Annotated in this window: 53 protein-coding genes, 1 tRNA gene and 1 pseudogene (1 of these 55 cut by a window edge); 14 read left to right on the forward strand and 41 right to left on the reverse strand. The window is 62.6% G+C overall.

Features of this window, described 5'->3' with window-relative positions:
- Window positions 1-99: 99 nt before the first annotated feature.
- Window positions 100-540, reverse strand: a complete 441-nt coding sequence (locus WFM45_RS11750; protein ID WP_015378408.1) for a DMT family transporter — start codon at window positions 538-540, stop codon at window positions 100-102.
- A gap of 17 nt (window positions 541-557) precedes the next feature.
- Window positions 558-1076 carry a GNAT family N-acetyltransferase gene (locus tag WFM45_RS11755; protein WP_336955749.1) on the reverse strand — a complete coding sequence of 173 codons (519 nt, stop codon included), beginning with the start codon at window positions 1074-1076 and terminating at the stop codon, window positions 558-560.
- 38 nt (window positions 1077-1114) lie between these two features.
- Between WFM45_RS11755 and WFM45_RS11760 the strand changes: the two genes are divergently transcribed.
- Window positions 1115-1684: a helix-turn-helix domain-containing protein gene (locus WFM45_RS11760; protein WP_015378410.1), complete on the forward strand. Its 570-nt coding sequence runs from the start codon at window positions 1115-1117 to the stop codon at window positions 1682-1684.
- Between the two features lie 13 nt (window positions 1685-1697).
- On the opposite strand, the gene WFM45_RS11765 is transcribed toward WFM45_RS11760, so the two are convergent.
- The 3 genes from WFM45_RS11765 to WFM45_RS11775 form a co-directional block, all read right to left on the reverse strand.
- A complete protein-coding gene (locus WFM45_RS11765; protein WP_015378411.1) occupies window positions 1698-1991 on the reverse strand; it encodes a DUF2623 family protein in 294 nt (97 codons plus the stop codon).
- Between the two features lie 291 nt (window positions 1992-2282).
- Entirely contained in the window at window positions 2283-2870 is a 588-nt protein-coding gene (locus WFM45_RS11770) for a nitroreductase family protein (protein ID WP_015378412.1), read from the reverse strand.
- 69 nt (window positions 2871-2939) lie between these two features.
- Entirely contained in the window at window positions 2940-3836 is an 897-nt protein-coding gene (locus tag WFM45_RS11775; protein ID WP_082996628.1) for a LysR substrate-binding domain-containing protein, read from the reverse strand.
- A gap of 115 nt (window positions 3837-3951) precedes the next feature.
- Between WFM45_RS11775 and WFM45_RS11780 the strand changes: the two genes are divergently transcribed.
- Window positions 3952-4587, forward strand: a complete 636-nt coding sequence (locus tag WFM45_RS11780) for a flavodoxin family protein (protein ID WP_336955754.1) — start codon at window positions 3952-3954, stop codon at window positions 4585-4587.
- A gap of 8 nt (window positions 4588-4595) precedes the next feature.
- Here the strand turns inward: WFM45_RS11780 and WFM45_RS11785 are convergent, their stop codons facing one another.
- The 8 genes from WFM45_RS11785 to ssuD form a co-directional block, all read right to left on the reverse strand.
- Complete coding sequence (locus WFM45_RS11785; RefSeq protein WP_261440858.1) at window positions 4596-5813, reverse strand: acyl-CoA dehydrogenase family protein; 1218 nt, start codon at window positions 5811-5813, stop codon at window positions 4596-4598.
- 17 nt (window positions 5814-5830) lie between these two features.
- The gene (locus WFM45_RS11790) at window positions 5831-7261 is read right to left on the reverse strand and encodes an MFS transporter (RefSeq protein ID WP_336955758.1); all 1431 of its coding nucleotides are present in this window, start codon (window positions 7259-7261) and stop codon (window positions 5831-5833) included.
- A gap of 183 nt (window positions 7262-7444) precedes the next feature.
- Window positions 7445-8320 (reverse strand): MetQ/NlpA family ABC transporter substrate-binding protein, encoded by an 876-nt coding sequence (locus WFM45_RS11795; RefSeq protein ID WP_015378417.1) that lies wholly within the window; start codon window positions 8318-8320, stop codon window positions 7445-7447.
- A gap of 2 nt (window positions 8321-8322) precedes the next feature.
- Window positions 8323-9027, reverse strand: a complete 705-nt coding sequence (locus tag WFM45_RS11800; RefSeq protein WP_004940850.1) for a methionine ABC transporter permease — start codon at window positions 9025-9027, stop codon at window positions 8323-8325.
- Window positions 9024-10043, reverse strand: a complete 1020-nt coding sequence (locus WFM45_RS11805) for a methionine ABC transporter ATP-binding protein (protein WP_021505840.1) — start codon at window positions 10041-10043, stop codon at window positions 9024-9026. The genes WFM45_RS11800 and WFM45_RS11805 overlap by 4 nt, the downstream gene beginning before the upstream one ends.
- A 7-nt stretch (window positions 10044-10050) precedes the next feature.
- Complete coding sequence (locus tag WFM45_RS11810; protein WP_004940847.1) at window positions 10051-11457, reverse strand: LLM class flavin-dependent oxidoreductase; 1407 nt, start codon at window positions 11455-11457, stop codon at window positions 10051-10053.
- A gap of 84 nt (window positions 11458-11541) precedes the next feature.
- A complete protein-coding gene (locus WFM45_RS11815; protein ID WP_336955760.1) occupies window positions 11542-12921 on the reverse strand; it encodes an FAD/NAD(P)-binding protein in 1380 nt (459 codons plus the stop codon).
- Window positions 12921-14093: an FMNH2-dependent alkanesulfonate monooxygenase gene (ssuD, locus tag WFM45_RS11820; RefSeq protein WP_336955762.1), complete on the reverse strand. Its 1173-nt coding sequence runs from the start codon at window positions 14091-14093 to the stop codon at window positions 12921-12923. The genes WFM45_RS11815 and ssuD overlap by 1 nt, the downstream gene beginning before the upstream one ends.
- A gap of 280 nt (window positions 14094-14373) precedes the next feature.
- Here ssuD and WFM45_RS11825 point away from each other — a divergent pair, with 280 nt between their 5' ends.
- A complete protein-coding gene (locus WFM45_RS11825; RefSeq protein ID WP_322192869.1) occupies window positions 14374-16287 on the forward strand; it encodes a sigma-54-dependent Fis family transcriptional regulator in 1914 nt (637 codons plus the stop codon).
- A gap of 84 nt (window positions 16288-16371) precedes the next feature.
- Here WFM45_RS11825 and WFM45_RS11830 read toward each other — a convergent pair whose 3' ends face one another.
- Genes WFM45_RS11830 through WFM45_RS11855 form a run of 6 tightly spaced genes read right to left on the reverse strand, consistent with a single transcriptional unit; the run spans window position 16372 to window position 23576 of the window.
- Entirely contained in the window at window positions 16372-17484 is a 1113-nt protein-coding gene (locus WFM45_RS11830) for an alkylhydroperoxidase domain protein (protein ID WP_336955764.1), read from the reverse strand.
- Window positions 17481-18524, reverse strand: coding sequence for a putative FMN-dependent luciferase-like monooxygenase (locus tag WFM45_RS11835; RefSeq protein WP_015378423.1), 1044 nt, complete (start codon window positions 18522-18524; stop codon window positions 17481-17483). Before WFM45_RS11835 ends, WFM45_RS11830 begins: the two co-directional genes overlap by 4 nt.
- Complete coding sequence (locus tag WFM45_RS11840; RefSeq protein ID WP_336955767.1) at window positions 18521-20179, reverse strand: ABC transporter ATP-binding protein; 1659 nt, start codon at window positions 20177-20179, stop codon at window positions 18521-18523. The genes WFM45_RS11835 and WFM45_RS11840 overlap by 4 nt, the downstream gene beginning before the upstream one ends.
- Window positions 20176-21066, reverse strand: a complete 891-nt coding sequence (locus WFM45_RS11845; protein WP_004940835.1) for an ABC transporter permease — start codon at window positions 21064-21066, stop codon at window positions 20176-20178. Before WFM45_RS11845 ends, WFM45_RS11840 begins: the two co-directional genes overlap by 4 nt.
- Complete coding sequence (locus WFM45_RS11850) at window positions 21063-22007, reverse strand: ABC transporter permease (protein WP_336955770.1); 945 nt, start codon at window positions 22005-22007, stop codon at window positions 21063-21065. The genes WFM45_RS11845 and WFM45_RS11850 overlap by 4 nt, the downstream gene beginning before the upstream one ends.
- 9 nt (window positions 22008-22016) lie before the next feature.
- Window positions 22017-23576, reverse strand: coding sequence for a TIGR04028 family ABC transporter substrate-binding protein (locus tag WFM45_RS11855; RefSeq protein WP_336956279.1), 1560 nt, complete (start codon window positions 23574-23576; stop codon window positions 22017-22019).
- Window positions 23577-23817: 241 nt separating this feature from the next.
- On the opposite strand from WFM45_RS11855, the gene WFM45_RS11860 reads away from it, so the two are divergent.
- Window positions 23818-24060 (forward strand): hypothetical protein, encoded by a 243-nt coding sequence (locus tag WFM45_RS11860; RefSeq protein WP_004940831.1) that lies wholly within the window; start codon window positions 23818-23820, stop codon window positions 24058-24060.
- 13 nt (window positions 24061-24073) lie between these two features.
- Here the strand turns inward: WFM45_RS11860 and WFM45_RS11865 are convergent, their stop codons facing one another.
- On the reverse strand, window positions 24074-24703 hold the full coding sequence (locus WFM45_RS11865; protein WP_085336811.1) for a hypothetical protein: 630 nt from the start codon (window positions 24701-24703) through the stop codon (window positions 24074-24076).
- Between the two features lie 86 nt (window positions 24704-24789).
- Here WFM45_RS11865 and WFM45_RS11870 point away from each other — a divergent pair, with 86 nt between their 5' ends.
- Window positions 24790-25725, forward strand: a complete 936-nt coding sequence (locus WFM45_RS11870) for a LysR family transcriptional regulator (protein WP_085336750.1) — start codon at window positions 24790-24792, stop codon at window positions 25723-25725.
- Here the strand turns inward: WFM45_RS11870 and alkB are convergent.
- Window positions 25708-26355 carry a DNA oxidative demethylase AlkB gene (alkB, locus tag WFM45_RS11875; protein ID WP_085336751.1) on the reverse strand — a complete coding sequence of 216 codons (648 nt, stop codon included), beginning with the start codon at window positions 26353-26355 and terminating at the stop codon, window positions 25708-25710. The two genes, WFM45_RS11870 and alkB, sit on opposite strands and share 18 nt — an antisense overlap.
- Before the next feature lie 139 nt (window positions 26356-26494).
- Between alkB and rarD the strand changes: the two genes are divergently transcribed.
- Window positions 26495-27373 carry an EamA family transporter RarD gene (rarD, locus tag WFM45_RS11880; RefSeq protein WP_085336752.1) on the forward strand — a complete coding sequence of 293 codons (879 nt, stop codon included), beginning with the start codon at window positions 26495-26497 and terminating at the stop codon, window positions 27371-27373.
- A 1-nt stretch (window position 27374) separates the two neighbouring features.
- Here rarD and dhbA read toward each other — a convergent pair whose 3' ends face one another.
- The 11 genes from dhbA to citC all read right to left on the reverse strand — a co-directional run bounded on the left by dhbA (window position 27375) and on the right by citC (window position 38538).
- Window positions 27375-28133, reverse strand: coding sequence for a 2,3-dihydro-2,3-dihydroxybenzoate dehydrogenase (dhbA, locus tag WFM45_RS11885; protein ID WP_031300685.1), 759 nt, complete (start codon window positions 28131-28133; stop codon window positions 27375-27377).
- Between the two features lie 100 nt (window positions 28134-28233).
- Complete coding sequence (locus WFM45_RS11890) at window positions 28234-29424, reverse strand: isochorismate synthase (RefSeq protein WP_082996619.1); 1191 nt, start codon at window positions 29422-29424, stop codon at window positions 28234-28236.
- 189 nt (window positions 29425-29613) lie between these two features.
- On the reverse strand, window positions 29614-30306 hold the full coding sequence (locus WFM45_RS11895; RefSeq protein WP_336955778.1) for a 4'-phosphopantetheinyl transferase family protein: 693 nt from the start codon (window positions 30304-30306) through the stop codon (window positions 29614-29616).
- A 162-nt stretch (window positions 30307-30468) separates the two neighbouring features.
- Window positions 30469-31698 (reverse strand): bifunctional glucose-1-phosphatase/inositol phosphatase, encoded by a 1230-nt coding sequence (agp, locus tag WFM45_RS11900; RefSeq protein WP_085336754.1) that lies wholly within the window; start codon window positions 31696-31698, stop codon window positions 30469-30471.
- Between the two features lie 146 nt (window positions 31699-31844).
- Complete coding sequence (locus WFM45_RS11905; RefSeq protein ID WP_016927089.1) at window positions 31845-33308, reverse strand: anion permease; 1464 nt, start codon at window positions 33306-33308, stop codon at window positions 31845-31847.
- 25 nt (window positions 33309-33333) lie between these two features.
- Window positions 33334-34218, reverse strand: coding sequence for a triphosphoribosyl-dephospho-CoA synthase CitG (gene citG / locus WFM45_RS11910; protein WP_085336755.1), 885 nt, complete (start codon window positions 34216-34218; stop codon window positions 33334-33336).
- Window positions 34199-34747, reverse strand: a complete 549-nt coding sequence (gene citX / locus WFM45_RS11915) for a citrate lyase holo-[acyl-carrier protein] synthase (protein WP_019452467.1) — start codon at window positions 34745-34747, stop codon at window positions 34199-34201. Before citX ends, citG begins: the two co-directional genes overlap by 20 nt.
- A 3-nt stretch (window positions 34748-34750) precedes the next feature.
- Window positions 34751-36256 carry a citrate lyase subunit alpha gene (gene citF, locus WFM45_RS11920; RefSeq protein ID WP_336956281.1) on the reverse strand — a complete coding sequence of 502 codons (1506 nt, stop codon included), beginning with the start codon at window positions 36254-36256 and terminating at the stop codon, window positions 34751-34753.
- The gene (gene citE, locus WFM45_RS11925; protein ID WP_044030873.1) at window positions 36256-37176 is read right to left on the reverse strand and encodes a citrate (pro-3S)-lyase subunit beta; all 921 of its coding nucleotides are present in this window, start codon (window positions 37174-37176) and stop codon (window positions 36256-36258) included. Before citE ends, citF begins: the two co-directional genes overlap by 1 nt.
- The gene (gene citD, locus WFM45_RS11930; RefSeq protein WP_004940811.1) at window positions 37160-37468 is read right to left on the reverse strand and encodes a citrate lyase acyl carrier protein; all 309 of its coding nucleotides are present in this window, start codon (window positions 37466-37468) and stop codon (window positions 37160-37162) included. Before citD ends, citE begins: the two co-directional genes overlap by 17 nt.
- Window positions 37468-38538: a [citrate (pro-3S)-lyase] ligase gene (citC, locus tag WFM45_RS11935; protein WP_028127715.1), complete on the reverse strand. Its 1071-nt coding sequence runs from the start codon at window positions 38536-38538 to the stop codon at window positions 37468-37470. The genes citD and citC overlap by 1 nt, the downstream gene beginning before the upstream one ends.
- Before the next feature lie 313 nt (window positions 38539-38851).
- On the opposite strand from citC, the gene dpiA reads away from it, so the two are divergent.
- The 3 genes from dpiA to WFM45_RS11950 all read left to right on the forward strand — a co-directional run bounded on the left by dpiA (window position 38852) and on the right by WFM45_RS11950 (window position 42920).
- On the forward strand, window positions 38852-39538 hold the full coding sequence (gene dpiA / locus WFM45_RS11940) for a two-component response regulator DpiA (protein WP_004940807.1): 687 nt from the start codon (window positions 38852-38854) through the stop codon (window positions 39536-39538).
- A 102-nt stretch (window positions 39539-39640) separates the two neighbouring features.
- Window positions 39641-42730: a beta-galactosidase gene (locus WFM45_RS11945; RefSeq protein WP_336955785.1), complete on the forward strand. Its 3090-nt coding sequence runs from the start codon at window positions 39641-39643 to the stop codon at window positions 42728-42730.
- Between the two features lie 114 nt (window positions 42731-42844).
- Window positions 42845-42920, forward strand: a tRNA-Asn gene (locus tag WFM45_RS11950).
- 94 nt (window positions 42921-43014) lie between these two features.
- On the opposite strand, the gene WFM45_RS11955 is transcribed toward WFM45_RS11950, so the two are convergent.
- On the reverse strand, window positions 43015-43848 hold the full coding sequence (locus WFM45_RS11955) for an oxidoreductase (RefSeq protein WP_004928681.1): 834 nt from the start codon (window positions 43846-43848) through the stop codon (window positions 43015-43017).
- Between the two features lie 105 nt (window positions 43849-43953).
- Between WFM45_RS11955 and WFM45_RS11960 the strand changes: the two genes are divergently transcribed.
- Entirely contained in the window at window positions 43954-44874 is a 921-nt protein-coding gene (locus tag WFM45_RS11960; protein WP_336955787.1) for an AraC family transcriptional regulator, read from the forward strand.
- Window positions 44875-45069: 195 nt separating this feature from the next.
- Here WFM45_RS11960 and WFM45_RS11965 read toward each other — a convergent pair whose 3' ends face one another.
- The 5 genes and pseudogenes from WFM45_RS11965 to WFM45_RS11985 form a co-directional block, all read right to left on the reverse strand.
- Window positions 45070-46056, reverse strand: coding sequence for an aldo/keto reductase (locus tag WFM45_RS11965; protein WP_336955788.1), 987 nt, complete (start codon window positions 46054-46056; stop codon window positions 45070-45072).
- Between the two features lie 25 nt (window positions 46057-46081).
- Window positions 46082-47110 carry an alpha/beta hydrolase gene (locus WFM45_RS11970; RefSeq protein ID WP_004928673.1) on the reverse strand — a complete coding sequence of 343 codons (1029 nt, stop codon included), beginning with the start codon at window positions 47108-47110 and terminating at the stop codon, window positions 46082-46084.
- A gap of 34 nt (window positions 47111-47144) precedes the next feature.
- Window positions 47145-47273 (reverse strand): annotated as a pseudogene (locus WFM45_RS11975) (alcohol dehydrogenase); the annotation flags it as partial.
- A gap of 16 nt (window positions 47274-47289) precedes the next feature.
- Window positions 47290-48507, reverse strand: a complete 1218-nt coding sequence (locus tag WFM45_RS11980; protein ID WP_336955790.1) for an MFS transporter — start codon at window positions 48505-48507, stop codon at window positions 47290-47292.
- Window positions 48508-48634: 127 nt separating this feature from the next.
- Window positions 48635-48985, reverse strand: coding sequence for a cyclophilin-like fold protein (locus WFM45_RS11985; RefSeq protein WP_015378446.1), 351 nt, complete (start codon window positions 48983-48985; stop codon window positions 48635-48637).
- A gap of 227 nt (window positions 48986-49212) precedes the next feature.
- On the opposite strand from WFM45_RS11985, the gene WFM45_RS11990 reads away from it, so the two are divergent.
- From WFM45_RS11990 to WFM45_RS12000, 3 genes are all read left to right on the forward strand, one after another.
- A complete protein-coding gene (locus WFM45_RS11990) occupies window positions 49213-50112 on the forward strand; it encodes a LysR family transcriptional regulator (protein WP_336955792.1) in 900 nt (299 codons plus the stop codon).
- 237 nt (window positions 50113-50349) lie between these two features.
- Window positions 50350-50838 carry a GNAT family N-acetyltransferase gene (locus WFM45_RS11995; protein WP_004928661.1) on the forward strand — a complete coding sequence of 163 codons (489 nt, stop codon included), beginning with the start codon at window positions 50350-50352 and terminating at the stop codon, window positions 50836-50838.
- Window positions 50839-51397: 559 nt separating this feature from the next.
- Window positions 51398-53104 (forward strand): hemolysin, encoded by a 1707-nt coding sequence (locus WFM45_RS12000; RefSeq protein ID WP_250602227.1) that lies wholly within the window; start codon window positions 51398-51400, stop codon window positions 53102-53104.
- Window positions 53105-53151: 47 nt separating this feature from the next.
- On the opposite strand, the gene WFM45_RS12005 is transcribed toward WFM45_RS12000, so the two are convergent.
- The gene (locus WFM45_RS12005) at window positions 53152-53724 is read right to left on the reverse strand and encodes a hypothetical protein (RefSeq protein ID WP_131164914.1); all 573 of its coding nucleotides are present in this window, start codon (window positions 53722-53724) and stop codon (window positions 53152-53154) included.
- A gap of 128 nt (window positions 53725-53852) precedes the next feature.
- On the opposite strand from WFM45_RS12005, the gene WFM45_RS12010 reads away from it, so the two are divergent.
- On the forward strand, window positions 53853-54743 hold the full coding sequence (locus WFM45_RS12010) for a LysR substrate-binding domain-containing protein (protein WP_234721937.1): 891 nt from the start codon (window positions 53853-53855) through the stop codon (window positions 54741-54743).
- On the opposite strand, the gene WFM45_RS12015 is transcribed toward WFM45_RS12010, so the two are convergent.
- Window positions 54740-55468, reverse strand: a complete 729-nt coding sequence (locus tag WFM45_RS12015; protein WP_049277171.1) for a PA1136 family autoinducer-binding transcriptional regulator — start codon at window positions 55466-55468, stop codon at window positions 54740-54742. The genes WFM45_RS12010 and WFM45_RS12015 overlap by 4 nt on opposite strands.
- On the reverse strand, window positions 55465-56200 hold the 3' portion of the coding sequence (gene hchA, locus WFM45_RS12020; protein ID WP_250602228.1) for a glyoxalase III HchA. Its footprint extends 140 nt past the window's final position; the window shows 736 of its 876 coding nt (coding positions 141-876); the start codon falls outside the window, past its right edge; the stop codon is at window positions 55465-55467. The genes WFM45_RS12015 and hchA overlap by 4 nt, the downstream gene beginning before the upstream one ends.

Consider the following 56200-nt stretch of genomic DNA (forward strand, 5'->3'; position numbering starts at 1 on the left):
TTAATCCGTATGTCACTGGTTCGAGTCCAGTCAGAGGAGCCATATTTAGAGAAGCCCGCTCAGGGAAACCCGAGCGGGCTTTTTGCCTTTCAGCCGCCGTCAAAAGCTGCGTTTCGCCACCAGATAGGCGCCCGCCACCAGCAATAAGGCGCCGACCAGCGCCGGCAGATTCTCACGCAGCGCCGCCGGACCGGCGCGATAGGCATCGGCCAACAGCCCCATGCACAGCTGGCTGGCGACCAGGATCGAGATGGTGGCCGCCGCCCCCAGCTTCTGGTAACCCAAAATGCCGGCGAACACGAACAGCGATCCCAACAGCCCCGGCAACAGCATCCACCACCTGGCGGCGCCGGTCACTTCCGCCACCGCGCCGAGGCCGTTTTTGGCCAGCAGCAACCCCACCAGCAACAACAAACCGACGCTGGAGTTGATCACCAGCGTAATGAGGATGGTCGAAACACTTTCGGTAATGCGCACCATCAGCAGATTCTGCACCACCAACCCCATCCCGGCCGCGATCAGCAGTAACAGCATATTCATCGCCCTGTCTCCCGGGATCAGCGCGCGGGCGGCGTCGCCCGCTCGTCGAGCCTCAGCTGCAGGAACGTCAGATCCAGCCATTGGCCGAATTTGGCGCCCACTTGTTCCATGCGCCCCACGTCGCGAAACCCCAGCGCCAGATGCAGCTTAATCGAGGCCTGATTGCCGGATTCGATGCCGGCCACCATCACGTGCTTGCCGATTTCCCGCGCCCGTGCGATCAGCGCCAGCAGCAACGTCTTGCCAGTCCCTGCGCCGCGATGCGCCTGATGGACATACACCGAGTGTTCCACGGTATGGCGATAACCATCCCAGGCGCGCCAGTCGCCGAACGACGCGTAGCCGATCGCCTCGTCCGCGCCGTTCACCGCCACCAGCACCGGGTAGCCCGCCGCCTGCCGTTCGCCGATCCACGCCGCGCGGTTGGCCGCATCCACGGTTTGTTCATTCCAGATGGCGGTGCTGTTCAACACCGCGTCGTTATAGATAGCGGCAATCGCCGCGCTATCGTTGAGCGTCGCATTTCGTATAATCATGGTTTACCCCGGCCAATTGTCCACTATAATACTACGATATGAATATTAAATTAGACAATCTAAATCAGCTGATCGGCGCGCGCATTCGCATTGAACGCGAGGCGCGCCACTGGTCGCTGTCCGATTTGGCCGAACGGGCGGGCGTATCGCGGGCGATGGTGCATAAGATCGAACGCGGCGAGAGCAGCCCGACGGCGATGCTGTTGGGCAGACTGGCGGGGGCGTTCGGCCTCAGCATGTCCAAGCTGATCGCCCGCGCGGAAACGCAGGAAGGCCGGCTGCTGCGCCGGGAAGATCAACCGGTCTGGGTCGATCCCGAGAGCGGCTACGTGCGGCGCCACGTGTCGCCGCGCACCGATCTGCCGCTCGATCTGGTGCGCATCGAACTGCCGGCCGGCGCGGCGATCCCGATGCCGGCTTCGGTGTATGCCTTCAAGCGTCAGCTGATCTGGGTTTTATCCGGCGAGCTGGTCTTTCTTGAGGGCGACGCGCGCCATGAAATGGCCGAAGGAGACTGCCTGGAGCTCGGCCCACCGGCGGACTGCCGCTTTGAAAACCAAAGCGATGAGGCATGCGTGTATATGGTGGCGGTGCTGAGCGCCGCCTGACGGCTCGCCGGCGCTACCCCGGCGTCGGCTGGTTATAGCCGGCGTGGAAAAACTTCTCCGCCAACCGGCTGTCGCCGCCGGAGAAGAACTCGCTCATCGGCTCGCGGCCGAGACCATAGGCGCGGCTGAGTTGCCCGGCCTCGAACGCCGCCCGGTTCTCGTCGCCGCAGCGCTGCGCCAAATGGTGCGCATAACCGAGCACGAAACCGCGCTTGTAGTCGGAGCAAAAGCGCGACAGCTCCGCCTCCGGCTTCAGGTTCTCCACCTTTAACCCCGCCAACAACCCTTTGCCAAAATGATCTCCCACGGGTTCCTCCTCACCGCACAATCGCTATATAACAAAATATACAGCGAATGAACGAACGAGAACATACTCCCTAAGTTTTACTCGCCGCATAAAAAAGGCCCGCGAAGCGGGCCTCAGACTGTTGACAAAGAGGGAAAAAGCGTGGTTTTTCCCTCTTTGTGGTGATCGGTCGAAAATCAATAAATTGATTTTCCTTGTTTTTTTATTCTGTGCTATCTGCCAAACCAGCAAAGGTATGAGGTTTGTCATCAATCTCAGGCCCGCGAAGCGGGCCTGCGAGAAAGCGGGCAATCACAGCGTGAAATTCAGCCCTTCGCTGACGGTCTTGCCGAGCGGCAGACGGCCCGACGGCGCTTCTTTCTCCTGCAGGAAATCCGGCAGGCGGGCTTTGTCGCCCGGCTTGCCGATCGCCACCATGGCGTGCACCGCATAGTCGTCCGGCAGTTGCAACGCCGCTTTGATCTTATCGTGGTGAATGCCGCTCATGCAGTGGGTCAGCCAGCCTTTCAGGTGCGCCTGATGCGCCAGGTTGGCCCAGGCCGCGCCGGTGTCGAATGCGTGGGTCGGGTTGTCCACCAGCCGCTCGCCGTTCAGGCTGGTGGTTTTGGAGACGATCACCACCAGCGCCGAGGCGTGTTGCGCCCAGCCGCGGTTGAAGTCGATCAGGAACTCCAGGTAGTTCTCCCAGCTGTCGGAGCCGTGCTTGCTGTAGGCAAAGCGCCACGGCTGAATGTTGTAAGCCGAAGGCGACCAGCGCGCCGCTTCAAAGAAGCTCAGCAGCGTTTGATCGTCGATGGCGTCGTTGGTCATCGCGCGCGGCGACCAACGCTCGATAAATTGCGCGTCAATCGGGTAATCGGAGATTCTTGGCTGGCTCATGATAGGTTCTCGAAGTGAAGTAAAAACAAAAGTTCGCTGATATTCCCACAGCTTAGGACGGTAAAACTTTTATTTCGTGCCATTGTCCTGCGGCAATTCCTGCCGCAGCCAGGCCAAAAACGCCCTGACCGGCGGATGCCGCTCGCGCCCCGGCGCGCACAGCACGCTGTATGCGGCGCCCGGTACGCGCACCTCCGGCCGGTACGCCACCAGCAGACCGTTGTCCACCATCTCGGACACCATCACCGAGCTGGCGAGCACCCATCCCTGCCCGGCCACCGCCGCCTGCAGGGCGTAATGCTCCTCGTGATAGCTGCGCATCGCCGCATGGCGCTGCCACCAGTCCACACCGGCGGCCCGGCACCAGTCATGCCAGCCGCTGTCGTACAGCGCCGAATCCCCCCACTTGACGGTGATCAGCACCGGGTTTTCCGGCGGAGCGGCGGCCAGCCCCGGCGCGGCGTAGACGCCAAAGCTTTCCTCCAGCCGCGCCGCCTGATGCAGCGCGGGATAGTGCGCGCGGCTGTAGCGCACCGCCACATCCACGCTGGCGTCCTGCTGCAGGTCGATCACCTCGGCGCAGGCCTCCAGGCGCACCAGATAGTGCGGATGCGCCTGGTAGAAACGCCCCAGGCGCGGCACCAGCCACAGCGCCGCGAACGAGTGCGTCACCGAGACGCACAGCGATCCGCTGCTGGGCTGCGGCCGCAGGCCCTCAAGCGTGGCGGCGACGTCCAGCAGCGCGCCGTGCACTCCGGCAAACAGCGTTTCGCCCTTCGCCGTCAGCCGCACGCCGCGCGGCACCCGCTCGAACAGCGCAAAACCCAGCTGCTGTTCCAGCGCCTTGATCTGGTGCGAAATCGCCGTCGGCGTCACCGCCAGCTCGGCCGCCGCCAGCTTGAAGCTGCGCAGGCGAGCGGCGGATTCAAAGGTGCGTAACGCGTTGACGGGCAGCGTAGCGAACATGGCGAAGCCTCTTGGGATGAGTTGAGTTCATCCTGGCAGAAAAACCGTCATTTGTCGCCTGCAGACGTTCGCTTCTAGATTAAGGCTGAATTCACTTCACACCAAGGAGCATGACATGAATACAGCTCATCAACCCAAGCGCCTGGTGGTGCTGGTCGGCAGCCCGCGCCGCGACGGCAACAGCGCCACGCTGGCGCAGGCGATCATGGCGGGCGCCGCCGAAGTCGGCACGTCCGCCAGCCTGCATTTTCTCGACGATTACCTGAGCGGTTTCCTGAGCGATGAACGCCATACGCCGCCGCCGGCCGATCGCTACGCCGAGCTGTTCCTGGAGCACTTCCTGCCGGCCGACGGCGCGGTATTTTGCACGCCGATTTACTGGTACGGCATGTCGGCGCAAACCAAGGCCTTTTTCGATCGCTCGTTCAGCTTCTATTCCAACGCCTACCCTCAGGCGGAACAGGTGCACCAACGCATGAGCAGCAAACGCATCGGGTTGGCGGTGGCGTCGGAAGAAACTTATCCCGGCGCGGCGCTGGGCATCGTGCATCAGATCCAGGAGTTCAGCCGCTACACCCATTCCGCCTTCGTCGGGCTGGTGCACGGCGCCGGCAACCAGCGCGGCGAGATCGCCCGCGATCCGCGCAACCCGCTGCGGGCCGCCCGCGAGTTGGGGCGCGAGTTCTTCACCCGCCCCTACTCGGATTATCAGATGGACAGCCCGCGCAGCACGCAGGTTTGGACGGAATAGCCACGGCCTCAACCGCCACTGCCGATTTGCCAGATAAAGGTCGGCGTATGGCGGTTAATTTCCCAGTCACCGATATTGCGCGCCTTGTAGATCACCGGATTATGTGAAGAGAGCGTGCGCGCATTGCGCCAGTGGCGATCCAACGCCTTGCCGGTACGGGTATCTGAAGCGCCGAGCGCATTGAACAATTCACCGGCGGCGCGCTGCACCCACTCCCCGGCGATGACCTGCGCCCTGGCCGCGTCCAGCTCCGCCGTCACGTTAAGCGCCTGCAGCAGCGCTTCATCGCCGGATCGATGCGCCTCATAAGCCTGCTGCAGCGAGGAAGTCGCTTTTAGCACCGTCGCCTCAACCGCATAGGCCCAGGCGCTGATTTGCCCCACCACCTGCTGGATCTGCACGTCGTCCTTCACCCAACCGGCGTTGCCGTGGCTATAGATCCTTTTACGTTGCCTCACGCCCTCGCCGACGTCTCGCAGCACCGCGCGGCCGATCCCCGCCAGCGTCGCCAGCAACACATGCTGATAGAACGCAGTTTGGTAGCGGAAGCGCTCGGCAAAGTCATAGACGTGCGCCTGCTCGACCTGCGCATCAATAAAACGCGTGGTGCCGCTGCCGGTAGTGCGCTGGCCAAATCCGTCCCAGTCGTCGTCGCGCTCTACGCCCGGCTGGGCGACGTTAACCAAAGCGATCACCGGGCCGCCGCTGTCGCTGCGCTCGGCATACACGTCGATCCAATCGGCAAACAGACTGCCGGTGCTGTAAAATTTCTCGCCGTTGAGCGACCAGCCGTCGGCCTGCGGCGTTACCCGGGTATTGACCTGCCCCAGCTTCACGCCGCCGATCTCGGTCCAACCGCTGCCGACCAGCTCGCCGTCGAGAAAGCGTTCGAACCAGCGATTGCGCTCCGGGCCGTCCGGCGCGTTCAGCCGATCTTCCACGAAGGCGAAATGCGCCCGCAGCGCCTGCGGCAGGTTAGAGTCCGCCTCCGCCAGTTCGGCCAGCAGTTCGAACAGCTGCGGCAACGAAGCGCCGTCGCCGCCCTTTTCACGCGGGATGCGCACCCTGCCGAACCCCGCCTCTTTCAGCCAACGGATCGGTTCATGCGGCAGCGTGCGCGACAGCTCGCGCTCCACCGCCCCGGCGGCGATTTTGGCGAAGATCGGCCGAAAACGCGCGGCCAGCTGTGCGTAGTCTGCTCCGGTGGATAACAGGTGTTGCGTCATGTCAGTGTCCTCTGTGGTTAAGCGCGATCGGCCAGATCGTCGATATCGCGCGCCGTCGGTTCGAAGCGAATGATCAGCAGGAAGACGATGGGGATCGCCGCCGCCAGTGAAACAATCCAAAACATGTCGGTGCCGAAGCGCGCCTGCAAAATCGGCAGAATAAACAACGCCATCGCGCTGCCGATACCGGACAGCGAACGACCGAAACCGACGCCGGTGGCGCGGATCGCCGTCGGGTAAGAGAGCGCCGGGTAAATCATCATCTGCGCGCCAGGGCCGAAGCCTTCGGCGAACAGCCATAGGCCCAACATCAGGATCGCCAGCCCAACGCCGAACGCCGCCTGCGGATGCCCGATCAACGCCAGGGCAATCAGCGCGATAAACTGCAGCGCAAATCCGGCGATCGCCACGTGGCGCGACGGATACTTCCATGCCAGACGCATGCCGAGCAGGCCACCGGTAAAGGCGAACAGCACGTTCAGCCCGAGCGAGGCGGAGAGGGTTTCAAACACCCCGGCGCCGAGAAACTGCGCCAGAATCGACGGCAGAAAGAAGGCGATGGCGGTGTATTCAAAGGAAATGCAAACGTTCATCACGCAGGAGACCAGAGTGCGTTCGCGGTACGGCTTGCGGAACAGCACGCGGAAGCTGACCTTCGCCGCCGCCGGTTGGGCGGCGTCAGGTTCCGCCTCATGGGCGGCGATGCCGTATGACTCGCGCAGGATGCGCGCCGCCTCTTTCAAATCGCCCTGGTTAGCGGCCCACAGCGGCGACTCGTTCATAAACTTGCTGCGCACCATGATGATCAGCAGCGCCGGCACCGCGCCGAAAATCAACGAGGCGCGCCACAGCCAGTTCGCATGTTCGGCCGGCAACAGAAAATAGAGCGCAAAGATGATCAGAAAACACATCGACGAAGCGGCGTACCACATCGGGCACCAGGCCGCCAGGCGCGACGCCTTGTTGGCCTTGCCGGAGAATTTGGAGAATTCGGCCAGATAGGCCATCGCCACCGGCAAATCGATGCCGACGCCGATACCCATCAAAAAGCGCGCGCCGATCAGCACCCAGACGTTGGGCGCCAGCCCGGCGGCGATGGCGGAAATCACAAAAAACAGCATATCGGCCATAAACACCTGATAGCGGCCGTATTTGTCGGTCAACCAGCCGCCGACCAGGTTGCCGAGAATGGTCCCGACCATGATCGAAGAAGTTACCACCCCGGTCAGCAGCGGGCTGAGGCTGAATTCACGCACCACGTCATCGATGCCGTAAGACAATGTGGTCAGGTCATAGGCATCGAGAAAAACACCGCCCAGCGCCAACAGCACGATCATGCGCGCATGGGTATTTTTCTCGCTGCGTTGGTTAATCAAACGCGCCACATCGCTGGCCGAGCCGATGGGCGCAGATAACGGCGGCGCGGTATCGATATTTAAGGTACTCATAGTTTCCTCGTTGTAATTGGCAGGTGACACCTCGTTTATAGGGTGAAAAAATTACGCCGACAAACAACAAATTATTCTATAAATATCATTAATATCAATAAATTAAATATAGTTACAGCGTAACAGAAACGCCGGATTAACACGCGTTAATCCGGTCTTTATCACGGCCATTTCGGGCGGGGATTATTCTGCCGATACCGGCACCAGCACGCCTTTCACCAGCGGGTCGTCGGTGTTTTTCAGCCACGCCTGCAACCTGGGATCGGCAAACGCCCGCTGCAGCTTGCGAATATTTTCGTCCTGCAGATAGGGCGTGCCAATCACCAGCTGCGAGGCGAAGGTCTTCGGCGCCGGTGGGAACAAGATGCCCTTCTCACGCGGCACCTTGCCGGCGTCGAACTGCGACACATAGCCAATGGCCGCATCTACCGAATTCAGTGCGCGCGGCATGGTCAGCAAATCCAGCTCCTTGAAGTTAAAATGGCGTTTGTTCTCGCGAATGTCTTTTAGCCTGGCGGTGCGCGCCTCGATCGCCGGATCCAGCCCAATCAGTCCAATGCGCTGCAGCAGCCACAACGCCTGCCCCTGATTGGCGCCGTCGTTGGGCACCACGATCTCCGCGCCGTCCGGCAACTCGGCGATCGACGTATAGCGGTCGGAATAGATGCCGAACGCCCACTGAAACACCGGCAGCGTCGGGGTCAGCTTAAAACCGTTGGCCTCCACCACCTGCTTTAGCCACCACTGGTGCTGGTAGATCGTGGCGGCGTACTGCCCCTGCGCCACCGCACGATCGGCCTGCACCGGATCCTGCAGGCCAACCGCCTCCAGCCTGAGGCCGTAATCCGGCGCGATATGCTCACCGACGTACTCGATCACCCGCTGCTCTCCGGCCATCGCCGGCTCAAAGTGCACTTTCAGCGTGCTGCCGAACTGCACCGTCTGCTGCTGGCGGGCGCTGAAGTGCCAAACCGCGGCGGCGATAATCGCCACCGCCGCGATACCCACCGGCCACGGCCAGCGTTTCTTCTTCACTATCTCAAAATCGTGATTAGGCATGATTAAAGGGTTTCCTGATGATGACGCAACGCGGCGACCAGGCGGTCACCAATAAACTGAATCAGTTGGATCGTGGCGATCAGCACCACAATGGTGGCGATCATGATGTGATTGTCGAAACGCTGGTAGCCGTACACCACCGCCAGATAGCCGATGCCGCCCGCGCCAATGGTGCCGGCGATGGCCGAATACTCGATCATCGAGATGACGTTCAGCGTGATGGCGGCGACAATCGCCGGCAGCGCCTCGCTGAGCTGCGCGCGGGTGACTATCTGCCAGATCGAACCGCCGGACACCAGCCCCACCGCCGTCACCTCCGGCGGCAGTTCGCGCAGCGCGTTCTCCACCAGCCGGCCGAAGAATGGAATGCCGGCGACGATCATCGGGATCACCGCCGCCGGAATGCCGATGGTGGTGCCGGTCAACCAGAAGGTGAACGGAATAATCGCCGCCATCAGCACCAGAAACGGCAGCGAACGGCCCATGTTCACCAACCAGCTCAGCGCGCGATTCAGCGCCGGGCGCGGAAACAAGCCGCGCGATGAGGTGTTGAACAACACCACGCCGACGGCGCCGCCAATCGCCACCACAAACAGCATCACGATGCCGACCATCAGCCAGGTTTCGCCGTAGGCCGGCAGCATCAACCGATGGATCTCGCGCCAGGGTGTGTCCTGGCTCATCACGCTGTCAGACAGATTTTTCATACCGCCTCCTTCAACGCCGCCGGCTGTTCCAGCACCTCGGCGAGAATGCCCAACCGCCGCAGCTCGTCCTGCAGTTCAGCCACCGAACGCGAACCGCCGCCAAAACGCACCGCAATCTCCAACCGCCCGGCCAGGCTGCCGCCCACCACTTCAACGTGGCCGCCCAACAGATCGATCTGCAGGTCGAGTTGGCGGCTGATGCGGCTGATCCAGTCGGTGGCCGCCGGCTGACGGGCGCAGTAGGTTACCTGCAGCCGCAACGCGGCGTCGGACGCCAGCGTCTTCAGCGGGAACAGCCGGCGGCCCAGCGAGGAATCGGGCGCTGCCAACAGCTCGCGCACCGGCCCTTGCTGCACAATCACGCCGTCGCGGATCTCGGCCACCGCGTCGGCGGCGTCGCGCACCGCATCCATCTCGTGGGTGATCAGGATGATCGACAGGCCATACCGATCGCGCAGCTGTTTAAGCAGGCTGAGAATGGCCCCGGTGGCGTCCGGATCCAGCCCGGAGGTGGCCTCATCCGCCAGCAGCACCGACGGATTCAGCGCCAGCGCGCGGGCGATGCCGACCCTTTGGCGCTGGCCGCCGGACAGCTGCGCCGGGTAAAACGCCGCCTTGTCCGCCAACCCCACCGCCGCCAGCAGGCTCTTTACCCGCTTGTCGATATCGCGCGGCACCACGCCCAGATAGGTCAACGGCAGCGCCACATTCTGCCAGGCGGTTTTGCGCTGCAGCAGCGCGGAAGACTGGAACACCGTGCCTATCGCCCGCCGCTCCCTGCGCAGCGCCTCGCCCGCAAGCCGCGACAAGTCCTGGCCGTTCACCCGGATACTGCCGCTGCTCGGCCGCTCCAGCAGGCTGATGCATTTCGCCAGCGTCGATTTGCCCGCCCCGCTGGGGCCGACCACGGCGGTAATCGATCCGGCCGGCACCCGCAGCGAAACGCCCTTCAGCACCTCAATCCGGCGCCCGTCCGGCGCGCGGTAAGCCTTGTGCAACTCCTCAATCTCTATCATCGCATCCTCACTTGACGCTCAGTGCATCGGCCAAGGACGCGCCGGCCGGCCAGCGGTAGCCCACCGCCGGGTGCGGCTCCGCCAGGCGCGGCCCCTGATTGAACAATTTTTCTCGCAGAGTGCCCGCCGTGTAGTCGCGCTTGTACGCTCCGCGTTTTTGCAGCTCGGGGATCAGCAGTTCCACCACGTCGGTGAAGGTTTCATGGGTAACGGCGTAGGCCAGATTGAAACCGTCAACATCCGTTTCCTCCACCCACGCCTGCAGTTCGTCGGCCACGGTTTGCGGGCCGCCCACCAACAGCGGGCCGAAACCGCCGATGCCGACCCATTCGGCGATGCCCTGTACTGTCCATTCACGGCTGGGATCGGCGCTGGAGAAAGTTTCCACCGCCGACTGAATGGCATTGGTGTGCAGATGCTTCAGCACCTGATCCGGCTGATACTGGCCGAAATCGATGCCGGTCCAGCCGGACACCAGCGCCAGCGCGCCTTCGTAGCTGGTATAGGATTTGTATTCCCGCCATTTTTCCTGCGCCTGTCGGTCCGTTTCACCGACGATCACCGTCTGCAGGTTGAAGATCAGGATGCTGCGCGGATCGCGCCCGGCCTCGGCGGCGCGGCGGCGGATATCGGCTACGGTTTTTTTCAGCAATGTTTTCGAAGGAGAAGCGACAAACACGCATTCGGCGTGTTCCGCAGCAAACTGCTTGCCGCGGCTGGAAGCGCCGGCCTGATACAGCACCGGCGTGCGCTGCGGCGAAGGCTCGCTCAGATGAATGCCCGGCACCTGGAAGAACTCGCCCTTGTGGTTGATCGGATGAATTTTCGCCGGATCGCTGAAGATGCGCCGCTGACGATCGCGCAAAATCGCGCCGTCTTCCCAACTGCCCTCCAGCAGCTTGTAAACCACCTGCAGGTATTCATCGGCGTAGTCGTAGCGCGCATCGTGATCGGTCTGCGCCCGGTGGCCAATATTGCGCGCGCCGCTCTCCAGGTAAGAGGTGACGATATTCCAACCGATGCGCCCCTTGGTCAGGTGATCAAGCGTCGACAATCTGCGGGCGAAAGGATAAGGGTGCTCGAATGACAGCGAGGCGGTCAGCCCGAAGCCGAGATGTTCGGTAACCAGCGCCATCGGTGTCACCAGCGCCAGCGGATCGTTAACCGGCACCTGCGTCGCCTGGCGGATCGCCGCGTCGCCGCTGCCGTTAAGCACGTCGTAAATCCCCAGCACGTCGGCGATAAACAATCCATCGAACTTGCCGCGTTCCAGCAGGCGCGCCAGATCGGTCCAATATTCGAGATCCTTATACTGCCAGGAACGGTCGCGCGGGTGCGCCCACAGCCCCGGCGACTGATGGCCGACGCAGTTCATATCAAAAGCGTTAAGACGAATTTCACGTTGCGATGACATAGCGAGCTCCACAATTATCTGCCGGCCACGGGCGGAGCCGGGCCGGATGGGGGGTCTTAGGGTGTTAAAAACGGGAATGGACGATCAGTTTGCAGCCGGACATCGCGCCAGCAGGTATTGCGCGACGCTTTGGGCGTGTTCCGCCACCTGCGGCAGCCCCATCAGTTCGCCGAAGCGGCCGCGCGCCGCCGGGCCGGCCACCAGCAGGCGCGGGTTGGCAAGGCCGTCGCCGCCGATCGCCTGGCTGTCGGCATTGACCCACAGCCCCAATCCCAGCGGATCGGCGCGCAGCGTCCCCTGCTCCGCCAGCGAACTGAGCAACGGGCTGGCGGCGATCAGGCCGGCATGAGCCGGCCCCGTAGCGATCAACAGCCGCTGCGCCTGCAGCGCCCGCTCTGCGCCCTGGCGCGGCAGAATCGTCAAGCGCACGCCCTGCGGCGTGGGTTCCGCCCGCCGCAGACGAGCGGCCAATACCTGCAGCGTGCCCGCTGCCTGTTGCTCCGTCAGCAGCGTGCTCACCTGCGGCGCAATGCGATAGCGGTGCACGTCCCAATAGGCGCGCAGATGCCGCAGAAAGCGCTGCTGTTCGGTCGGCGTTAACGCTTGCCACAGGCGCTGGCCCTGGGCGCGCACCGCGTCCAACACCGCCTGCCACGGCACCCGTTGCCGAGCGGCGCGCGCCACCTCAAGACGCACCTGCCGCACCCCGTCACGCAGTCCGGATGGCGGGGTAAACGACCACGTCGGGTACTCCCCTTCGGCATTGGCACGCGGCAGCAGGCCGTGACGAGAGAACGCGGTAATCGGCCCGCGATGCCCGCGGCGGTGCAACGCCGCCACCGCATCGGCCATCGTCAGCCCGCTGCCGACGATCGCCAACGATTCATCGGGTTCAATCTCATCCAGCGCCCCCTCCGCCCAGGGATTGGCGATCAAACGCGCGTCGCGCGCCAGTTCCGGGGCGATCTGTCGCGGCAGCGCGGGCGGCGGATGGCTGGTCGCCAACACCACATAGTCGCCCCACAGCCGTTCGCCGCCGGCGGTGATGACGGACGCGCCCTGCGCCTGCGGCTGCAGGTGCTGCGCCCGATCGCGCAGGTGCCGCAAGCGGGCCTGGCCCGACTGCGCCGCCTGATGAAAACGTTCCTCGACATAGCGGCCGAAGGCGCTGCGCTGCGGATAGGCTTTACCGTCGCGCCACAACGCCTGCGGATCGGCCGCCAGCCCGCCGCCCTCGCGGAACCAGCGGTCAAAATCCCCCGCCGGTTCATCCGCCAGCTGCATCCTATCGGCCGGGACGTTGATGCGGTGAGTCGGCTCGGTGGTCGAATACGCCACGCCATAGCCCGGCGCGGCGCGCGGTTCGATCACCGTGACATCCACCGCTCCGCGCGCCAGCTGGATCGCCAGCGCCGCGCCGGTGAAACCGCCGCCGATAACGATAATATGGGCACGCTTCGCCATCAGCCCTCCCGCTGCGCCGGGCCGGGACGACGAGCGCCGCCGATGGTTTCGCCAAACGGGCCGGTATTGATCGTGCGAGCCGTCTGATGAGTCGACTGCGCCAGCGGCAGCAGCGGCATCACCAGCTCGGCGAAGCGGTGAGCCTCTTCCAGATGCGGATAGCCGGAAAGGATGAAATTGTCGATGCCCAGCGCCTGATACTCGCGTATGCGCGCCGCCACCTGCTGCGGGTTGCCCACCAATGCGGTGCCGGCGCCGCCGCGCACCAGGCCAACGCCGGCCCACAGGTTGGGGCCGATTCGCAGACTCTCGCGCGAGCCGCCGTGCAGCTCGCTCATGCGGCGCTGGCCGGTAGAGTCCATGCGCGCAAAGATCTGCTGCGCCGCCGCGATGGTGTCGTCATCCAGATGCGCAATCAGTCGCTCGGCCGCCGCCCAGGCTTCGTCTTCAGTTTCGCGCACAATAACGTGCAGGCGAATGCCATAGCTGAGTTTACGCCCCTGCCGCTCGGCGCGCTGGCGCACCGCCGCCAGCTTTTCCGCCACCTGAGCCAGCGGCTCGCCCCAGGTCAGGTAGGTATCGATCTGCCCGGCGGCGATGTCGATCGCTTCCGACGATGAGCCGCCGAAATAGAGCGGCGGGCCGTTTTCCTGCACCGGCGGGAACAGCAATTCGGCGCCTTCGACGTGAATATGCTTACCGCTGAAATCCACCTTCTCCCCTTGCAACAGCCGTTGATACACCGTGAGAAATTCCTGTGTCACCTCATAGCGTTCGGCATGGCTGAGGAAGATGCCATCCCCTTTGTTTTCCACCGGATCGCCGCCGGTCACCACGTTGATCAGCAGGCGCCCGTCCGACAACCGGTCCAGCGTCGCCGCCATGCGCGCCGCCAGGCTCGGCGGCTGCAGGCCGGGGCGCACCGCCACCAGATAGCGCAACCGGCGGGTGATCGGCGCCAGCGCCGCCGCCACCAGCCAGGAATCCTCGCAGCTTTTACCGGTTGGGATCAGCACGCCGTAATAGCCGAGGTTGTCGGCGGCCAGCGCCACCTGCTGCAAATAAGGCAGGTCCACCGGGCGCCCGCCCTGCGCCGTGCCCAGATAGCGACCGTCGCCGTGGGTCGGCAGAAACCAGAAAACGTTGATGCGATCTTTCACTGACTCAGTCATTTATGCCTTTCCTATATAACTATTTTCATTATTTATCGATAGAAAAACCTTGCTTGGTTATAAAAAGAAAAGCAGGATGCGTGCCACATTGCAGATTTAAAAAAACCAATGCATATCAATATATTGATGAGATATCGACGTCAAAACGCTGCTGCATTGGCAGCAGGCGGCGGCGGAAAGCTGTTGCCAATGCAGCACCGTGCGCCTTTTATCCTCTCGCGGCGGCTCATTGGCTGGGATAAGATTTTTTTCCCCCATCGTCGTCAGACAGGAGACGCCCATGTACGATCCCCAACCGTTCGCCGCCGACAAACCGGTGCTGATCGATCCGGCGTCGCTCGCTCTGCAAAGCGTGCTCGATCGGCTGGCTCCCACCGACGCCACCGTGCTGATCGTCGGTGAAACCGGCACCGGCAAAGAAGTGGTGGCGCGCTATCTGCACCACCACAGCGCGCGCCGCCATCAACCTTTCCTGGCGGTCAACTGCGGCGCGCTGACGGAAAGCCTGGCGGAAGCCGAACTGTTCGGCCATGAGAAAGGCGCCTTCACCGGCGCCGTCGGCACTCATCAGGGCTGGTTCGAAGCGGCGGAAGGCGGCACCCTGCTGCTGGACGAGATCGGCGAGCTGAACCTGTCGCTGCAGGTCAAGCTGCTGCGCGTGCTGCAGGAACGGGAGATCACCCGCGTCGGTTCGCGCAAACCGCTGAAGATCGATGTGCGGGTCATCGCCGCCACCCACGTCGATCTGGCCGGCGCGATTCGCCAACGGCGGTTCCGTGAAGATCTCTATTACCGCCTGAACGTGGCGGCGGTGACTTTACCGCCCTTGCGCCAGCGGCCGGACGATATTCCGGTGCTGGCCAGACATTTTCTTGCGCTGTACGCCCGCCGTCTGGAACGGCCACTGCCGCGGTTGACGGCGGAAGCGCAGCAGGTGCTGTTGGACTACCCCTGGCCCGGCAACGTGCGCGAGCTGGAGAACACGCTGCATAATGCGGTCTTGCTGAGCCAGGAGGGGGCGATCGCCCCGCAGCAACTGCAGCTCACCCATCGCCTGACGGATAACGACGGCGGCGGCGACGACGCCATCGATCGCTTTGTGCAGCAGCAGTTGCAAGGCGACAGCGCGCAGCTTTACCAACGGGTGCTGGATGCGCTGGTGCGCAACGCCTTCGAACGCAGCGGCGGCAATCAGCTGCAAGCAGCGTCGTTGCTCGGCGTCAGCCGCAATACCCTGCGCACCCATTTAGCGCATCTTGGTCTGATCAAACCGCGCCGCCGCAGCGCCGGCGCCCCCTCACATTCACCGGCCATCAGCGCAGCGCCGCTGCCCGAACGCGAACTGCGCATCGGCTATCAAAAGTTCGGCAACCTCGGGGTGCTCAAGGCGCGGCAAAGCCTGGAACAGCTCTTCGCCACACAGCGCATCAGCGTGCTGTGGAGCGAGTTTCCCGCCGGGCCGCAGCTGCTGCACGCGCTCGACGGCGATGAGATAGACTTCGGCACCACCGGCGAAGTGCCGCCGATCTTCGCCCAGGCACAGGGCAATGCGCTGGTGTACGTCGGTTTTGAGCCGCCGGCGCCGCAGAGCGTGGCGATGGTGGTGCCGCAAGACAGCCCGATACGCAGCGCCGCCGATCTGCGCGGCAAACGCATCGCGCTCAACAAAGGCTCCAACGTGCACTATTTATTGCTGCAGATGCTGGACGAACAGGGATTGACGTTGAACGACGTGCGTATCGTCTACGCGCCGCCGAAATATCCGCTGTCGGCGACCGATCTGCAGGCGGTGGACGCCTGGATGATGTGGGATCCGCTGCTCAGCGACGCGCAACGCAACGGGGAACTGCGCGTGATCGCCGACGGCACCCAGCGGGTGCTCAATCAGCAATTCTACCTGGCGCGCCGCGACTTCGCCGAGCGTTCGGGCGATCTGTTGCAGCCATTGATGCAGGCGCTGCAGCACACCGGCCGCTACATCACCGCGCAGCCGAGAGAAGCCGCTCGTCACCTTTCCAACGAACTGGGGCTGGCGAGCGCCTCGCTGGAACTCGCGCTGTCGCGCCGCAGCCACGAGATCCGCGCCATGGATTTGCAGGTGATCCGCCAGCAGCAAAGCATCGCCGACCGCTTCTACGCCCTCGGGCTGCTGCCCAGAGCGATCGCCGTGCGCGAGGCGGTCTGGCCGTTGTGATCCCCTGCCGAAAGCGCCGACGCCAGATGTCCGGCGGATCCCGGGCGGCAGCCGACAATGCCGCCGCCTGAAAGAGGGCAGAGATCAGAGATAAGGTTCGCCCAGCGTCAACATCAACCGGTTGGCCCAGGCGAAAAACGCCGTCGCCTGCACCAAATCCAACAGCGCCAGCTCATCCAGGCCCTGAGCGCGCAACGCCGCCAGTTGCCCGGCGTCAGCCTGCGGCGGCGTGGCGGATAGCGCGGCGGCAAAGGTTATCTGCGCTTGCCAGGCGTCATCCTGCCCCTGGCTCAACGCGCCGCCCGGCGCCACCGCCAGCAACCGATCTATCTCGGCTTCGCGCTTCGACAGCTGCGCCGCCTTGCGCGCATGCACCGAGGCGCAGTAGATGCAGCCGTTCACCTTGCTGGCGACCGTCGCCGCCAACTCGCGATCCTGCCGCGACAGCCCGCCGGGGGTATAAAAAATCGCCCGGTCCGCCAGCGTGCGTTGTTCCAGCACCGGATGGTTGCGCGCCAACAGGCGGAAGTAATCGGAATCGGCGTGGCCAAACCGCTCTAGCAACGCCCGGCCGGCGTCATCGAATTCCGCCAACGGCTTGGCGGCGATCCACGGCTCCCACCCCAGTTCTTGCCGGGTAAACGCCGGCGGCGCGTGACGGCCGCCTCGCGTCGCGCTCTCCGTTCGCCAGCGGCCGGCCGTTACCGGCTGATGCGCCGCAACGTCGTCCGTCTTGCCGCCCAACAACCGGTAGCCCCGCAGCAAGCGGCTTTGGAAACTGACAAAGGCGATTAACTGCGACAATGTGACGATGGCGTCCAGCGACCAGCCGGCCTGCCGCAGCGCCTGCAAGTGCTGGGCGTTGGCGTTGGCCGGTTGAAACGCCAAACGTTCTGCATGCGCCAACGCCGCCGGCAGCCGCTCGTCTTCCGGCGCGTCGCCCTGACGTTCCAGCAGAGCAGCGTAATGCGCGGCCAAGCGCGGCTCGCCATGCCATTCACTGATGCGCTGAGCCAACCGCAGCCGCTGCGCCAGCGGGAAATCGCCGGCGTCCGCAGGCGCAAACAGCGCCAGATAGCTGGACTGAACGGCATCGGTCGCCGCCTGCCGGGTGGCTCTGGCCTGCGCCAGCGTGGAATCCGGCGCAATCTCGGCCAGTTCGGCCAGCAGATCGACCTGGTGCGGTAATGTCGTCATAGCTTTTCCTCAACGTGATATTCATAAGCAACGGCGGGCGTGCCGCGCCGCCAGCCCAGTTCAGGGGCCACGTGGCGGGCGATAAGATCGATAGAACGCAGAATATGGGCGTGCGGCGGGTCGATGGAGTGCACCTGAAACGCCAGATCGGTGACGCGCGCCAGCGCGCTGTCCCGTTGCAGCGAGGCTATTACCTGATCTGGCGTGCCCAAGTGCACGTCGAAAGCGCGGATCAGGCCGTCGAGCGACGTATCGGCCAACCGGTGGCCGCTGGCGCGCATCCGCTCCAGCCCACGGCTCAACCCGGCCGTGGCGAAGTCGCGTGCCTGCTGGCCGTTCTCGCTGACAAACGCAGTGCGCGACCCCATGATGCGCGGCGCCACCCCTGGCGGCAGCGCCGCCAGATAAGCGTCAATGATCGGATTCTGCAGTTCGTCCAGCGGCAGGTCAGGCGCGTCCGCCGGGCGCGGCTGCGTGCGCGACAGCATCAGACCGTCACCGGCGCGGCCGGCCCGTTCGCCCCCTTCCACCGAGAACGTGGCCTGCCAGACGCGCTGCGCCAGCTGCGGCGCCGCCGGGTACAGCCGGTTGTCTTCGCCGCCCAACGCCTCTCCGCGCCAGGCGCTCAGCAACGTGCGCAAATTCTCGGCGAATGCCGTGTTGCGCTGCCCGGCGTCGAGACCGAAAGCGGCGAAAGAAGACGGCGTGCCGCCGCCGGCCACGCCCACCTCCAGTCTGCCGTCGGACAACAGATCCAGTACCGCAGTGTCTTCCGCCACCCGCAGCGCCGACTCCATCGGCAACGTGATCACCCCGGTGCCCAGCCGGATACGGCGGGTGCGTGCCGCCGCCTGCGCCAAAAACACCAGCGGTGATGGCAGACCGCCCTCATCGGCATGAAAGTGGTGCTGCGCCACCCAGGCGGTGTCGAACCCGGCTCGTTCGGCGTGCACGATCTGTTCGGTCGCCAGCCGGTAGCGCTCCTGCGCGCTGCCCTGATCCAGCAATCGGGTGAAGAAACCGAGTCTTTTTCCGCTCATATCGCCTCCTCGAATTTTGGCTGTCCGGCATGCGATGCGCGGCCGGGAATGGCGGCGATCAATTGGCGGGTGTAATCGCTCCCCGGCATGGCGAACAACTCGGCGGTGGCGCCGCCGTCTACCCGTTCACCGCGGTGCAATACCGAAACGCTGTGCGAAATCCGCCGCACCGTCGCCAGATCGTGAGAAATAAACAGGTAGGTCAGGTCCCGCTCCTGCTGCAACTCTTGCAACAAATGCAGGATCTGCGCCTGCACCGTGACGTCGAGCGCCGACGTGGCCTCATCCAATACCAATATTCGCGGTTGCAGCACCAGCGCGCGGGCAATCGCCACCCGCTGACGCTGGCCGCCGGACAGTTCGTGCGGCCTGCGGTTCAGCAAATCGGGCGGCAGCGCGACCCGTTCGAACAGCTCACGCACCCGCCGATCGCGCTCCGGTTTGCCGATCGGCGCGAAATTCAGCAGCGGTTCTTCAATCACCCGATAAAGAGTCTGTTTGGGATCGAGCGAGCCGAACGGATTCTGATAAACCAGCTGAATGCGCTGCCGAAACTGACGCAGCGCTTCGCCCCTGAGACCGATAACATTGACGCCGTCGATCAGGACCTGCCCGGCATCCGGCCGCTCGAAACCCAGCAGGCAACGCGCCAGCGTGCTTTTGCCCGACCCGGACTCTCCCACCAACGCATGGGTGGTGCCGCGCGGCACGCTGAATGACACGCGATCCAGCGCGCGGAACCCCTGGCCGCCGGACAGCCGAAAATCCTTAACCAGCGCCTGAACCACGATCGCCGGCGGCTGCCCGCTGCGTTTCGGCGGCGGCGCAACGGCGCCGCTCAATGAAGGCGCATCGGCTAACAGTTTACGGGTGTATGCGCTGGCAGGCGCGCGCAGCACCTCGGCGGTAGCCCCCTGTTCCTGCACCCGGCCGTGGCGGAACACCAGCAGCCGATCGGCGCGTTCCGCCGCCACGCCCAAATCGTGCGTCACCAGCAGCACTGCAGTGCCGAATTCGCGCCGCAGCTCGTCGATCAGATCGAGAATGCGTTTTTGCACCGTCACGTCCAGCGCGCTGCTCGGTTCGTCGGCAATGATCAACGCCGGCTGCAGCGCAATGGCGATGGCGATCAATACCCGCTGCTTCATGCCGCCGGAAAGTTGATGCGGAAACTGGCGCGCCCGCAGTTCCGGGTGCGTCAGCCCGACGCGGGTCAGCAGTTCCGTCACCCGCTGTTGTACCTGCCCGCGCGGCAACCGGCGGTGAATATTGACGATCTCCGCCACCTGCTCGCCGATGGTTTTTACCGGGTTGAGCGAGCTGGCGGGATCTTGCGGGATCAGGCTGATTTGCGCCCCTCTCACCGCATCCAGCCGCCGCGATGACCAGCCGGCGATATCGGTGCCGTGCAGCCGGATGGCGCCCTGTTCAAGGTGGCCGTTGTCGGCCAGCAAGCCGATGATCGCCTGCGCCGTGGTGGTTTTGCCGGAACCGGATTCGCCAACCAGCGCCACCACTTCCCCCGGCTCAATCGTGAACGACACCTCATGCACCACCCTTCGCCTGCCTTCGTTGCCCTGATAGGCTATGGAAACCTTGTCCAGCGCCAGTACCGGCGGCCGCGCCGCCTGTTGCCATGCCGCTTGCATGCTCATCGCGCTTTTCCTCCCAGCGAACGGCTGATGCGGTTAGCCGCCAACACCACCGCCACCACCACCATGCCCGGGAAGGTGGTCAGCCACCAGGCGGTGGAAATGTAGTTGCGCCCTTCGGCGATCAGCAGCCCCCATTCCGGGGTTGGCGGCGGAGTGCCGTAACCGAGGAAGCTCAGGGTGGCGATCGCCAGGATCGCACTGCCGAACTGCAGCGCCGAGAAGGCGATCACCGAAGTCAGCGAGTTCGGCAGGATATGCCGCCACAGCACCGCCCAAAAGCTGCCGCCGCTGCCGTAAGCCGCTTCAACGTAATCGCTGTGCCGCACTCGCACCACTTCCGCCCGTGCCAGACGGGCAAAGTTGGCAACCGAAGTGACGCCCACGGCGATAGCGGCGTTGACCGTACCGAAACCAAGCAGGATGATAATGCTCAGCGACAGCAGCAGGCCGGGGATCGACAGCAGCACATCGACGACGCGCATCACCGCGTCGTCCGCCACGCCGCCCAACGCGCCGGCGATCAGGCCGAGCGCGGTGCCGAACACCAACCCCAGCGCCACCGCCACTACCGCGCCGGCCAGGGTTTGCGACGCGCCGTACACCATGCGCGCATACAGATCGCGTCCCAGTTGATCGGTGCCAAGCCAATGCTCACCGCCGGGCGCCAGTCGCTGCGCGCCGGCAATGCCTTCGGTGCCGCTGTAGGCGGTAAACAGCTGCGGCGCCAACGCCCACAGCACCACCAGCGCAATGACCGCCCAGGCCAGCAAAAGCGTCAGAGGGACACGGCGGCGGCTCGAACGACTGGCGGGCAGCGCGCCTTCACTTTCAGCGCCGGACAGATCGCGCTCCGGAACCGTGGCTTTTTCAAAGGAGATACTGCTCATAGGGATGCTCCTGCCTGGGTTTTCAGCCGCGGATCCAGCAGCGGGAACAGCAGATCCACCAGCAAGTTGATGATGACGAAAGCGGCGGCCGAGATCAGCACTATCGCCTGCAGCACCGCCACGTCCTGATTGACCACCGCTTGCTGGGTCAATTGCCCCAGGCCGCTGCGGCCAAACACGGTTTCGGTGATCAGCGCCCCGGCGATCAGTTCGCCGAACAGCATGCCGGCGATGGTCAGCGCCGGCAGCATGGCGTTACGCGCCACATGCCGCCACAGCACCCCGCTGCGGCTGGCGCCCTTGGCCCGCGCCACCGCGACGAACGGCTGGGTTTGCACCGCATCGATGCTGCGGATCAGAATTTGCGCCAGCGGCGCGGAGATCGGCAGCGCCAGCGTCGCGATCGGCAAAATCACCCCCAGCCACTCGCCGGGGTTAATGATCGGGATCAGCTTCAGGCGGAACGAAAAGAGCTGAATCAGCACAATGCCCAGCCAGAAGGTGGGCACTGAAACGAACAGCGACGGCAGCATCTGCAGCGCCGAACGCAACCAGCCGAAGCCGGTCAGGTTGGAAACAAAAGCGATAATCAGCGCCAGCAGCAACGCCACCGCAAAGCCCAGCACCGCCAACTGCAGCGTGGCGGGCAGATTAGCCGCCAGCAGCGCGGTAACCGGCACCCCAGCCTGCATTGAGAAGCCCAGATCGCCATGCAGCACGCTGCCCAGAGTATGCAGATACTGCCGCCACAGGGGGACATCCGCGCCATAGGCCGCGCGCATGTCGGCGATCTGCGCCGGACTCAGCCCCATGTCCGGGTTCTGGAATTTGATCAGGATCGCATCGCCCGGCAGCACCTGCAGCAGGATGAACGACAGGGTAAAGGCCGCCCACAGCACCAATGCCGCCTGCCCGATGCGCCCCGCCAGATATCGCTTCATTGCGCCCCCTTAATGTTTCTCTAACCAGGCGCCGTAGAAGCTCGGGCGACCGACCGCTTCGAAACTCACCCCCTTCAAATAAGGCGCACCAGCGAACACCTGCGGCTCCTCAAAAAACGGGATCACGTAGGCTTGGTCAATCAGGTAGTTTTGCGCCTCGCCGGCGATCTGCAGGCGTTGTTGCGCATCAACCTCGGAGGCAATGCCGAGCAGCAGGGCATTCAGCTTGTCATCGCTAAAGTTGCTGTTGCTGCTGGTGCCGCCCTTCTGCAGCAGCCCGTCGCGGTTGGTTGGGTAAAACTGACTTTTAATCACGTCCGGATCGGCGCGCCCCACCTCCACCACCGTCGCCGGGGTTTTCTGTGGGTCGAGATTATCCGCCACCCGGCTGCCGGCGTCGCCCGCCAGAATGTTCAGCCGCGCGCCGACTTTCCCCCACTGCTGAGAAACCAGCTGCAACACCGCCTTGTTCTGCGGCTGCGGCAACGATTCATACACCGTCAGCACCAGCTTCTTGCCGTCCTTTTCCCGCAGCCCGTCGCCGCCCTTTTTCCAACCCGCTTCATCCAACAGCCGGTTGGCCTGCTGCGGGTCAAATTTCAGCTTGTCGGACAGATCGATAAAGCCGGCGGCCGAGGAGGCGATCACCGATTTGGCCTGCGGGTAGTTGGCGGAGAACAGCGTATCGACGATCTGCTTGCTGTCGGTGGCATGCAGCAGCGCTTGACGCACGCGCAGATCGGCCACCAGCGGGTTATCCGGCCGGAAAGCGATGCTGTCGTTGACGCCGCGCGTCGGTGCGGCATAAATGATAAAGCCCTGATCCTGCGTTTGCTTCTCGTCATAGGCCTGGATCTGGCGGATAAAATCCGCCTGCCCGGCCTGCAGCGCACCGATGCGCACGCTGTCCTCGCCGGTGACGATCACCTTGATGCCGTCCAGATTGGCTCGCCCTTGTTGGGGCGATTTGACCGGCCCCCAGTCATAATCCTTACGGGCGCTAAGCTCGACCTCACGCCCCAGCGTTTCGCCGCTGACCACAAACGGACCGGAACCGATGATATGGCGCGCATCGCCCAGTTCGTCGTAGCTGCGGTTCAGCGTGCTGAGCGATACCAACCCGGAGCCGATAGTGGCGGTGCCCTGCAGGAAACCCGGCGACGATCGCGTGAAATGGAATTTAACCGTCAGCGGATCCACCACTTCACTGCGCTGGTAGTTATTGATCACCTCAGAAACCGGCAGGCGTTTCTCCTTGTTGCCCAGCCCGTAGGTGTCGAAGTTCTTCGCCACCGCGTTGGCGTCCAGTGGCGTGCCGTCGGAGAAAGTCACGCCGGGGCGCAGCTTGAAAGTGTATTCGGTTTTGTCGGCGTTGCTGCTCCAGGACTCGGCGATCCAGGGTTCAATCTCCAGCGTCTTGGGGTTCTGGTAAGTCAGCTTGTCGGTGATCTGATTGAGAATACCGCCGTTGGGGTAAAACCCGCCGGAAGGCGGATAAAGATTGGTGTGCGCCTGTTGTTCGAGGTAGATCAGCGTGCCGCCCTGCACCGCCGCCAACGCCGGGCTCATCGCCGCCGCCCCTCCTAACGCCACCGCTATTCCACCGGTTAATACCTTGAAAGAAAACTTAAACATTAGTGCCGCACCCATATTATTTCTGAAAGTTATGGGTTAGATAACAAACCAAATCGGCGGGGAATTGAACGAACTAATTTCGCTAACCAATGGTGTAAATCGCACAAGACGCGTCGCTTGGCGGCGAATGCAATCTGTTATAAAGTATCAAAACCTCAGCCAAAGGAAGACGACGATGAAAATCCAGCTGTCGCTGTTGTTTCTCAGCCTGCTGGCCGGCAAGGCCGCAGCGTTTCAGTCGAAAGTGCCCGAACCGCGCCCGGAGCAGGCGCGGGTGGCGGAACAAAACATCGAAAATCTGTTTTACGGCTTTCACGCCATGGACGCCCAGCCGGTGAGCATCGGCAGCTGCGCGGCGGTGCCGGTAGCGGGATGCCAATGCGCATTCTGCACCCAGCTGCGGCAGGCCGGGCGCTGAGCCGCCCCCTTATTCAACCCAGCTCATATTGCACGTTCAATTGCCCTTTCTTCATCTTTAGGCCGGTAATCGCGATCGCGCCCACCTCGCCAAGCGCGGCGACATGGGTGCCGCCACAGCCGTAGGCGGGCAACTCGCCGAAGCCGACCTGGCGCAGGCCGTCCACCACCTGCTGGCGGCGCGGCAGATCGGCGGCGATCAAACGCATCAGCTCCGCCTGCAAAAAGTCCACTTCTATCGTCTGCGCATCCGATCCCGGCGCGAAAGTGATGCGCCCTTCCCCCGGCCAATGATGCGCCTTGACCGGCCGCCAGCCCCGGGTTTCGCCCAACCAGCCGATCAGATGCCCAGCGGAGTGCCAGCGGGCGTGCAGCCGACGCTGCGCTTCATCGATTTGCATCGTAACCGGCCCGTTCGGCAGCGGCGCGGCGGTAAAGTGCACCACGGTATCCCCCTGCTGCTGCACCCGCAGCACGGTAACGCCGCCTAACGACCCCACATCGGAAGGCTGGCCGCCGCCCTGCGGGTGGAACAGCGTGGCGTCCAGTTCCACGGCGTAAGCGCCCGCCTCGGCCGGCGCACAGCTCAACACCCGCGCCTGGCCCTGTAAATCGTCGCTGTAGTAATAACGTCGCTCGGTCATCATTTTTTCTCCTCGGTTCGGAGAGCCATTATATTCATGCCATAATCGGAGGATAATCCGCCGCCATCACAATGGACTTTTGCGTCATGAGCACAAATCTTTCTTACGCGCTGTTGGCCGAAATGGCCGTTTTCGTTCAGGTGGTAGAGAGCGGCAGCTTTTCCGCCGCCGCCCGCAAACTGGGCGCTTCGCCTTCCGCCGTCAGCCGCAGCGTGGCGAAGCTCGAACAGGCGTTGACGCTGCAGCTGCTGCACCGCACCACCCGCAAACTGCGGCTGAGCGAAAGCGGCGAAGAGGTGTTTGCGCACTGCCGCACCCTGCTGGCGGCGGCCGACGCGGTGATGGCGATCGGCGGGCGCGGCGCCGCGGAGCCCGAAGGACTGGTCAGCGTCAGCGTACCCAAAGCGGTGGGCCGCTTCGTGCTGCATCCGCACATGCCGGAGTTCCTGCGCCGCTACCCGAAGGTGGACGTGCGGCTGCGGCTGGAAGATCGTTATATGGATCTGATCGACGACCGCGTCGATCTGGCGCTGCGCATTACCGATCGCCCGTCGCCGGGATTGATCGGCCGCCAGTTGATGAGAATAGACCACCTGCTGTGCGCCACGCCGCACTATCTGGCGCAGCACGGCGCGCCGCAGCACCCGCACGATCTGGCGGCGCACAGCTGCATCTATCTGGGGGAAACGCCGAGCGACGCGCAATGGAAATTCCGCCGCAGCGGCAAAACGGTGACGGTCAACGTGCGCGGCCGCTACGCCGCCAACCACACCGGCGTGCGGCTGGACGCGGTGAAACGGCATATCGGCATCGGCAGCCTGCCGTACTTTACCGCCCGCCAGGCGCTCGACGACGGCGAGATCGTGCAGGTGTTGCCGGAATGGGATTTCCTCAGCAGCTATCACGGCGGCCTGTGGTTGCTCTACGCGCCCAACCAGTATCTGCCGCCCAAACTGCGGGTGTTTATCGACTATCTCGTCGCCTGCCTGGCGCAGGAGCCGCAGTTAAAGCGCCTTGCGTAGCGTGATGTTGATGCGGTGCGGCCCCACCAGCGAGTGGCAGCCTTCCTTGACCGGCAGGATGCCGTGAAAACAGAGCCGAGATGGGCCGCCCCACACCACCACATCGCCGTGCGCCAGCGGAATGCGCCGCGCCCGGTCGCTGCGCTGCAGGCCGCCGAACTGAAACACCGCCGGCAGCCCGAGCGACACCGAGACGATCGGCGCGCCGAAGTCGTGTTCGTCTTTATCCTGATGCAGCGACAGCTTGCTGCCCGGATCGTAACGGTTCATCAGGCAGGAATCCGGCACGAAGGGGCCGAAGCCCGCCTGCTGCGCAGCTTCGTCCGCCAGCGCCATCAGGATCGGCGGAATGGCCGGCCAGCGTTTGCCGCTGCGCGCGTCGCGTTCCGAATAGCGGTAGCCCCGGCTGTCGCTGGTCCAGCCGTTGCCGCACCAGCTCATCGCCACCGACATCACGTGCCCGCCGGGGGTGGTCAAATGCCGCCACGGCACCTGGGCCACCACGCCCTGCACCGCCGCCAGCAGTGCCGGCCCGTGATCGCGCACGAAGCCGTGCATCACCACCGCGCCGGGGGCGATCTCTTCGCGCCACGGCGGCGGCAGCGCGTCTTCAAAAAGATCGATTGTCATCGCCAAAACCTGTATGAATACACAGTATCCATTGTAACCCGCCGCCGCCGATTGTCCAGCGCCCGGCGGCGCCATTGTTGTTGGCGGCAAATTTCTCTACAGTAGCCGCCATAAAATCAATCACTCACCAGGAATGCGTGTGATTAAGGGCATCACTCTTTCAGTCGTCGCCTCCATCTTGTTCGGCGCGATGTATTACTTCACCTCTACCCTCACCCCGCTGAACGGCGAGCAGGTCTACGGCTGGCGCACGCTGCTGACGCTGCCGTTCCTGACGCTGTTCATGGCGCTGTCCGGCGATTGGCGCAAGGTGGGCGACACGCTGGCCTGGAACGGCCAACGGCCGCCGCGTCTGCTGGGCCTGCTGCTCACCTCGGCGCTGCTGGGGGTGCAGCTGTGGCTGTTCCTGTGGGCGCCGCTGCACGGCAAGGCGCTCGACGTATCGCTCGGCTATTTTCTGCTGCCGCTGACGATGGTGCTGGTGGGCCGTTTGATTTACCGCGATCGGCTGTCGCTGCTGCAAAAACTGGCGGTGGCATGCGCCATGGTGGGGGTGGGCAATGAGCTGTATCAGGCGGGTGGCGTGTCGTGGCCGACGCTGGTGGTGGCGCTGGGTTATCCGCTCTACTTTATTTTGCGGCGGCGTTTCGGCACCGACAATCTCGGCGGGCTGTGGTGCGAGCTGGCGCTGATGCTGCCGGCTGCGGCCTGGTTCGCCTTCGGCGACGGTGGCGCCGCGGCGCTGCCGATCAATACCGAGCTGTATTGGCGCATTCCGCTGCTCGGCGTCATCAGCGCCGTGGCATTGGTGTGCTACATCCTCGCCAGCCGCCTGCTGCCGTTCAGCCTGTTCGGCCTGCTGAGCTATGTGGAACCGGTGCTGCTGGTGATCGTCGCGCTGCTGCTCGGCGAGAACATCAGCCAAAGCGAATGGCCAACCTATCTGGCGATCTGGCTGGCGGTGCTGCTGCTGGCGGCGGAAGGCGCGCAACACCTGCTGCGCCGCCAGCGGGTCTGACTCAGGCGGCCAGCGTGGCGCCGCCGTCGATCACGATATCCTGCATGGTGATGTGGCTGGCCAAGTCGGAGGCCAGGAACAATACCGCGTTGGCGATCTCGTCCGGGCGGGCGATTTTACCCAGCGGGATCCCCAGTTTGAACAGCTCGGGGAAGCCGGCGATGGTGCGTTGCTGCGCATCGTCGGTCTGCCACATGCCGCGCTGCATCGGCGTGTCGGTCGAGCCCGGCGACACCAGATTGCAGCGCACGCCGAACGGCGCCATCTCCAGCCCCACGCAGTGGTTCAGGCTGGTCAGCGCCGCCTTGGAGGCGCAGTAGGCCGCCATCTGCGCGCGCGGCACGTGCGCGGCGTTGGAGCCGATGCTGACGATCGCGCCGCTGCGCTGCGCCTTGAAGTGCGGCAGCACGGCGCGGAACAGGTAAAACGCCCCCGAGGCGTTGACGTTGATGCACTGGTGCCAGTCATCCACGCTCAGATCTTCAGTATTGCCCATGCGCAGAATGCCGGCGGCATTGACCAACACGTCCAGTCGCGGGTTTTCCGCCAGCTGTTGGCGGCACACCGCCTCCACCTGCTCCGGCCGGCTGATGTCCAGCGTCACGCAAGGGTAAGGCAGATCCGGGTTGGCGAACTCGCGGTCAAACCCCACCACCTCGGCGCCCTGCGTCAAAAAATGCCGGGCGATCTGCTCGCCGATGCCGCGCGCCGCGCCGGTCACCCACACGCGTTTGCCGGTGAAATCCATCTGAATGCTCATGCGCGCACCGCCATCCGGGCGCACAGCCGGGTCATGTTGTTGTTCATCGTTGTCTCCTGCGAAAAGCATGTGATGCGGCGCGCTGCGCCGCACAGTGGCCCTACAGCGCGCCGCTGTTCAGGCCGAAAGCGTTGAGCATGGTGCCCAGTTTGGCGGCGGTTTCCATCCACTCGGACTGCGGCGTCGAGGCGGCGACGATGCCCGCGCCGGCGAACAGACGCACCCGGTTGCCGCGCAGCAGGCCGCTGCGGATGACGATCGCCCACTCGCCGTCGCCGTTGGCGTCGCACCAGCCGACGATGCCGCTGAACAGGCCGCGATCGTGCGGTTCCAGATCGGCGATCAATTGGCGGGCGCTCTCAGTCGGGAAGCCGCACAGCGCCGGCGTCGGATGCAGCAGGCAGGCCAGTTGCATCACGTTGAGCGCGGGGTTCAGCAACTCGCCGCGAATGCGGGTGGACAGGTGCCACATGGTGCCGGTGCTGAGCAGCGACGGGCCGCTCGGTACGCTCAGGCTGGCGCACAGCGGCGCCAGGCGCCGACGAATGTCGTCGATCACCAGTTTGTGTTCGTATTTGTCTTTGGTCGAGCGCATCAGGCGCTCGCTGCCGAGGCGATCCTGCCGCGCATCGTCCTGACGGCGCGCCGACCCCGCCAGCGGATTGGTGTGGATTTCGCCGCCCTGCTTGCGGATCAGCAGCTCCGGGCTGGCGCCGAGCAGCACGCCGCCATCGGCCAGCGGCAGGGAGAAGTGGTATCCGGTCGGGTTCTGCACCATCAGGTTATTGAGGATTTGGTGACCCGCCACCGGCTGCTCCAGCTCGATGTCGAGGATGCGCGACAGCACCGCCTTGTCCAGCTTGCCTTGTTTGAAGCGGCTGACCGCTTCCGCCACCGCGTGCTTGAAGCGCGGCTCGTCCGGAATGCTGGTGCAGGCGGCCAGGCGATGCGGCTGTTGCAGCATCGGGCGCGCGGCGCGGGTAAAGCTGTCGTTGGCGACAAACTGGCAGTTTTCAGGCACGTACAGGCTGGAAGGCCGGCGCGTATCGAACGGAATGGCGCCCACCACCACCGGTACCGCCTGGCCGGCGGCTTTGGCGCGCGCCAACGTCTGGCGGATATGCTGCGCGAGCGCGCTGTCTTCCTGCTCGCCGCCGAACGCCGGCGTCTCAATGCGCTCGAACACGCCGCTGGCGGAGAGGGAACGGAATTCGGACCGGTACAAAAAGGTCGATTGTTCGGCGTACGCAAACCCGGGGAAGGTTTGGTTTTCTGTCGTCAGTGTCGCCACAAGACCACTCCTTTGTTGCGCCTCACCAATGATAATGTTTATGCGAATAGTTATCATTAGCTGTAAAGGGATGGTAAATTACACCGGTTCCCCACCGTGGGTCAATCTCCGATGAATGAATCTTTCCGCCCGCTGCGTCAAATTCGCGTTACGGCACGAAAAGAAATAACACATTGTTATTATTGAATTTTAGAAAAAAATAAAGGTCGTGACGTCGTCACCTTCACGCCAAAAATGCCCGCTGAACCGGCGCCCGGCGGGGCAATGCGGCGTCAATGTCTTAAGCAGCTCTAATACGAACGTCTGCCGCTGCACATCCACGGCCGTCATGCGCGCATCAAGAAAATCGAAGTAACAACGCACCTGCGGATACAGCGCCTTAAACAGGCTCTCTTTGGCGGAAAACGTCAGCGTCAGCAGCGCGTTGAACGGCAGCGTTTCGCCCAGCAACGCCTCGCGCTCCGCCGGTGAAACGATCGCCCCCCACAGCTCCTCAGCTCGCTCCACGGACAGCAACGTCTCCACGTCCAGCCCAACGCCGCCCAGCCCGCTCTCGCGGTGCACGGCGCACAGCGCGGTATGCGAATTATGGCTCAACGCCCCGGCAATGCCCGGCGGCCACTGCGGCGCGCGGTCTTCGCCGCGCGCCAGGGTGAAATCGGCGAAACCGAGTGGCGCCAGCAGCTGGCGCGCCAGAACACGCCCGGCCAAATACTCCGCGCGGCGTTTCGGCACCGCGCGCGCCAGATGGTCCGGCAACGTAAAACCTGCCTCGGGATAACTCTCGTCGCGGTAATCCGCCAGCGCAAAATGGCAGCGCGCCACCTGGCCCGGATAACCGTCCGGCGTGAAAAATTCGATATTGCGGATAAAAGTGGGCAACGGCGGTATCCATGATAAGCAGGCAGGCTGATGATGTTAGCCCCCGAAACGGCCTGCAACAATGACCCTGGGCAAAATAAATGGCGTTAAGTCCCGCGCGGCGGCGCGTTGGACGAAGTGGGGAAAATGCCTCTCCCCCGCGGTCGGAAGAGAGGCTCAGTATTACAAGATGCCCTTCATGGTCTTCTCGAAATCGCTCCAGGCGCAGAAACCGTCTTTATCGATCGGGCAGCCTTTCAGCGCCAGCGTTACCCGCTGCGGCGGGGTTTGCAGCGTCAGCGGCGTCGCCTTGCGCAGCTGTTCGGTGGACTGATAGACGTACTCGATCTTCAGCAATTCACGGCTGTTCTGCGCGTCGCGCCAGCGCTGGAACACCAGTTTGCCGCCGATCGGCGTTTTCTCGTACTGCTGCGGCAGCTGATACGGCTGGAACTGCATGGCCGACAGCAACGAGGCGATATTGGAATCGTGGCCGACCAGCACCGTCAGCTTCGGCGCGTCCGGTTTACGCTCGCCGAGCAACGCGTTGTTGATGTAGGTCAGCAGCGGCTTGGCGACGTTTTGCGCCACCACCGGCGAGGTGAACAGCGAATCCTGATAGCCGTCTTTCAACTGCGCCAGCTGCTTCCACTGATGCGGGGTAGCGATTTTGCCCCAGGCCACCTCTTTCATCGGGAAACCTTCGTAGTACTGCAGCATAAAGGCGTCCACCAGCGAGTTGCCCACCCGCAGCGGGCCGGAGACGCCCGGCTCTTTGCCCGGCACCGCGCTCATCACGCTGGCTTCTTTGGTCAGATCGCAGTGTTTGTCGGTCTTGCAGGCGGCGGAATCCTTGTAGTCGATGAGCTTCGCCAGCTGTTGGTAAGAGGCGTCCAGCTTCAGCGATCCCAGCGCGGCGTTCATCGCCGCCAGCGCCTGCTGGTTGAAGGCTTCGCTGGTGTCGGTGATGATCGGGTTGAAAGTCGGATCCATCTCGCCCATCTTGTCCTGATGGTGCACGCTGACGTCGCAGCCCGGGAACGCGCCGTTGCTGAAGAACTGCGCGGTGGCCACCGTGCGCTGCAGGCTGTTGGCGTAGACGTACACGCTGCCGGCGGTCGGGCAGCCCTCTTGCGGCAACAGGCCGGTCTGCTTCAGCCAGGCGTTGAAGTAGTGCCCCATGTACACTTCCAGCACCCCGCCCTTGGTGGTCAGCTGGCCGCCCGGCGTTTCCCAGGCCGGCCAGGCCTTCGGCGTGGACTGCGCCAGCACGCTGCCGTTGTTGGCCAGCGGCGCGCGCAGGTTATGGCGGCTCATCACCAGCACCTGTTCCAGTTGATAACCGCCGGCTTCCGCCAGCGCGTTCCCGGTGAATAACAAGGGCAGGCACAGCAATAACGTTTTTTTTCTCATCCGCAGAGGCTCCCGGAAAATGATTATTTTTAAGGTGTTAGCGTTTGCCTGAGTATGATGGCGGGGTTAGTGTGACAAGTGTGTGACAGGGTTCACGGGAAAAGATCGTACCAGCGGCCACCGGGCGGCGGCCGCTGTGCGTCAACTCAGTACCACAGGCTCATGATCGGCCAGCCGATCAGCAGCAGCGCGGCGATGTACACCACGCCGAGAATGCCGCCCAGGCGCCAGTAGTCTTTCGATTTCACGTAGCCGCAGCCGTAGATGATCACCCCCGGCCCGGTGGCGTACGGCGTCAGCACGCCCATGATGCCGATCGACAGCACCAGCAGCATCGACAGCTGCTCCATCGGCACGCCCGGCAACCCTTTGCCGACCGCCAGGATCACCGGCAGCATGGTGGCGGTGTGCGCCGACAGGCTGGCGAACAGATAGTGGGCGAAGTAGAACACCAGCACCAGCGCCACCACCGTCATGTTCGGCGAGAAGCCGTCCAGGTGGGTGCTCATGGTCTGGGCGAACCAGTCGATAAAGCCGGAGCGCGTCAGGCCGTTGGCCATCACCACCAGCGTCGCCAGGTTAACCAGCGTATTCCAGGCGCTGGAATATTTGGTGATCTCTTTCCACGACACCACGTGCAGCGCCAGCATCAGCGACACCGCCAACAGGCACACCGCGGTGGCGTCCAGCACCTTGCCGCCGAACACCCACAGGCACAGGCTGAGCAGCACCAGGCCGATCAGGGTGTACTCCTTGCGCGTCAGCTTGCCCATTTCCCCCAGCGCGGTATTCGCCCAGGCGGCCACTTCGCTGCTGTGGGTCACGCCCGGCTTGTACAGATAGTAGGAGATCAGCGGCGCGATGATCAGCAGCAGCAGGCCGACCGGCAGGAACGCCAGGAACCACTGCATCCAGCTGATGTGCACCCCGGCTATCTTGCCGACGAACTCGATGCCCAGCACGTTCGGCGCGGCGCCGGTGACGAACATCGAGGAGCTGATGCTGGTGCCGACCACCATCATCCACATCAGGTAACCGCCGATGCGGCGCGAAGAGGGATCGTTAGGGAAGGAATCGAACAGCGGCGGCAGGTTTTTCACCACCGGGAACACCGTGCCGCCGGTGCGCGCGGTGTTGGACGGCGTGAACGGCGCCAGCAGGATATCGATGATCACCACCGCATAGCCCAGCGTCAGCGTACGCTTGCCCATGAATTTCACCAGGAACAGCGCGATGCGCCGCCCCAGCCCGGTGGCCTCGTAGCCCAGCGCAAAAATAAAGGCGCCGAACACCAGCCAGACGGTGGTGCTGGAGAAGCCCGCCAGCCCCCATTTCAGCGCCTCTTTACCGGCCTTGAAACCCGGCTCCGCCAGTTCCTGCGCACCGAACAGCACCCAGTTGGCGCTGAGCACGCTGACAGTCACCGCGATAAAGCTGATGGCGGTGGCCGGGATCGGCTCCAGAATCATGCCGACGATCATCGCCACGAAGATGGCGAAGTAGTGCCACGCCTGCGGCGGCATGCCGTCGGGCACCGGTATCAATAACAGGATCGCGAGCACCGCCAGCGGCGCTATCGCTTTCCAGATCTTTTCCTGGGTTTGGGACATAGGGACTCTCCTGAAGGCTTGGTTATTATTCTTGGGCACCCAGCTGCGCCAGCAGCCAGGTCACTATCAACAGGTCGGCGCTGCCGCCGGGGCTGAGGTTGCGGGCGATGCAGTCGGCATCGAAGCGCCGCAGGCGCGCCAGGCCCGCCTCCCCGGCCGAACCGCCCTGCGCCAGCAGCAACGCCGCCCGGCGCCGTAGCCAGCGCAGCCCTTGCAGGCCGCCGCGCGAGGCGACGTTGGTGTCACCGTTGTGGGCCATCAGCCACAGCAGACTGTCCAGCAGCGCCCGCTGTTCGTCGCCGTCAGCGGCCAACCGTTGCCGATACAGCGGCAGCGCGCCGTCCAGCACCAGCCGAAAACCGGCCTCCGCCTCGCCGCGCGCGCCGCTGAGGCCGTAGGCAGCGAACAGCCGCTGGCCGGCGGTCTGCCCGGCGTTGTTGCGCCGCAGCTCGCGGTCCACCAGCCCCCGACACATCGCCGCCACCTCGGCGCACAGCGCCTCCGCGCCGATGGCTTGCCCTTGCTGCTGCAGGCGGCCAAAGGCGGCGCACAGCAACCCGAGTGAGAACACGCTGCCCTTGTGGGTGTTAATGCCGCCGGTGGCGCGAAACATCTGGTTTTCGCAGGCCAGGCCGAGCGGCCGCAGCCGCGCCAGCTGCTGTTCTGCCGGCAGAGCCGCGTCTTCGCGCCCGCGCTGGATAAAGCGCGGCAGCCACACGCCGATGGCGCGGGCGCTGCGGTAGAAATGCCCGAGATCCATGTCGCGGTGGGCGCCGGTGTTATGACGATCGACCAGCCCCGGCTTGGGCGTGAGGTTGACCTCCACCAGCAGCGCGCGAAAGGCGGCGCGGGCGAAGTCGCAGGCCGGTTCGGCACGGCGGGCGGGCAGGTTAATCGGCAGAGATCGCATCGTTGAACATCCTTTCCATTTCATGCAGCAGCTGCTCGCTGCTGTGCCGCCGCTGGCGGGCGCAGATCTTGGCCGGTTGGCCGCACAGCAAGCAGCGCCGTTCCGGCAGGCCGATATCGCGGCGCGACAAAATGCGCCCCTGCGTATCCAGCACGTCGATATCCCACAGCCGGCCGATCGGGCGGCTCACCTCCAGCTGCATGGCGCAGTCCTTCACCCGCTGGGCATCGGCGCGCAGCGCGACAAAACCTTCGCAGCCGGTGGAGAGCGCCAGTGCTTCGGCCTGCGGGCTGGGCCAGCCCTGTTCGGCGCACAGCCGCAGCAGCGCCGCCCAGCCGAGGTTGAAGATGCCGCGCGTCAGCGCGCTGTCCTTCACCGGGCCGGGGACGACCAGCGTCAGCACCAGCAGCGTGCACTGGTGCTGCGCCAGCCACGCCTGCTGGCGCGCCTGACGGCATTCGCGGCTGGTGAGCAGCTCCGGCAGGCTGACCGCGCGTTCGGCGGCCAGTTGGGGATCGACGGCGGCCATCGGTTACTCCGCCACCTGATGCACCACGTCGATCACCGAGCCGTCGCGGTAGCGCACCACCGCCACCACCTTGTCGGTAAAGGCGATCGGCTGCGGTTCACCGGTCAGCTGCAGCGCGCGGGCGCGCAGCCAGTCGATGCTCACCACCTCGATCCCGGCCTCCCGCAGGCGCTGCGCCAGCTCCGGCCGCGCCGGGTTGACGGCGATGCCGTGGTCGGTCACCAGAATGTCGATGCTGGAGCCCGGCGTGACGCAGGTGGTCACCTGCTCCACCAGCGTCGGGATGCGCCCGCGCACCAGCGGCGCGACGATGATCGCCAGCCGCGCGGCGGCGGCGGTGTCGCAGTGGCCGCCGGACGCGCCGCGCAGCACGCCGTCGGAGCCGGTCAGCACGTTAACGTTGAAGCCGGTGTCGATTTCCAGCGCGCTCAGCACCACCACGTCGAGCCGATCGACCGAGGCGCCCTTGGAGCTGAGGTTGGCGTACTGGTTGGCGCTGATTTCGATATGGCGCGGGTTGCGCGCCAGCGAGGTCGCCGCCGCCCGATCGAAGCTCTGCACGTCCAGCAGCTTGCCGATCAGCCCTTTCTCGTGCAGATCCACCATGGTCGAGGTGATGCCGCCGAGGGCGAACGCGGCGCGAATGCCGCGGGCGCGCATCTTGTCCTCCAGGAACCGGGTCACCGCCAGCGAGGCGCCGCCGGTGCCGGTTTGCAGCGAGAACCCTTCGGTGAAGTAGCCGGAACCGGCGATCACCTCAGCGGCGCGGCGGGCGATCAGCAGCTCGCGCGGGTTCGAAGTCATGCGCGTGGCGTCGGCGCCGATCTTGTCGGCGTCGCCCACCCGCTCCAGCTGCACGATCAGATCCACCCGATCCTGCGCCAGGCTGGCGGGATGATGCGGATACGGCACCAGCTGCTCGGTCAGCAGCACCACGGTGCCCGCCGCCTCGGCGTCCACACGCGCATAGCCGAGCGAGCCGCAGCAGGCTTCACCGCTGTAGCCGTTGGCGTTGCCGAACTCATCGCAGGCCGGCACGCCGAGGAAGGCCACGTCTATCTGCAGCTCGCCGGATTCGATCAGATTGACCCGGCCGCCGTGCGAGTGAATTTGCACCGGCTCCGCCAGCAGGCCGCGCGAAACGGCGTCCGCCAGCGGGCCGCGCAGCCCGGAGGTGTAAATGCGGCTCACCACGCCGTGGCGGATATGCTCAACCAACGGCGCATGGCAGTCGGTCAGCGAGCTGGAGGCCAGCGTCAGGTTGCGGAACCCCATCGCCGCCAGCGTCTCCATCACCTGATTGAGCGCCAGATCGCCGCCGCGAAACGCATGGTGGAAGGAAATGGTCATGCCGTCCTGCAACCCGCTGCGGCGCACCGCTTCCTGCAAGGAGTCACACAGCTTGAGATCGCGCGGTTTGCGCGCCTGCAGGTTGGCTTTGGAAACGTCCTGATAGCCCGGCAGATCCGCCGGGTTGGCGAAGGTCATCAATCGTTGTTGGCGGTTCATCATGCTTCCTCCCCGTGCTGCGCCGGTTCTTCCCGTAAGCCGGACAGCGCGGCGCGCTCCAGCACCAGCCGGGCGCGTTCAATCACCGGGCTGTCGACCATTTTTCCGTTCAGCGACACCACGCCGCGCCCTTCCCGCTCCGCCGCTTCGGCGGCGTCCACCACCCGCTGCGCGTGCGCCACCTCTTTGGCGGTCGGCGCGTACAGGTTGTGCAGCAGCTCAATCTGGCGCGGGTTGATCAGCGATTTGCCGTCGAAGCCGAGCTGTTTGATCAGCGCCGCTTCCTGCAGGAAGCCGGCCTCGTTGTTGGCGTCGGAATACACGGTGTCGAACGCCTGAATGCCGGCGGCGCGCGCCGCCTGCAGCAGCGAGCAGCGGGCGAACAGCAGCTCAATGCCCTCCGGCGAGCGTTCGGTGCGCAGGTTGCGCACATAGTCTTCCGCCCCCAGCGCGATGCCGATAAGACGCGGCGAAGCGTGCGCGATCGCCACCGCGTTGGTGATGCCCTGCGCCGATTCGATCGCCGCCAGCAGCCCGGTGCTGCCGACCGGCCGGCCGCAGGCCGCTTCGATGGCGGCAATCTCGCGCTCCATGTCGATAACGTCCTGCGCGCTGTCGGTCTTCGGCAGGCGCACGATGTCCGCGCCGCCGCGCACCACCGCCTGCAAATCCGCCAGGCCGTAGGCGGAGTCGAGCGCATTGACGCGCACGATGGTTTCCACCTCCTGGTACAGCGGGTGCTGCAGCGCGTGGTACACCAGCCGGCGCGCCGCGTCTTTTTCACGCAGGATCACCGAGTCTTCAAGATCGAACATCAGCGCATCGGCCTGATAGATAAAGGCGTTGCTGACCATCGCCGCGTTGGCGCCGGGGACGAACAACATGCTGCGGCGCAGCCGGGTTTTATTCAGCGTTTTCATCTTTCGCCTCCCACGGCAGTTGGCCACCCTCGCAGGCGCGCATCAGCGCGGTTTCCAGCCGGGCGCGCAGCACGCAGTCCAGCGCCCCTTTGTCGTCGACGATCACCTGCACCGGTTCCACCTCATAACGCTGCAGCACCTCCAGCAGGGTGCGGCGGATCGCCGCGCCGAACTGTTTTTCCACGCTGCTGGCGATCAGCAGATCGTGCTGTGGCCCTTCGGCGGGCGCGATGCGCACCATGACATCGCTGGATTCCAGCGTGCCGGCCATTGCTTCTCGGATAATTTTCATCATTCACCTGATTGTGCGGACTCAAAAGGATGCGGGGCCGCCTTGGCCCGGCGCTGCGTTTGCAGATCCTGCAGGTAGTACAGGGTGTCCGGCGGCACCAGCGGCGCGGCGGCGTGGAAGTCCCCCGCCGCCAGCAGCTTGCGCACCCAGGAGGCGGAGATCGCCGTGCCCTGATATTGCAAACGCTCGATTTCCACCAGCGCGATCGGCGGGCTGGGCAGCGCCGGCGTTTCCAGCCAGTAGCGCATGTCGCGGTTGTATTTCGCGGTCACCGCGCAGAACGGCTCGTTGCCGACGAAGCGGTGCGTAATGCCCAGCGCGGGCGCCAGATACTGGCGGAAGATCTTCAGATCGATTTCGGTGTAACAGTCGTCGGCCACGCCCTGGTCCTTGATGAAGTAACAGGGGAAGGTGGCGCGCGAGATCACGTACTGCGAGCCTTCGTGTACCGTGAGGTTGGGGATATCGGCGGTGCCGGCCAGCACCAGCCGGCGGCGGTCTTCATAGCTGAAGCGCGAGGTGTTTTCCTTCACCAGAAACAGGTGCAGCCAGTCGCAGCGTTTGGCCGCCTGCCGCACCAGATATTGGTGCCCGCGAGTGAAGGGGTTGGCGTTCATCACGATGCTGCCGATGGTCTCGCCCGGCCGGCGCTGGCTCGCCAGCTGGGCGGCGTAGCGCTTCAGGCGGCACGGGCTGTTTTCCATCAGCACCACGATGCCCGGCACGGTGGCGATCGGGTAGAAACCGCACTGGCGGAACAGCGGCTCGTTCTGCACCTTGGTGTAGATAAACAGCTGGGTGTGATGGCGCTCATAGGCCAGGTTCACCAGCTCGGTCGCCAGCGCCAGCGCCAACCCTTCGCCGCGCATCAGCGGGCTGATGGCGACGCATTTGATAATATTGTCGGCGATGCCGCCGCAGGCGACCAATTTGTCGTGCTGGGTAACGGTAATAAATATTTCAACCGTGGTGTCGATATTCAGATCGTTACTGCGCAAGAAGGCGCTTATTTCTGAAATCGCTTTATGATCCGATCGCTTTACCCGATTAAATACGGCATCGCCTAACATAACACGCTCTCTGGGTTAACTGGCAAACAACAAATGAAATACAAAAAGGCATTTTAATTAACATCAGAAATGGCAATTAAAACCTTAAAAACCATGAAGATAAAATCATCCCCTCATTCAATAAACCCATGGTAAGCAGAAAAAAAACGCCGATTATTGACCTATTTCACAAACCGATCCCGGTTAATAAGTTATTTAATGTTCTTTATTTACTTAATTAATCTTATGGTGTTTATTATTGAGATAATCTTTATTTGGCGCCGCAATTCACTTACATTCACTTAGCATTTTTATTGCAATTACGGGTCGCACTATGGAATGGCTGAACATCCTGATCGTTGAAGACGAAACGCCGCTGGCGGAGATGCACGCGGAGTTTATCCGCCAGAACGGCGGCTGCCGCCAGATTTGGCTGGCCGGCACGCTGGCGCAGGCGCGCGCCATGACCGAACGCTTCAAGCCGGATCTGATCCTGCTGGACAACTTTCTGCCCGACGGCCAGGGCATCACCCTGCTGCGCGAACTGACGCTGAGCGGCTATCGCGGCGGCATCGTGTTCATCACCGCCGCCAGCGACATGGCCACCGTGGCCGAGGCGTTGCGCTACGGCGTGTTCGACTACCTGATCAAACCGCTGGCCTATGACCGGCTGAGCCAGACATTGCAGCGCTTCAGCCAGCGCCGCGAAGCGCTGAAAGACAAAGCGCGTCTCAACCAGCGCCGCATTGACGAGATGTTCAACACCTACGCCCGCGGCGAACAGCAGGCGGCGCTGCCCGCCGGCATCGACGAGCTGACGCTCGGCAAGATCCGCGCGCTGTTCGCCGAGCCCGCCGCGCGCCACACCGCTGAAAGCGTTGCGCAAAAAATGGGGCTCAGCCGCACCACCGCGCGCCGTTATCTGGAGTTTTGCACCGCCGCGCAGCAGCTGCGCGCCGAGATCATTTACGGCAAGGTGGGCCGCCCACAGCGGATCTACCGTGCCGGCGAGCCGCATTAGCGGTTATTTGATCGCCCTTGCAAGGTTGCGTGTAACCGCTTTACTTTTTATGCGCCGGTCAGCATCTTGGTGAGCATCACCTAGCCGACTGGACGATCGCCGATGCCCGCTGAACCCCTAGCTTCCCTGTCCGAGATCCTCGCCCGCCGTGACTGGCAAAACCCGGCCTGCACCCACTACCGCCGGCTGGACGCCCACCCGCCATTCGCCAGCTGGCGCACGGTGGAAGACGCGCGCGACGATGCCCCCAGCGCCAGCCGCCGGTCGTTGAACGGCGAGTGGCGTTTCAGCTACTTCCCGCGCCCAGAGGCGGCGCCGGAAGGCTGGCTGCAGCAAGATCTGCCGGACGCCGCCCCGCTGGCGGTGCCGGGCAACTGGCAGCTCGCAGGCTACGACGCGCCGATTTACACCAACGTGCGCTACCCGTTCCCGGTCGATCCGCCGCGCGTGCCGGAAGACAATCCGACCGGATGCTATTCGCGCACCTTCAACGTCGATCCGGCCTGGCTGGCCGCCGGCCAGACGCGCGTCATCTTCGACGGCGTCAACTCGGCGTTCTATTTATGGTGCAACGGCCACTGGATCGGCTACTCGCAGGACAGCCGCCTGCCGGCGGAGTTCGATCTCAGCCCGTGGCTGCAGCCGGGTGAAAACCGGCTGGCGGTAATGGTGCTGCGCTGGTGCGACGGCAGCTATCTCGAAGATCAGGACATGTGGCGCATGAGCGGCATCTTTCGCGACGTCAGCCTGCTGCACAAACCCGCCACGCACCTGAGCGATGTGCGCATCACTACGCCGCTGCATGACGGCTTTACCCGCGGCGAACTGGTGGTGACGGCGCGCGCCAGCCGGCCCGGCCCGCTGCTGGTGCAGGTTCAGCTGTGGCGCGACGGCGCGCGGGTGGCCGAGCGCACCCAGCCCCTCGGCAGCGAGATCGTGGACGAGCGCGGCGCCTATGACGATCGCGTCACGCTGCGCCTGCCGGTGGAACGCCCGGCGCTGTGGAGCGCCGAAACGCCCGCGCTGTATCGCGCCACCGTCGCCCTGCTCTCGCCCACAGGAGAAATTATCGAGGTGGAAGCCTATGACGTCGGCTTCCGCCAGGTGGAAATCAGCGGCGGGCTGTTGAAGCTCAACGGGCAGCCGCTGCTGATCCGCGGCGTTAACCGCCACGAGCATCACCCGCGCCACGGCCAGGTGATGGACGAGGCGACGATGCGCCACGACATCCTGCTGATGAAACAGCACAACTTCAACGCGGTGCGCTGCTCGCACTATCCCAACCACCCGCTGTGGTACCGGCTGTGCGATCGCTACGGGCTGTACGTGGTGGACGAAGCCAATATCGAGACCCACGGCATGCAGCCGATGAACCGCCTGGCTGACGATCCGCTGTGGCTGCCGGCGATGAGCGAGCGCGTCACCCGCATGGTGCAACGCGATCGCAACCATCCTTGCATCATCATCTGGTCGCTGGGCAACGAGTCCGGCCACGGCGTGAACCACGACGCGCTGTACCGCTGGGTGAAAAGCCAGGATCCGACCCGCCCGGTGCAATATGAAGGCGGCGGCGCCGACACTGCCGCTACCGACATCATCTGCCCGATGTATGCGCGAGTGGATCAGGATCAGCCGTTCCCGGCGGTGCCCAAATGGGCGATCGGCAAGTGGATTGGCCTGCCGGAGGAGCAGCGCCCGCTGATCCTGTGCGAATACGCCCACGCGATGGGCAACAGTTTCGGCGGTTTCGAGCGCTACTGGCGCGCGTTCCACGCACATCCGCGCCTGCAGGGCGGCTTTGTCTGGGACTGGGTCGATCAGGCGCTGATCAAGCGCGACGAGCGCGGCGAAGAGTTCTGGGCCTACGGCGGCGACTTCGGCGACACCCCCAACGATCGCCAGTTCTGCCTGAACGGACTGGTGTTCGCGGATCGCACCCCGCACCCGGCGCTGTTCGAAGCGCAGCGGGCGCAGCAACTGTTCCGCTTCGCCTTCGACGCCGCCTCGCTGACGCTGACCGTCACCAGCGATTACCTGTTCCGCCACACCGACAACGAACAGCTCAACTGGCGGCTGGAGCTGGACGGCGTGGAGCGCGCCAGCGGCAGCTTCGATCTGGCGCTGCCGCCGCAGGGCAGCGCTAGCTTCACCCTGCTCGACCGGCTGCCGATGCTGCATCAGCCCGGCGAGCTGTGGCTGAACGTGGAGGTGGTGCAACCGCAGGCCACCGACTGGTCTGAAGCGCACCACCGCTGCGCCTGGGATCAGTGGCGGGTGCCGCGCGCGCTGCATCCCGCGCCGCCGCCGGCGCAGGGCGTGCCGCCCACGCTGATTGAAGACGATCAGGGGCTGACCCTCACCCACGGCGACCAGCGCTGGCGCTTCGAGCGCAGCAGCGGCCACCTGACGCAGTGGTGGCAGAATGAGCAGCCGCAGCTGCTGACGCCGCTGCGCGACGGCTTTGCGCGCGCGCCGATCGATAACGACATCGGCGTCAGCGAGGCGGACCATATCGATCCCAACGCCTGGGTCGAACGCTGGAAGCTGGCGGGCCTGTACCGGCTGGAGGAGCGCTGCACGCGGCTGCAGGCCGATGCGCTGCAAAACGGCGTGCGGGTGGTGAGCGAACACCAGTTCGGCGTGGACGGGCAGATTTTACTGCTCAGCCGCAAGCAGTGGCTGTTCGACGCGCTGGGCGCGGTGAGCGTGAACGTGGAGGTCGAGGTGGCCGACGCCCTGCCGCCGCCGGCGCGCATCGGCCTGCACTGCCAACTGGCGACGGTGCAGCCGCAGGCGGAATGGCTGGGTCTGGGCCCGCACGAGAACTACCCTGATCGCCGCCTGGCCGCGCAGCATGGGCGCTGGCGCCTGCCGCTGGCGGATCTGCACACGCCGTATATTTTCCCCGGCGAGAACGGCCTGCGCTGCGACACCCGCAGCCTGCGCTACGGCGGCTGGCGCATCGACGGCCGCTTCCACTTCTCGCTCAGCCGCTACGGCCTGCAACAGCTGATGGCCTGCAGCCACCAGCATCTGCTGCAGCCGGAAGCAGGCACCTGGCTGCATCTGGACGGCTTCCACATGGGGGTGGGCGGCGACGACTCCTGGAGCCCGAGCGTGCACCGGGATTACCTGCTCACCGCCGGCGTTTACCGCTATCAGCTGCGCCTGCAGCGGGCGCCAGAGGGCTAAATCTGCCAAAAAACTCAACGGGTTGCGCATTCTGTAAGCAAACAGTCACAGAATGTGTAATCCGCCTTTGACATGCCGACGGCGCCTCGCTATTATTCGCCCCGTTCCAACGATTCCTCTGTAGTTCAGTCGGTAGAACGGCGGACTGTTAATCCGTATGTCACTGGTTCGAGTCCAGTCAGAGGAGCCATATTTAGAGAAGCCCGCTTAAGGAAACTTAAGCGGGCTTTTTGCTGTTGGGCGGCTATGCTCGAGTATCCCCGACACTCTCTACCCGAAACCGGTCAGCCATCCGTTGAACGGGTAAGTTTCTCCCATTGTTCAATTTCCTGACCTAACGCCTCGAGCTTTTGCCGCACCAAACTTAATGCGTCACTGCCTAACAACAGATGCGTGGGTGGGTTCCGGCTCTCAATCACTGCCAGCATGGCGTGAGCCGCCTTAATCGGATCGCCGAGTTGCTTACCGCTTTTTTCCTGACGCGCCTGACGAACAGGTTCAAATAACGCGTCATAGTCCGGGAGACGGCGAGGGCTGCGCACCATTGAACGCCCGGCCCAGTCCGTTCGAAACGAGCCGGGCGCTACTGCGGTCACGTAGATGTTGAACGGGTCAAGCTCTTTACTTAACGTTTCTGATATCCCTTCCAGTGCAAATTTGCTGCCACAGTAATAGCTGATACCGGGCAAGGTAATGAAGCTGCCCATTGAGGTAATATTGATAATGTGGCCGCGACGGCGCTGGCGCATGCCCGGTAGCACGGCTTTGATCATCGCCACCGCGCCAAACACATTGACGTCAAACTGGCGGCGCAGCTCTGCAAGCGGGGACTCTTCCAGAATGCCTTCGTGGCCGTAACCGGCATTGTTCACCAGCACATCTATCGGACCGACGGCGGACTCAATCTCTCCAACCACCTCATCAATACGCTCAACGTCCGTGACATCAAGCAGATAGCCAAAAGCCCGCTGCGTATCGAGCGCGCCGAAAGCCTGCAGTGCTTCGCTGTTGCGCACCGTCCCTACAACCCGATGTCCTACGGCGAGGGCTTCCCGCGCCAGCGCCTGGCCAAAGCCACTGCTGACGCCGGTAATTAAAATCGTTTTTGCAGATGCCATAAAAAGAACTCCCATGAACCATGAAGGTTGCATGGTATTCTCTGCTCTGCCGCATTTTTAGGCCGTATCTTCTCTTTTTCTTGCCTGATTTTATGAGGTGTCGGGATGTCCGAAATGATTGCCCTGATGAATAGACTTGCGGTGCAAGAGGGATACAACCTCACTGCCCTACCTGATGTGCGAATTTTGCGTTCCGATCGCCCGCTTGCCAGAACGCCGGTGCTGTACGATCCGGGGATCGTGATTGTCTGCCAGGGCAGCAAACGCGGCTATTTCGGTCAACAGACCTATTTATATGATGAGCAGCACTACCTGGCGGTTTCGGTGCCGGTGCCGTTTGTGATGGAAACCGACGCGTCGGCAGCGCATCCGCTGCTGGCGATTTACATGCATCTGGATTTTCAGCTTGCCGCTGAACTGATGTTGCAGATTGAACAGCATGGCACCCCGCATCTTCCCGCCGCGCCGCAAAGCATGATGTCGAGCCCCATGGACGACAGGGTAAAAATGGCCGTTCTTCGCTTACTTGACGTCCTGGACAACCCGCTTGAGGCGGCGATCCTCGGCCCGGCGCGGGTACGAGAGCTCTATTTCCGCGTGCTGACAGGCGCACAGGGCAACGCGATGCGTGCCGCGCTGGCCTTACAGGGCCAGTTTGGCAAAATCGGTAAAGCGTTGCAGCACATCCACGCCACTTACGCGGAGCCGTTAACGCTGACGCAGCTGGCGATGCTGGCCGGCATGAGCGTGCCGACCTTTCATAGCCATTTCAAAGCGATAACGCAGATGCCGCCGATGCAGTATGTGAAATCGGTACGACTGCACCAGGCACGGATGCTGATGGTGCGCCAACAAATCACCGCCGCCGCCGCGAGTTACGCCGTTGGCTATGAAAGCCCATCGCAATTTAATCGAGAATTCAAACGTCTGTTTGGCCTACCACCGGCAGAGGAGATAAAACGCATGCAGCGTCACTTCGCCATTCCGCCCGCGCAGCCTGCCTCGGTATTTGTTTCATCGCACTGAGGCTTATGTGGTCAGGCGAACGATAGTCCGCTTCTGGCGCCAGGCGGATCGGCACTTGGGGAGAAAGTCCGCTATGAGCGAGAGCGGACATCAAAGTATTAAAGCAAAGAACAACATCTTCAGGTGATAAATAAATTTGACTGAAATAACGTACTTACCGACCCGAAGGCCGGTCATTGTTAACACGGATAACGGTTACCATGCGTAGGCTTCAGGGGCTTCCCCACCCGGTCCCGGCCAGATGGTATCCAGTCTTTTGAGCGTATCGCCTGAAAGGGACAACGTCAGGGCATTGAGATTCTGACGGAGCTGTTCAGCTGTGCGCGGACCACTGAGCACAGCGGTAACCACGGGGTTCTGCAACAGCCAGGCCAACGCCACGTCTGAGGGCGCCTCCCCCAGCTCATCACACAGCGTTTCCCAGGCCTCCAGTTGCGGCCGCAAGCGATTGATTTGTGCCTGCAGCTGCGGTGTTGCCCGGCGGCCATCGGCAATTTTTTTCAGCACGCCACCCAGCATCCCCATCCCGACCGGGCTCCAGGGGATCAGGCCAATGCCGTAATGGCGCAGTGCCGGAATGACTTCAAGCTCAACCGTGCGCTGGGTCAGGTTGTAAAGGCTCTGTTCCGATGCCAGCCCCAGCAGGTTGCGCGCATCAGCCGTGCACTGTGCGGTGGCAATATCCCAGCCGGCAAACTTACTGCTGCCCACGTAGCTGATTTTACCCTCACGGATCAGCTGTTCCATGGCCTGCCAGATTTCCTCCCAGGGGGTGTTCCGGTCGATATGGTGCATCTGGTAGAGATCGATATGGTCCGTTTTCAGTCTTTTCAGACTGGCCTCACAGGCCCGGCGAATATGGTAAGCGGACAGATATTTGTCATTCGGGCCCGTATCCATCGGCTGGTAAACTTTCGTGGCCAGCACGATTCGGTCACGCAGGCCACTGCGCGCCAACCAGTTACCGATGATTTCTTCGGATGTCCCGTACCCCTTTGCCATATCCGGTGACTGCGGTCCGCCATAGACGTCAGCGGTATCGAAAAAGTTGATACCCGCATCCACGGCTTCATCCATGATCCTGAAGCTGGCCGGCTCATCCGTCAGCTCACCGAAATTCATGGTACCGAGACCGATGCGGCTCACCCGCAGGCCGGTACGACCCAGATGTTTATAGTTCATGTCAGATGCTCCTTAACTGAACGTGTTATTGCAGGTTCTTACGGAAAAAGTCTGTCAGTTTGTCAAAAGGGATCACGTCGGTACGATCATAGAGATCGACATGCCCTGCGCCCGGTACGACATAAAGCTCTTTAGGCTGACCGGCGCGTTTGAATGCATCCTCGCTGAACTCTTTTGAGTGAGCCCGATCGCCGGTGATAAACAGCATCGGACGCGGTGAAATGGTTTCAATATCGTTGAACGGATAGAAGTTCATAAACTTGCCGATACTGCTCAACATCGGTTTCGTCGTCAGTGCTTCTTTCTCACCCTTCGGGGTGTAACCACCGCGTTCGGTGCGGTAGAAATCGAAAAACTCACGCTGAATATCCGGCGTTGAAGCGTCCAGTGTATTCACGGTACCGGGAATGTAGGCCGTCTCGCCTCCCTGAAACTCTGCTAAACGCTGCTCTGTGGCTGACCGGATAAAGGCCTTTCGTTGTTCCGGCGTCTGGGAATGGTTGAGGCCGTTGCGAAATGCAGCCCCCATGTCATACATGCTGACGGTGGCAATAGCTTTCATACGCGGGTCAATCTTGGCAGCACTGATAACAAAACTTCCGCTGCCGCAGATACCTAATACACCGATGCTATCCGGATCAACAAACGGCTGTGTGCTTAGATAATCAACCGCCGCGCTGAAATCATCTGTGTAGATTTCCGGTGAAATCAGGTGCCCCGGTTTGCCCTCGCTTTCGCCCCAGAAAGAGAGATCGATAGCCAGCGTGACAAACCCCTGCTCCGCCAGCTTCTGCGCATAAAGATTCGAACTCTGTTCCTTAACGGCTCCCATCGGGTGACCAACGACGATCGCCGGGTGTCGGGTATTCTGGTTCATCTTTTTCGGGATAAACAGGTTGCCGACCACGGCCATCTGATACTGGTTTTTAAAGGTGACTTTTTGCTGCGTCACCTTATCGCTTTTATAAAAATTATCGGCCCCACGGGACATATCCGCCGCAGAGGAAGCAAATGCACTGATCAACAGCCCCAGCGCTAACGTAAATTTTTTCATGATGGTCTCCTTATCATTAAGCCAGGGTGGCGTTATCCGAATGGCAGACGCCGCAGAACGCGAAATCAATCTGCACATCACGGGCGCCGGAGGCGCGACGGGTGATATCCATCGGCTCCAGCGGCAGTGTGCCCGCATGGGCACCGTAAGCTTTACCTGTCATGACATAACTCCAGGGTTTATGAATGGTCTCTGGCAGAGGTGTCTGCGCGTGAGGTCAGGAAAATCAGCCCGGCCGCGATAAGCAGCATCGTGACGCTGGCCAAGAAAGTGCTCTGGTAGCCGTGGTGATCGAAAAGCAGCCCCCCTACCGTTGAACCTAGCGCAATGGATAACTGGACCATTGCCACCATCAGCCCGCCGCCGGCTTCGGCATTCTGCGGAAAGATACGCGGTACCCAGGCCCACCACCCCACCGGCGCACCGGTAGAAATCAGCCCCCACAACCCGAGCAGCACCATCACGATGGCCACCTGACTGCCAAAAGCGATCAGTACCAGCGCGGTGATGGCCATCAGCACCGGAATGGCTATCAGGGTCGAGTAGAAGCCGCGTTTCAGCACTCTGCCAATCAGCGTGGTGCCGATGAAACCCGCGACACCGATAACCAGCAGGATTAGGGTGACCACTGAAGCATCCACCTTCGTCACCGTTTCAAGGAAAGGCCTGATGTAGGTAAAGAGCGTGAACTGCCCCATAAAGAAGATGCCGACGCCCAGCATGCCTAACGTGACCACTCGACGGCGAAACAGCGTGAAGACATTGCTGGCACCGTTACTCTGCCGGGTGACCTGCATGGAGGGCAGGCTGAACAACTGCCAGATAAACGCGGCGATCGCGACCGGCACCAGACAAAAGAAGGCCCCGCGCCAGCCGATCACCGAACCGAGCCAACTGCCCAAAGGGGCCGCGATGACCGTGGCCAGTGCATTGCCGCTGTTAAAAATGGCCAACGCCAGCGGAACTCGGTGCACCGGAACCAAACGCATCGCCGTGGCTGCCGACATCGACCAGAACCCGCCGACTACGATGCCAATCAGAGCCCTGCCCGCCATATAGGTCAGGTAATTGGGTGCCATCGCAATAACAGCACCGGAAATTGCCATCATGCAGGTCAGGCCGAGCAGCAGCGTTTTCCGGTTAAGCGTGCCTGCCAGCACGGAAATAAACAGGCTGGTTACCACTGCAAATGCCCCGGAAATGGCGATGCCCTGTCCGGCCATGCCTTCGGTGACACGAAGGGTCTGCGCCATCGGTGTCAGCAGGCTGACCGGCATGAATTCGGAGGCGATCAGGGCGAAGACGCACAGCGTCATGGCAAAGACACCACTCCAGTGCGCAGGCTGTTTCCCGCTTCCGGTGTTTTTTTTTCTGTTTTCGTCTGTCTTATTACTCATTCAGGGATTTCTTTTCAGTAGATAACATGAAGTCTGTGCCCCGGAGCCTTCAGCGCTGCAGGAAGAGCTGAAACGGCATACGGAGACGGGATAAGGGGGATAATCGCGGTACGGAAGGTGCTGCGGGTCAGTTGGCGACCCTGATCTGCACCGCAAGAGGTCCGTGGCGCTGCAGGACCGGCAGTCCGGAATCCACTTTCCCTAACGGGATCAGTGAACGGGCGTAAGCCCTGCCCTGGGCAAAAATCGCCAGGTTGCCCCAGGGCGCGTAGTAAGTGATATCTCCGGCTTCCGGCGTCATGCCGTCCGGTGCCTGCACCGTGGAAAGCCTGCGCGGCAGGTCGCTTATACGCTCAATATCGTCATAGTCTTCCAGCGTCAGGCTGAGGGGAAGCAAAGACGCAAAGTCCCGGCCTGTCGGCGTATCAAAGAGGGTGGCGGTGGCGGTTTCTCCCTCCACAATGATCTCAATTTTCATAAGCGTCTCCTGCGCCACTCCCCGGTCGTTGTCACCCGCCATAGCGGACTGCGTGACGAAAAGCAGGCCGGCAAGGAGCAGCAGTGATGTTCTGCAGTAAGCGTTTTGCATAAGGGTTAGCGTTGACTTTTTCATCGCATTATTGTTACCAATATGCAGCGGGTTAACTAGCTAATGAATACTTAATACCCTTATAAGTAAAATTTATAAATGGACCAGAAACGAGCATGGCCAGACGCAATCTCAACGACTTACTCTCTTTCGTCACCGTGGCGCGTGAGGGCAGCTTTACGCGCGCTGCCGCCCAGCTCGGCGTGACCCAGCCCGCACTGAGCCAGGCGATTTCCGGGCTGGAAGAACGGATGCAAATCCGCCTGCTGACGCGAACCACGCGCAGCGTGTCAGTGACCGCCGCCGGGGAACGCCTGCTGCAGTCTGTGGGCCATCGTATTGATGAGATTGAAGCCGAGCTGGACATGCTGACGGCACTGCGTGATAAACCTGCGGGGACCGTCCGTATTATATGTGGACCTAATGTTCTGAAGACCACGCTGCTGCCAAAGCTGACACCACTGTTACGCGAATATCCTGATATTCATATTGAGTTTGATGCCAACCACGGGTTCCGGGATATCGTGGCGGACCGTTTTGATGCCGGCGTGCGGCTCGGAGACACTATCGACAAAGATATGATAGCCGTACCCATTGGCCCGAAACTGCGCATGGCGGCTGTAGCTTCCCCTGAGTATTTTGCCCGGTGCGCCGCCCCTCAGACGCCACGCGATCTGATGCAACACTGCTGTATTAATGAGCGCATGGTTCAATCGGGGAAAATTTACGCCTGGGAGTTTGAGCAGGAAAACGGTAAATTTCACGTTCGGGTTGAAGGGCAAATGACGTTTAACACATCGGAACACGTCGTTGACGCAGCTCTTGCCGGACTGGGCATTGCCTTTTTACCTGAAGAGGAGTTCGGCACACATCTGCAGGAAGGAAAACTGATCCGCGTGCTTGAAGAATGGTGCCGTCCTTTTCCCGGCTACTATCTTTATTATCCCAGCCGTAAACAGCCTTCCCCAGCGTTTTCACTCGTTGTGGATGCGTTGCGTATTAACCGGAAAATTTAACGCTGAATTATCGGGCCAATATTTCAAGAACGGACGTGAACGTCCGCTTCTGGCACGCAACGGACAGGCTACGTGGTCATTGGGTCTGCTTTGAGCGAAGTGCAGACTTCGGCGTCAGCAAAATTACGCTCAGTTGACAAAGCTATATGATATAATTTTATCATGCTGAATCGGCGAATAATTCGGTAGAGTAGTACTAAGTATGCGTTACGTTGCTATTAAGAATGAGACAGTAAATTGAAAACAAAACAGTCAAAAATCCCCAAATCAATTTATAGGCCCATGCATGACGACGAATTTGGCCTCTGGGGGGGCCTCTCTTTAAATGACTATGTTGAAGACCTGATGGCAAATCATCGATACAGTCGTAAAAAAGCCCAGATAGAGGCGTCGAAATCATTTAAAGCAGCCTTGCCAGCGGGTATCAATACTCAGAATAACCATTTTAGAACTTATGAACATGACGGTCAGGCTGCGGGATATCTGTGGTTCAGCCTGGAAGATAACTCAGCCTTTTTGTCAGATATAATGCTTCTCCCAGAATTTCAGGGTAAGGGAATGGGTCGGGATTTTATCCGTGCATTCCTGAATGAGCTGACTCAACAGGGCGCATATGAGGTGGAACTCAGAGTGTCACCGGACAATCAAAGGGCTTTGAAATTATATAAAGAATTTGGTTTTCGGATAACTGGTTTTGATATGAGTCTTTTGCTAGGATCCGACTGATCAGCAATCCGTTAATCATAATTTTCGGAGACAATCTCGGGTAATATCAACTATCGATAGGCAATCTACCACTATATATCTTCACATCATCAATGTCCGCTTCTGGCACAAAACCGACCGCCAGAGTCCCCACTCCAGCATTCCCCCCCATTCCACACTCCAGCAGCGCCAGAGAGAAATCGCCCTCCTGCGTTGCCGTCGGTGTGAACCCGCAAAGCGGCAGCCACCGCCATAACGCCGACGCTTGGCCCCACCAGCGAAACCCACTCTTTTATCCAAGAAGATTCCTAACCCAGCTGACGGATATCCCTTCCTGACGCCAATACGCGGGTTAACCCGCCGATTTACAGCAATAATCCTGTAAAAACAATCGATAAGCGAATTGTTCGCGCTCGGCAAGTTGCGTCTATCCTTTCGCTATGGGCGCCTGCCGCCCATCGTTCGCTGCGGCTCGCGGCATGCGCGTTTCTGGCTGTTTGGGTTTCGGTTTATTCCATCGCGCGCTTCCATTCATCATGTTGAATTTCAAAGCAATCTCTCAGCAACAAGGAGTGTTTATATGGCTTACGTCATTACCGACCGAGAAAAACTGCAAGCGATTTGGGAGGCCGCCAAAGCCGGCGACTGGCCGGCCGTGTATGCCGCATCCGTCGATGCGCTCACCGATCCCAACCATGCCAACCAACCCATTGATGGCGTGGATATCGCGGTGTATACCTGGATCAAAGGCGCCTATGGCGTGAACTCGAATCAGGGGGCGTTTGCCCATTACATTCGCGACCAAACCAAGTTGCAGTATGAGCTGCGCACCGGGCATGTGCCCGATGACTGGGAGGCGCGCATTCAGAATGCCTCCGACAACATCGCCAAAAACTTCGCCAAAACGCTGTTTGGCGTCGATCTGAGCAGCGATCCCAATGCGCCGCTGCCGGATGCCCCGCCCACCAGCGCCAAAGTGCCGGATATTCACGAGGTTGGCCTGATCGACGCCGGTGCGGCGGCGTCCGAAGTGTTCACCGACGCCTCCTCGACCGGTGCCCCCAACTATTCTCCCTGGGCCGGCACCACGCTGTTCTCCTATTTAGGCGACACCTCGTTCTTTACCGAATGGGTGGCGACCAACGACACCTCGGCCTTTAAGGTGGAAGGCGGGACTTACGATCTGATTGCCGCGGCGCAGGTCTCCATGCAGATGAAAAACCTCAGTTACGTGGTTGAAACGCTGCTGGCGGGCGAAGTGCCCACCTATTTGACCACCCTCGGCATTGGCCACGAGACCATCCGCCTGGCCGCCGAGGCGGCGCGTGATTTCTACACTGAGTCCTACGGCAGCAGCGTGACCGGCGGCGGCAGCATTATCCCCGGCAAGCTGGACATCGGCTCGGCGATTTTCAACGACATTGCCGACGTGCTGTCCACGCCGAATCTGTACCGCGTCGGTACGCTGCATGATGATGATTTCACGCTGGCGTTCGGCAATATCGCCGTTAACACCGGCAGCGGCGACGACACCATCAGCGTGCCGCGCGGCTGGCAAAACAACGCCGGCAACTACGGCTGGACGGTGATCGACGGCGGCAGCGGCCACGATACGGTCGATTATTCCAGCCTGTCGCACGGGGTAAACCTGAAGTTTGACGCCCAGGGCAGCTATGGCGGGCGCGGGGTAATCGAGAAAAACGGCATCGGGCTGTATGGCTTTAAGGACGGGCTGTACAACATCGAAGCGGTGAAACTGACCGACTTTAAGGACAACGTCACCTTTAACGATCGGGTGCTGACGCCGGCCAACGGTCTGGAGGTCAACCTGGGCAAAGGCTCCAGCGAGATTCGTTTCGAGCACGGTTATACCACTGCGCCGGGAGGGAGCGCGCCGCAGGATTATCTCGGCGTGAACCTGAGCATGCTATCCAACGATGTGCCTTTCCCCAACAGCCTGCTGAACATTCCCTTGAAGCAGACCCACAATATCTACATCGACGACAGCTTCGAGCTGGGCTTTTTACAGGCCTCCTCCCTGTCTATCGATAACCACCTGCTGGCCTTCGGCGCCGAAGGATCAAACAGCAGCTTCTCACTGAACTACAACGCGCAAACCCATACGCAGGATCTATCGATATTCATGCAGGGCGAAAGCGCGCTCAATCAGCACGTCGTCAATATCTACAATTGGGATCAAGGATACTTTGGCATCAATCTGGAGCAGCCGGCCATTCAGCTTGTCGGTTTGCAAACCATTGCCCCGCAAGAGCTGGCGGCCGCCTAAGCGAAGCCCGCCGGGTTTACCGGCGGGCTGTTTACCTGCGGCGCGGCTCACTCCCTGTCACGCTCCGCAATCCGCGCCATCAACGCCCCCAGCAAGGCCAGATCGACCAGCAACGCCAGCGCGAAACAGCTCCCTCTCACGCCCGGCGCGGCATAGGTTTGCACCAGCGAAACGGCAACCACTACGGCTACGAGAGTCACCACCGTCGTCAGCCTGCACGCCACGGCGAACGCCGCTTTCTCCCCCACTGCAGTGCGGTAGGCGACGCCCTGGCCCAGGCCGCCGAGGGCGAGGCCCGGCAGCAGGGCCGGCCAGCCGTGGCCGCCGAACAGCATCAGCAGCATCAATAGCCATCCCGCCGCCGCCAGTAAAAAGCCGTGGCGGAGAATAGCCAGCGCAGGCCGGTTCCGCAGCGTCCGCCAGCGGGCCAGCGCGGCGCCGCCGAGAAACGCCAGCGCCAATGCCGTCAGCAGCATCAGGGTGGCGCCGATGCCCAGCAGATTTTCGGTCTTCAGCAGCAAGGCGCCCGCCGCGACCGGCACGCTGAGCGCCAGGGCGCTCGCCGCCGTTCCCGTGTGTTCCATGGCGCCCAGGGCGCCGTTGTTGATATAGAGGCTCATCGTTCACTCCGACATGATGGAAATGATGAAATAAATTCATTTCCCTGTTCACATGTCAGTAGCCTATCTCTTGTATAATCGGTCAGACAAACTCATAGTTTTCAGCCTTGGATGAGAATAATTCAGCCATGAGAAAAACCCGTTTGCCTCCGCTGGGCGCGCTACGCGCTTTCCACGCCGTGGCCGTCTGCCGCAGCTTCAAACTGGCCGCCGAGGAGCTGGGCGTCAGCGCAACGGCGATCAGCCATCAGATCAAACTGCTGGAGTCGGTGCTGGCATGCCGGGTGTGCGAGCGCAGCGCGCAGGGCGTCAGCCTGACCGAGACTGGCGAGATCCTGTATGCCGGCACCCAGCGCGCCTTCGCCGCGCTGGAGCAGTCCGTCGCCCAAATCACCCGCGCCCGGCAGCCGCCGGCGCTGACCGTCACCACCACCTCCAACTTTCTCACCCACTGGCTGGTGCCGCGCCTGGCGGATTTCAAGGCGGAGTTTCCCGCCATCGATCTGCGCCTGCACACCAGCGTCGAGCGGGTGGATCTCAGCCAGCGCACCGTGGACGTCGCCATCCGCTACCGTGAAACGCCGGAAAGCGATCTGCACTGCACCCTGCTGCATGAGGATCGCTTTATCGTGGTGGCCAGCCCGGCGCTGGCGCTGGAGCGCATCGAAGATTTGCTGCGGGTGACGCTGTTTCACGTGGAGCATCGGCAGGTGCCCGCCGACTCACCGACCTGGGAGAACTGGCGGCGGCGCTACGGGCCGGAAGGATTGAACGTGGAAGCCGGGCTGACCTTCAGCGACGAGACCCATGCGCTGCAGGCGGCGGTGGCGGGCCAGGGGGTGGTGATCGCCAGCCGGCTGCTGGCGCGCGATTTGTTGCAGCGCGGCGTGCTGGCCGCACCGTTCGAGATGGCGTTGCCCGGCGCCAACTATTATCTGGTGGCCACCGAAGAGACCGCGCAGCGCCCCGATATCATGGCGCTGCGCGCATGGCTGCTGCGGCAAATGGCGGCGGGCTAACGGCTCTCGGGGGCGATTTCTCCCAGGCGGATCGCCACGCTGATCGCCTGCGCGGTGGTGGCGGCGCCGAGACGTTGGCGAATGCGCCGCAGGTGGTTTTCCACCGTGCGTTCAGACAGGCCGAGCATCGCGGCGATATCCGCCTGCCGCCGGCCAATGGCGGTCCAGCTCAGCACCTCGCGCTCGCGCGCCGACAGCCGGCCCTCCCCCTCACCGGCAGCAGGTTCGAACAGCCTCCGCGCCGCCAGAAAAGCCGCCGCGCCCACCAGCGACAGCGCCAGCCGCACCGGCGGCGAGGCGTCGATGCGCTCGCCCCCCAGGCTGACCGCCCCCTCCAACCCGGCGGGGCCGAATACCGGGATCTGCACGCCGTGCAGACCGGCGCCGCGCGGCGTGCGCACAATCCGGTAGCGCTCGCCCTGCTGCGCCCGGGTTTTGGTCCAGAAGAACGGTTCGGCGGCCCGCAGCATGTGCCGGGTCACCGGGCAGTGCCGCACGTAGGTCAGCGCATCGACCGCCTCCCCCTCACCGAACCAGTCGCCTTCGACCCAATAAATATGCTCGATCCCCGCCTCCGCCGCCGCGGAGGCGGAAAACAGCACAAAGCGGTTGAAACCGAACGGCGCGGCGAAGGCGCGAACCCGCCCCTGAATGGCGGACAAGGTGCGCTCGTGGTCCATCGCCAACGCCGTCTGGAAAGCGCGCTGCGCGATCTCGTCGCTCATCGCGCGGCGACGTCGGCCAGCAGCGTTTCTGCCGCCAGTTTGCCGAGGTTGTTGGAAGCCAGCGGGCTGTCGCCGGTCAGCAGGCGCCGATCTTTATGCACCTTGCCGGTGATGTCGGCGTTGACGATCTTAACGCCCAACTCGCGCAGGCGTTCGCCCACCAGCCAGGGCATCGGGCCGGGGATATAGCCGATATCGATGTTGGCGCCGGTATCGAGCGAGTCCGGGAACACGCACATCTCATAGCCGCGATAGAGGAAATCGTCTTTGCTCTCGCCGATGCCCGCCGCCAGCAAACCGGCCGGCCCGTGGCACAGCGAGATCACGTAGCGATCGTGGTCATGTGCCCAGTGCAGCGTCTTTTTCACCTCTTCACTGAACGGGATATCGTTGAGCACGCCGTGGCCGCCGGGAATGAAAACGCCGAGGTAGTTGCCGCCATCCAGATCCTTCACCACTTCCGTCAGCTTTTTCGGCTGCTTGAGTTGACTGCGGTACTTCTCGTAGGTGGTCTTGACCGCTTCATCTTCATGCGGGAACGCCCACATCTCCAGCTTCACCGGATCGCCGGACGGCGTGGCGATGTCGATCTCGAAACCGGCCAGATCCAGGTGATACATCGGCAGCAGCATCTCGACCGGGTGATTGCCGGTGGAGAAGAACTTGCCGTTTTGCATCAGCAGGTAGCGCTCCTGCGAGGCGATCATCAGCACCTTCCACTTGCCGCCGCGA

It is taken from the genome of Serratia sp. KG1D (genome assembly GCF_037150675.1).
GTDB lineage: Bacteria > Pseudomonadota > Gammaproteobacteria > Enterobacterales > Enterobacteriaceae > Serratia > Serratia nematodiphila.

Excerpts from the sequence above, each read along its gene's own strand:
- WFM45_RS11750 (WP_015378408.1), bottom strand. The coding sequence starts at position 540 with ATGAATATGCTGTTACTGCTGATCGCGGCCGGGATGGGGTTGGTGGTG.
- WFM45_RS11755 (WP_336955749.1), bottom strand. The coding sequence starts at position 1,076 with ATGATTATACGAAATGCGACGCTCAACGATAGCGCGGCGATTGCCGCT.
- WFM45_RS11760 (WP_015378410.1), top strand. The coding sequence starts at position 1,115 with ATGAATATTAAATTAGACAATCTAAATCAGCTGATCGGCGCGCGCATT.
- WFM45_RS11770 (WP_015378412.1), bottom strand. The coding sequence starts at position 2,870 with ATGAGCCAGCCAAGAATCTCCGATTACCCGATTGACGCGCAATTTATC.
- WFM45_RS11775 (WP_082996628.1), bottom strand. The coding sequence starts at position 3,836 with ATGTTCGCTACGCTGCCCGTCAACGCGTTACGCACCTTTGAATCCGCC.
- WFM45_RS11780 (WP_336955754.1), top strand. The coding sequence starts at position 3,952 with ATGAATACAGCTCATCAACCCAAGCGCCTGGTGGTGCTGGTCGGCAGC.
- WFM45_RS11785 (WP_261440858.1), bottom strand. The coding sequence starts at position 5,813 with ATGACGCAACACCTGTTATCCACCGGAGCAGACTACGCACAGCTGGCC.
- WFM45_RS11790 (WP_336955758.1), bottom strand. The coding sequence starts at position 7,261 with ATGAGTACCTTAAATATCGATACCGCGCCGCCGTTATCTGCGCCCATC.
- WFM45_RS11795 (WP_015378417.1), bottom strand. The coding sequence starts at position 8,320 with ATGCCTAATCACGATTTTGAGATAGTGAAGAAGAAACGCTGGCCGTGG.
- WFM45_RS11800 (WP_004940850.1), bottom strand. The coding sequence starts at position 9,027 with ATGAAAAATCTGTCTGACAGCGTGATGAGCCAGGACACACCCTGGCGC.
- WFM45_RS11805 (WP_021505840.1), bottom strand. The coding sequence starts at position 10,043 with ATGATAGAGATTGAGGAGTTGCACAAGGCTTACCGCGCGCCGGACGGG.
- WFM45_RS11810 (WP_004940847.1), bottom strand. The coding sequence starts at position 11,457 with ATGTCATCGCAACGTGAAATTCGTCTTAACGCTTTTGATATGAACTGC.
- WFM45_RS11815 (WP_336955760.1), bottom strand. The coding sequence starts at position 12,921 with ATGGCGAAGCGTGCCCATATTATCGTTATCGGCGGCGGTTTCACCGGC.
- ssuD (WP_336955762.1), bottom strand. The coding sequence starts at position 14,093 with ATGACTGAGTCAGTGAAAGATCGCATCAACGTTTTCTGGTTTCTGCCG.
- WFM45_RS11825 (WP_322192869.1), top strand. The coding sequence starts at position 14,374 with ATGTACGATCCCCAACCGTTCGCCGCCGACAAACCGGTGCTGATCGAT.
- WFM45_RS11830 (WP_336955764.1), bottom strand. The coding sequence starts at position 17,484 with ATGACGACATTACCGCACCAGGTCGATCTGCTGGCCGAACTGGCCGAG.
- WFM45_RS11835 (WP_015378423.1), bottom strand. The coding sequence starts at position 18,524 with ATGAGCGGAAAAAGACTCGGTTTCTTCACCCGATTGCTGGATCAGGGC.
- WFM45_RS11840 (WP_336955767.1), bottom strand. The coding sequence starts at position 20,179 with ATGAGCATGCAAGCGGCATGGCAACAGGCGGCGCGGCCGCCGGTACTG.
- WFM45_RS11845 (WP_004940835.1), bottom strand. The coding sequence starts at position 21,066 with ATGAGCAGTATCTCCTTTGAAAAAGCCACGGTTCCGGAGCGCGATCTG.
- WFM45_RS11850 (WP_336955770.1), bottom strand. The coding sequence starts at position 22,007 with ATGAAGCGATATCTGGCGGGGCGCATCGGGCAGGCGGCATTGGTGCTG.
- WFM45_RS11855 (WP_336956279.1), bottom strand. The coding sequence starts at position 23,576 with ATGAGCCCGGCGTTGGCGGCGGTGCAGGGCGGCACGCTGATCTACCTC.
- WFM45_RS11860 (WP_004940831.1), top strand. The coding sequence starts at position 23,818 with ATGAAAATCCAGCTGTCGCTGTTGTTTCTCAGCCTGCTGGCCGGCAAG.
- WFM45_RS11865 (WP_085336811.1), bottom strand. The coding sequence starts at position 24,703 with ATGACCGAGCGACGTTATTACTACAGCGACGATTTACAGGGCCAGGCG.
- WFM45_RS11870 (WP_085336750.1), top strand. The coding sequence starts at position 24,790 with ATGAGCACAAATCTTTCTTACGCGCTGTTGGCCGAAATGGCCGTTTTC.
- alkB (WP_085336751.1), bottom strand. The coding sequence starts at position 26,355 with ATGACAATCGATCTTTTTGAAGACGCGCTGCCGCCGCCGTGGCGCGAA.
- dhbA (WP_031300685.1), bottom strand. The coding sequence starts at position 28,133 with ATGAGCATTCAGATGGATTTCACCGGCAAACGCGTGTGGGTGACCGGC.
- agp (WP_085336754.1), bottom strand. The coding sequence starts at position 31,698 with ATGAGAAAAAAAACGTTATTGCTGTGCCTGCCCTTGTTATTCACCGGG.
- WFM45_RS11905 (WP_016927089.1), bottom strand. The coding sequence starts at position 33,308 with ATGTCCCAAACCCAGGAAAAGATCTGGAAAGCGATAGCGCCGCTGGCG.
- citG (WP_085336755.1), bottom strand. The coding sequence starts at position 34,218 with ATGCGATCTCTGCCGATTAACCTGCCCGCCCGCCGTGCCGAACCGGCC.
- citX (WP_019452467.1), bottom strand. The coding sequence starts at position 34,747 with ATGGCCGCCGTCGATCCCCAACTGGCCGCCGAACGCGCGGTCAGCCTG.
- citF (WP_336956281.1), bottom strand. The coding sequence starts at position 36,256 with ATGAACCGCCAACAACGATTGATGACCTTCGCCAACCCGGCGGATCTG.
- citE (WP_044030873.1), bottom strand. The coding sequence starts at position 37,176 with ATGAAAACGCTGAATAAAACCCGGCTGCGCCGCAGCATGTTGTTCGTC.
- citD (WP_004940811.1), bottom strand. The coding sequence starts at position 37,468 with ATGAAAATTATCCGAGAAGCAATGGCCGGCACGCTGGAATCCAGCGAT.
- citC (WP_028127715.1), bottom strand. The coding sequence starts at position 38,538 with ATGTTAGGCGATGCCGTATTTAATCGGGTAAAGCGATCGGATCATAAA.
- dpiA (WP_004940807.1), top strand. The coding sequence starts at position 38,852 with ATGGAATGGCTGAACATCCTGATCGTTGAAGACGAAACGCCGCTGGCG.
- WFM45_RS11945 (WP_336955785.1), top strand. The coding sequence starts at position 39,641 with ATGCCCGCTGAACCCCTAGCTTCCCTGTCCGAGATCCTCGCCCGCCGT.
- WFM45_RS11955 (WP_004928681.1), bottom strand. The coding sequence starts at position 43,848 with ATGGCATCTGCAAAAACGATTTTAATTACCGGCGTCAGCAGTGGCTTT.
- WFM45_RS11960 (WP_336955787.1), top strand. The coding sequence starts at position 43,954 with ATGTCCGAAATGATTGCCCTGATGAATAGACTTGCGGTGCAAGAGGGA.
- WFM45_RS11965 (WP_336955788.1), bottom strand. The coding sequence starts at position 46,056 with ATGAACTATAAACATCTGGGTCGTACCGGCCTGCGGGTGAGCCGCATC.
- WFM45_RS11970 (WP_004928673.1), bottom strand. The coding sequence starts at position 47,110 with ATGAAAAAATTTACGTTAGCGCTGGGGCTGTTGATCAGTGCATTTGCT.
- WFM45_RS11980 (WP_336955790.1), bottom strand. The coding sequence starts at position 48,507 with ATGAGTAATAAGACAGACGAAAACAGAAAAAAAAACACCGGAAGCGGG.
- WFM45_RS11985 (WP_015378446.1), bottom strand. The coding sequence starts at position 48,985 with ATGAAAATTGAGATCATTGTGGAGGGAGAAACCGCCACCGCCACCCTC.
- WFM45_RS11990 (WP_336955792.1), top strand. The coding sequence starts at position 49,213 with ATGGCCAGACGCAATCTCAACGACTTACTCTCTTTCGTCACCGTGGCG.
- WFM45_RS12000 (WP_250602227.1), top strand. The coding sequence starts at position 51,398 with ATGGCTTACGTCATTACCGACCGAGAAAAACTGCAAGCGATTTGGGAG.
- WFM45_RS12005 (WP_131164914.1), bottom strand. The coding sequence starts at position 53,724 with ATGAGCCTCTATATCAACAACGGCGCCCTGGGCGCCATGGAACACACG.
- WFM45_RS12010 (WP_234721937.1), top strand. The coding sequence starts at position 53,853 with ATGAGAAAAACCCGTTTGCCTCCGCTGGGCGCGCTACGCGCTTTCCAC.
- WFM45_RS12015 (WP_049277171.1), bottom strand. The coding sequence starts at position 55,468 with ATGAGCGACGAGATCGCGCAGCGCGCTTTCCAGACGGCGTTGGCGATG.